Origin of the sequence: Agathobaculum faecis (assembly GCF_014287995.1) — a bacterium.
Taxonomy (GTDB): domain Bacteria; phylum Bacillota; class Clostridia; order Oscillospirales; family Butyricicoccaceae; genus Agathobaculum; species Agathobaculum ammoniilyticum.
Map to the genome: position 1 here is coordinate 1 of NZ_JACOPL010000012.1, position 57,671 is coordinate 57,671.

Sequence of the window (57,671 nt, forward strand, 5' to 3'; positions counted from 1 at the left end):
CTTTGCGATTGCCGGAAACATAGCGCAGAACTATGCGGGGCAGGTCGTCCCGACGCTGTCCGGCCAGATCGCGCGCACGATAGACGACACGCGGCGCACGACCTATGCGGATAAAGACAGCTGGGTTCCTGACAGCGTGCAGACATTTTTGCAGCGCCAGGCGAATAAAATCCCCGGCCTGTCACAGAACCAGCCGGCGTATACGGATGTATGGGGCAGGCCGGACAAGACGGAAAACTGGGTGCTGCGGGCGTTTGAGAACTTCCTTTCGCCTGGGTACATCGGGAACAGGTCCGCTTCCGGCGCAGAAAACGCGCTGCGGGAGCTGTACAATGCGACAGGGGATTCCGCAGTGCTGCCGAGCAAGCCGCAAAAGAGCTACACTGTGGACGGGGAAAAGCGCAATCTGACCGCGGACCAATGGCTGAGGCTTTCCAATGCAAAGGGGCAAACGGCGCTTGCCGCAGTCGAGAACCTGACACAGAGCAACGCATATCAGTCCATGAGCGATACGGAAAAGGTAAATGCGGTAAAAGCGGTATACGATTACGCTTCGGCGGTAGCGGCGAATCAGGTTTACGGCAAGGAGCTTGAGGGGACGATCAAGAGCGTAAAGGAAAGCGGTATCGACCCAGGGCTTTATTACGCCTATAAAGAGATGGAGGACGCGCTTAACGAAAGCGTGGAGGGATACGAGGCGCGCGACCAGGTATTCCAGACCATAAGGGGCGATGCGTCGCTTTCAGAGGAACAGAAAAACCAGCTGTATCACACACTGATGATTAAAGGAACCAGCGACAGCCAGTGGGAAAAGTATCAGGAGATCAGCGATGTAGTAACGGCAGAGGAGTATGTTGACGCAATGATACAGTCACAGGCAATCAAAGCCTATGGCGATACGCTGGAGCAAGGCAGGGCGACAGCCGAAGCGACGGAATTTTCCTATTATCTGGATTCGATGGGATACGATAAAGCGAAGCGGGATGCGCTTTCAGAGACATTCAAGTTCTATAACATGTTCCCTGCGGAACCGTCAAACTACACGTTTGAGATGATGCAGGAGAACGGAAGCCAGAATGAGAAAGAGAATGCGGGTGCAATCGAGGCAAGCGGCGTAAGTGCGGCGCAGTACATGACGATCAAATCGCTGGCGAGCGCGGCTACCTACGAAAAAGGAAAGTCCGGCGCTAAACTGGCAGCCTACGGAAAAGTAGTTTCCGAGAATACGGAAAACTATGACCAGTATGCCGCGATCATGCACGCGATGGGCTACAAGAATATTGACGAGGCATACACCGGCGCAGGAGCGCTGCCGGATGTAGCGCAGGCGGGATCGCAGGTAAGCCGTTCGGCAAGGACGACCGAAGAGGCTGGAATCAATCCGATAGCGGCAGGAGATGGTGTGCGGCTCGGCAGTGCATATGGATACCGTCAAGCGCCAATCGCGGGTGCAAGCACGTTCCATGAGGGAAACGATATTCCCGCGCCGATGGGGACGCCGGTCCTTGCCTACAAGAGCGGAACGGTATCCTATACAGGTTGGGACAGCGGCGGCGGGAATATGGTGCAGATTGACCATCCGGACGGAACAAAATCGGTCTATCTGCATTTGCAGAGTGGGAGCTTTGCTGTTAAGCCCGGCGATAATGTCAGTCAAGGCCAACAGATTGCCAATGTGGGGAGCACCGGCACCTCAACCGGTCCGCACCTTGATTTCAGAATTATGGTAAACGGAAAATATGTAGACCCACAAAGCTATTATCCAGGCTATTAAAAAGGGGAGGCTTCGGCCTCCCCTTTTTCGTGTTGCATTTCGTGTTGCATGACTTGGTTTTTTGGCGTTTTTGATGCTTGTTTAGAAAAATAAAAGTACGTTTCAAAAACACTCAAAACCCGCGCCACGTCTTGACGAAATGAAAAAACCCGCGCAGGGCGGGCTTTTCGTAATTGGTGGAGCCGAGGGGAGTTGAACCCCTGTCCGAAAGCGCATTCACCGTGACTTCTCCGGGCGCAGTTTGTCTTTTTGGGATTCCCGCTGCGATACGCCGGCAAACAGGCTTACCGTTTTGGTAGAGTCATGTTACATGACGGGGGCAACTCTTACCCCGTACACGTTCACCACTAAATCGACGCCGGGTTTCAAAGCCGTGGTCCTCTTTGAGCCGACGGGCTAAGCCTTAATTAGGCAGCCTGAAGAGTATAATCGTTGTTGTTTAATTTATAAACAGTTGGAGCTTTTTACGCAGATCCCCGCTGCGGCCCGCTATCCCGGCTTCAACACCCCCGTCGAACCCGTTACGGCCCCATATAGGTGTATCCGCAGATGCGAATATTCAACGATTGCGCTCTTTCATTGCGCGGTCCATTTCGCGTTTGGCGTCGCGCGCGGCAATGCTGTCGCGCTTGTCGTGCAGCTTTTTGCCGCGGCACAGGCCAAGCTCGAGTTTCACCCGCGAACTTTTAAAATACACGGACAAAGGGATCAAGGAATAACCGTCCTGCTTGGTTTTGCCGAACAGGTTGGCGATTTCCTTTTTGTGCATCAGCAGCCTGCGCACACGCAGGGGATCCTTATTGAAAATATTCCCTTTTTCATAAGGGGAAATATGCATGCCCCGCACAAAAAGTTCGCCGTCTTTAAAAGTGCAGTACGAATCCTTGAGGTTGATCTGCCCTTGGCGAATGGATTTGACCTCGGTGCCAAACAGCTCGATGCCCGCTTCGAATTTGTCCTCGACAAAGTAATCGTGCCATGCTTTTTTATTGGCAGTAACCTGCTTTGTCCCTTTTTTATCCGGCATTGCACGACCTCCTTTTCCCGTGGTACAGTTTATCATAGCATGCGCTTGGCGATTTGTAAAGGCACAAGTGTGTTACAGTCTTCGACGAAAATGGAAGACGGGAGTGTTAAAAACACTCCCGTCCCTTGCTGTTCAATCATCCCCGCGCAAAAGCTTTTCCGCGTAGCCGTGCAGCTCGTCGGGGGAATGGACGTTGTCGCCGCGCTTGACAATCATTTCGCGCACATAATCCGGCAGGTCGTCAAAGTATGCGTGGGCGGCGTGGTTGATCGCCAGCATTTCGGTCAGATTGTGATACCGTTCCATGCACATTCACCTCGCCGAAAGTATACCCGTTAATAGGTCAGGATATTCTCCAGGATGTTCAATATTTTTACGCCATAGTCCGCGCCTGCGGCCCAGCCGTAACCCTTGGGATTTTCCTGTATCCCCAGATACTGCACGGTCGGCGCGGCGCCGCGGGAAACGAGGGAAAAACGGGGATCAATGCAGGCGTTCCTGAGCGGTTCATGGTTCGCATAGGCTTTCAAATGCTGTATCTGGGCGCGAATGCCGAGCTGCGGGGTGTCGAACGACGCGCCTTTCATCCCGTTATCGATCACGCCGAGGCCGCAGAAGTTATTTTGACCGATTGTCACGGCGCTGTCGCGGAAAGTGAAATTACCGGTCTCAAGGCAGGACTGCGCAAACGCGATATCCCCGCGGATCCCTTCGGCCTGTCCTTCGGATATGTAGTAAGGAATCATATCGATCACAGACTGGGGGACGTTGGGATTGGCTTTTTTGATATATGCCTGCATCTGCGCGGCGGTTGCCTGCGGGGTTCCGGTCAGGCTGGTGTAGGAGAAGTACTTGTCCACGGTGGCGGTCTTTGCATTATAATAGGAGGAACCGGGCCGCATGACCTGCGTCAGCATGAGGGTGGAGCCGGGGTGCGTATCGATCAAACGGTAATCGTCAAGGGAGCGGAGCGTGCTCCCCTTGGTAAAATCGAACACCGCCCATTGGCCATTAACATAGACCACGTTCCACGCAGCCGACCAGCTCCGTGCGAGAAACGCGGGGATGCCGGCTTCGGAGAACATCCAGTCTGCGGCGGCCGCGAGCGAGGTGGCGCTGACCTGCTTTTTTCTGCCGTAAGCGGCCGTCCAGGAGGCGCTCCCACCGGTCTGGTACTCGCGCTGCAAAAGACGGTAGATATAGGAGATGCGCTCGCTGTCCGTCTTTAAGGCGGACAGTTCGGCCATTTGGGAAGAGAAATAGGCTTCCGCTTTTTTTCGGTCGTCAGCGGACGCGCCGCCGGTCAGGGTATAGGTATCCGATAGAGACAGGCGGGAACGGGCGTTTTTGGAATAACCGTTGGAAACCGAAATGTCTGCCAGAGAACTGGGTCTGGAGCCGAGATAGGCGGCTGACATGGCCTGAAAGTCGGCCTGCAGAGCGGCCTTGTCCGGATTGTCGAACAGGTCCGGATCGGCGAGCGAAGCCAGCGCCACGTTATAGGCAGGGGTGCCGGACGCTGTGGTGTTGGTCAGCGCCGCAGTGAGCGCGTCTGCCCAATACAGGCTGCTGCGGAAAAGCGCACTGCCGGAAGCATACAGCGGTGCGTCCTTAACGGCGCGCAGGGTGCTGACGAGCGCGCGCCAGTCGGCGCTGCCATCTTCTGTGATGACCGGCGCATAGCGGGCCGCAGTCAAGTGGTAAGAAGCGCTGGGAAGCGCGCGCAGATTGTTGGCAAGGTCGTTCATTGCCGCGTTCCAGGAGGTTTCGGGCGCGTAAGGATACGCAGCATAGGCGGTTATCCGCTTGTTGTCGTAATTGTAGGAGACGCCGAAATCGGCTAACTGGCCCAAGGCGCGCAGGCCGATAAAATTATTTCCTTTAATATTATAGACCTGCGGGGTGATGCGTTCCCCTGCGAGGTAAAGTGTCTGGCGGGTGGGGATGGCGGCTGCGGAGCTGGTGGCAGTATTTTGCACGGTGCTGCTTTCTCCTGCCTCGGGGACATAGGAGCCGTCTGGATCGATATGGACCGCGTTTGATGACGGATCGTAGGCAACGCCGAAATCGAGGAGACGTCCCAGGTCGCGGAGTTTAAAATAAGTATTACCATCTATGTTATAGATCGTGGGGGTCGCTGTGCGGCCGACAGTATCCGATAAGGTTGTGCTGACGTGAAAGGTTTGGCCGCCGGAAGCCGCAGGCAAAGCAGTGGCCGCAGAAGCCGTGCAGGTCAATGCGGCGACGCTGAGCGCGGTAAAAATCAGGCGCTTTAACATAAGTTCCTCCTTTGGGTGAATAAAGACATATTTTTAGGGTATTATATCATGGAAAGTGTCGATATTCAAATGTAGCATATGGCACGACTGGAAAAAGACACGAAGGTAGTTATAGAAAGAAAGGGGGAGGGAGGACTTGACAAAGTGGAGGGGGATATAGTATAGTAAACGAGCTGCGGAAGTGCGCGGCGGAAAAAGCTGAAAAAAGAACGTAAATTTCAAGGTTAAAGTTACCAAAGTTTCAAAAAAATAATTATTTATTTTGCATGATACTATCATGCTGAAAAAACGCGGGTGCAGATGAAAACCAGACGCTATGATAGAAATGCAGGCATGGGAAACAGGGGCAGCCCTCCCAGACTGTCCCTAACGCCAATATAGGCCGTTATATCAAAGCCGGTCCATGAAGAACCGGAACAGCATATTCGCTGTTTTCCAGTTCAGAATCCTGCGCGGATAGTTGTTAATCCACTCCTCAATCTCCGCTACCTGCTTCTGCGTCACCTTGGACAGGTCTGTCCCCTTGGGCAGATGGCGGCGGATCAGCTTATTTGCGTTCTCGTTGCTGCCGCGCTCGCAACTGCGATGGGCGTGACAGTAGTAGACCTTAGTCCGTGCCTTGCGCTTGCGCAGCGCGGACTTTTCCATGCCGAGAAAGTCGGAAAATTCCATGCCATTGTCCACCGTGATCGTCCGGAACACCTTGGAGAATTTCTCAGCCCCCATGCTGCGCTCCAACACATTCAGGGCACGGACTACGCTGGCGGCGGTGCGGTCGCGCATGAGCATGATGATCTCCTTGCGGGTCAGCCGTTCGGTCAGCACAAGCAGCGTCGGCGTGAGCTTTGCCTTTTTGGACTTCGAGGTATAGACCGTATCCATTTCCCAATGCCCGAAAGAGTTGCGGAGGTCAACTTCCGCAGGACGGTGCTCAATGCTGGTGCCAGCAGACGCGCGCTTCTGCTTCTTGTTTTTCTTGCCGCCCCTTATCCGGTAGCCTTTCTGGAACGGCAGATGCTTTGGCAAAATATTCAGTACGCTGCCCTTGATGTAACTGTAAAGCGTGACCGTGGAAATGGAAGCCGTGTACGGCTTGCCGCTTGCGCGGACCGCTGCAAGTGCCGCAGCGGGAGAAAAGTGCTTTTTCACGATCAGCGTTTCAAGGTCATTTGCGAGCTTGAAGTCGTTTCCAATTTTCAGCTGGGGGCCTTTTGCCGCCAGATTTTCACGGCAGCGGCGCTCCGCCTGCTCAGGCGAGTACCGCACTTCCGTGGTGAGGTCGGAGTTGGTATGGACATACTGCCCGCGCTTCAGTTCCTTCACAATGGTCACATGGCTGCACCCAATGACGCCCGCAATTTCCCGCGTTGTTGCGCCGCGCAGCCGCATCCGTTCTATAATCAGCCGGTGGTCCCATTTCAGGTGCTGCCCCTTATGCCACCGCCGCATTGAATTCCCCTTTTTGTTGTGCTTCACTATGTATCCCTCCACGGTATGTTGCGTATTCAGGATTATAGCATAAAAACAACAAAAACGCTTTATCGCTTTAATAGATTATATTGCGAAAATACAATGAAATTCTTGTGAAGAATTACAAAAGGAAAAAAACGGCCGCTACCTTGACAGCCCCTGTATTATCTGATGTAATAGCAGCAGGAACTAAAAAAAGAACAAGGGAATGTGATGATGATGCAGAAAAAAAGGAACATACCGGAGATGCTGCCCGGATACTATTTTGTGTATGAGCTGCGCCCAGATCAGGCATACGGCGTCAGCGGGATAGAGGTCGCTGTGCAGTATGTAAAAGACCCCGCAAACGGGAATATGCTCGGGGACGTTTGGATCAGGAACCTGGACACGCGCCCAGACATGAAAATCCTTGCCGCATATATCAGCACGGAGCGCGGCAGCACGCGCAGGGAGACAGAACTGAAACTGCTGCGTGAAGTGGAGCAGTCTGAGGAGTTTGCCGAAGCATTGGAAACCTATACGCAGATGCTTGGGGCGCTGCCGCTGTATGACGGGTAAGCCCCCTCCAGAATACCAGTTGAATACCGTCAACGCACCGGAAAACCGGTGCGTTTCTTTTTTGCCCGCAGGCTGGAAGTTATCACACACTGTGTATGATAACGCCGTAATTTTGTGAACATTTTGTAAACAATGAAGAAAACCACCCTGACACACCCCCCTTATAGAGCTATATATAGAGGCTTTTTTACCGGCGCACTTTTTGGAAGCCTCTGCTGCACCTTGAAAACCGAACAGCATGGGCGTGCTCCTGAGAAGCAAGCACCGGGTAGTTGCAGACCGTTAGAGGATAGGAAGAGCAACAGCGGGCGATGGCGGCTGAACACCATCGCAAAAAAATCCAAAGACAACGGAGGTGAACAGGGTGACAACCAATGAACAGCTGCACCGGATAGACAGCGATATTGCCCGGTATCAGGGGAAGGTCAAAGCGCTGCAAAATAAAATCGTGCAGCTTGGGGAAAAGAAAAAGAAACTGCAGGAGCGTGCGCTGTTGGAGCAGCTGAGCGAGCTTGCGCCGGACTATGCACAGGCGGAGCAGCTGCTGGTGCGGCTGAAAGCGGAGCAGAAAAGGAACAGCATGACAGACAGGGACGGCGGTGAGAGCCATGACGGCGTCGGACAGCAGGATCACAGATGAGCAGCTGGAGCAGGCGCGCGGCGTGGACCTGTTATCGTTTTTGCAGCAGTACCAGCCCGGCGAACTGAAACGGGTCGGGCAGTCCTGGACGCTGCGTTCGCATGACAGTATGCGCATCTCAGCGGACGGGCGGTGGAACTGGTTTTCACAGGGCGTCGGCGGCGGCGACGCGATCAGCTATCTTGAAAAAGTGCATGGCATGACCTTTCAGGAAGCGGTGCGGACGCTGGCGGGCAATGCATACCATACGCATCCCGGGACAGCCCCGGCAGCGCGCGAACCGCCGCCGCGTACACCGTTCGAACTGCCGCAGAAAAACAGGGACAGCCGCCGTGCGTTTGCATATTTGTGTGCGCGCGGCATAGACCCAGGGATCATCAGCCACTGCATGAAGCACGGGCTGATCTACGAGGACGCAGCGCATCACAACGCTGTGTTCGTAGGGCATGACGAAGCAGGCACAGCGCGGTATGCAATGCTGCGCAGCACAGCATCAAACTCCGGTTTCAAAATTGAACAGGCCGGCAGTGATAAAAGCTGCGGTTTCTGCATGAAAGGCAGCGGGCAGACACTCTATGTCTGCGAAGCCGCGATAGACGCGCTCTCGGTCGCAACGCTGCGTAAGCTGGGCGGCAGGGACTGGCAGAAAGATAGCTATCTGTCTTTGGGCGGCGTTACCGCATCCGAAGAAATACTGCCGCCCGCGTTGGAACGGCAGCTGAAGAATTTCCCTTTTAAGTGGGTCGTCCTTGCGCTGGACAACGACGATAAGGGGCGGCAGGCGTCGCAGAATATTTTCAGGCTGCTCAAAGAGCGGCGTCCGGAAATTGAACTGAAAGTCTGCGTGCCGCAGGAAAAGGATTTCAACGACCAGCTCCGCATTAAGCGCCAGCAGAACGAACAGCCGCCGCCTTCGCGCGCGGAGCGCGAAATTGCTTTACCTAACTAAAAACTTGTGCATTCGCAAGCATAGCATTTGGCTATCCAAATGCAGCTTGTTAAGGGGCAAAGCCCCCTAAAACCCCCGGACGGACGGAACGGAGAGAAAAACAAAATGCGAAAGCGGTCAAATCAAATCATTATCCGTTTGGATAGTGAGGAACGTGCTTTGTTAAAAGAAAAAATTGCAGGATGTCACCTGTCAATGTCGGAGTATTTTCGCCGGATGCTCACCAGCTCCGAGGTGAAAACTATCCCGCTGGAAGTACTGCGGGATGTGCAGAAACAGGTGCGCGGCGTTGGCCGGAATGTAAACCAGATCGCCAAGCTGGCGCATATCTCCGGCAACGTGCCAAGGGAAGCGTTGGCGCAGCTCGCGGCAGAACAGGAAAAAATAGAAGAGCAGCTGGAGCGCCTGATGTAATGGCAGTGCTGAAGGTATACGCGATCCGTTCGCGTTTGGACGACCGAATTAAATATGCGCTCAATCCGCAGAAAACCTCCTGCATGGGATTCCCCAACCTCAACGGCCTGCCTGATACATTGACAGACGCTGTAAACTGCTTTTGCGATGACGCCTATGAGCAAATGACCCGCACAAAACAATATTTTGGGAAAGAAGATAACGTGCTGGGTTATCTTTTTATCCAGTCCTTCAAACCGGGAGAAGTAACGCCGCAGCAGGCGCATGAGATCGGGCTGCAATTCGCGGAGCGGTGCTTTGGCGAACGGTTTGAAGTAGTGATCGGGACGCATACGGATAAAGCCCATCTGCATAATCACATCATAGTCAATTCCGTGTCGTTTGTGGATGGCCGCAAGTACCGTTCCACGCCGCAGACGTTCTATGAACTGCGCGGCATATCGGACGAAATCTGCCGCGCGCATGAATTGTCCGTAATCGATGCGCCCCGCGTCAAAGCCGGGAAGCATTATGCGGAGTGGCGCGCGGAACAGGAGAACCGCCCCACAGTCCGTGGGATGATACGGGAGGACATTGATATTGTCATCGCGCAGGCGCATACGCTGAACGAATTTTGGGATATGCTGCGCGCACGCGGGTATGAGATCCGCATCAACGACCGGCGGAAATACATCACAGTCCGCCACCCGCAGGCGGCGCGGTTTATCCGCCTACGGTCGCTGGGGGAAGAATACATCCCCCGGCGCATTGCAGAGCGCATCGAGGCGCAGCGCGGCGTGGTAGACCGGAATATCCGGCAGCTCCGCACGCAGTGGCAGGACGGGCGGCAGCGGAAAAAATACCGCGTGCAGCCGCATACCCCCGCGCCCAGGAGCAGGAAAAAGCTGCGCGGTTTCCGGGCGCTGTACTGGCGGTACCTCTACATGCTGGGCAAAGTGAAAAAACGCAAAGCGCCGCGCTATGTACGCGGTGAGCTGATGGCGGAACTCAAAAAGCTGAACCGGTATGCCGCGCAGTACTATTTCCTGCGGGACAATAAACTGCAAACTGCAAAAGAGGTGTCCATGTATGCGGATGCACTGGCAAACGAAGTGGATATCCTGACAGACCGGCGCGCACGGCTGTATGCAGACCTGCGCAGGCCGGGGGCGGAGGAAAAGCAGATCCGCAGCATGGCCGGGCAGATCACAAATACGCTGCGCGACCTGAGAAAGCAGCAGCGTATTTGTACCGCAATACAGAATGCCGCCCCGGCAATGGAAGCAAAGCTGGCGGCAGCGTTAAAAGAAGAAAAAACAATCCACGCGAAAACGATGGGAGGAAAGCAATATGAATCCAGAAAGCGCGGCGGCGGACCAGATGCTCCGCATGGAACTCATGGTGACCGAATTCGCAGTGAAACTCGCAGCGAAGGGCGCGGTCAATCTCGCGGCACTGCTCGTGGCGGTGCTCCGCAACGAGAAACAGATTGCAGGGAAAAGTGATATTACCAAGCTGCTGCAGTCCGGCGCTGCTTTGACCACATTCCCCTTGCCTGCGGAAAAAATGAAAGCGTTTTCCGATCTGGCAAAAGAATATGGCGTAATGTTCTCCATTGTCCGGGACAAAGACCACCCGGAAACTGTGGACATTATTGTCCGGCAAGATGATGTACCAAATGTAAACCTGATTCGCGAGAAGATTGGTGCAGAAGTGAGTGTGAGTGAAAAAAACGCGGAAACCGGTCCGTCCGAAAGCGCATTGCCGACATCCGGCAGTGGGACGCAGCACGGACCGGAATCAACGATGACGCAGATGATGCAGGGGACGCCGGCTCAGGCCGCGCCCCGGACGAGTACAGCTGCTACAATTGACCGCGCGCAGGCGGAGCGGATGCTGTCCAGCCTTACCGGCATCCGCTCCGCGATGGAGCAGGGTGCAAACACGGAAGAATGCCGGGCGGTGCTCCGCGCGGTGCAGGACGAGCTTGCCCGGGCGCTCGGCATGCCGGAGCGCAGCGGGGACAAAACAGCGGACAGGCAGGCTGCGCCGCGCCGCGAAGGCAGGCAGTCTGTAAAAGAAAAAATCGCGGGGATCAGGGAGCGCGCCGCCCACGAACCGCAGCACTTAAAGCAGCCCGGCAAACACATTGCGAAGCCAAAACTGCCAAAGACACCGGACAGATAACAGTAGGAGATGATGAAAATGAAGTTCAGGATATTTTGCGCGTCCGCCGCCTTGCTGCTTGCCTGCGCATCGCCGGTGCAGGCGCTCGCGGCAGACGCCGCCCCCGCTGCACAGCCGGCAACGGTCGCTGCTGCCGAAAAAGGCATGGAAAAAACGGATGCAAAAACCGCCGAGGAAAAAACCACGGCGGAAATACAAACGGAGCCGGCTTACTATCCGGTAGACGTGCAGATGAGTTCGGACGGCCTTACCTGCAAGAAGATCTACGATGTGCCGAAAACCGTATCACCGGACCAGATCCCGCAGGAGGAATTTGACCGCGGCGGGATGCACTATGTGCTGGAGGATATCCTGCGCATTGAAATGCCGGATATAGACCGTAAGATGCACTCGGAAAACGTGACAGTATCCTCTACCTCGGATAACTCCAACGATGTTATAGCGCTGCTGCCCAAAAGCAAGACGGTGACAACGGAGGACGGGTACAGCGGCACGGCCTATCTGGATGTTTCCAGTATTTCCACAAAAGCGGCGGGTACGGAAAGCGTGTCCGAGCCGTTATCCGCAACACGGGAATATCCCAATATGCCGGAAATGGATATGACGGATATCCCCAAAACGATTGAGGACAACGGGCATACGCTGACATTCAGTGATATCGAATGGACGCCTGAAACCGAGGAAACAGACAATCTCGGTACAATGGAAACTACCTATACAGCAGTTGTGACCTATACCGGCACTGCTACCTCCAGCCGCACGACGGGCTATACTGTGACGGCCACCTATGCGGGCGAGGTATCGCACCGGAACAACGACTGTATGCGGTATATCGCGGTTTTCCGCGGCGAACCCATTGTGATTGAGCCGGAAGAGGATCTCACGCCGCCTGACCTGACCGGCATTCTGCCGCAGGGACAGGATACGCAGCCGATGGAGGAAGGCGCAGGAAGCGTGCCGGTCAGCTGGGTGCTGTGCGCCGTGTTTGGCGTATTGATGATCATTTTTGCGCTCCGTCCCCCTGCGTGCAGGCGCATGATGGCGCAGATGCAGGCCATGGCGGCGCAGGCGCGGGACAAAGCGCAGCAGACGATGAAGGAAACGGAGATGAAATTGCGTGAAAGGCAAAAACAGAAACGGACCGAAGAGGAAGAATTGCGGCAGGCACAGTACCTCTTTGGACCTTTGGAGAAGATCAAAGCCGCGATCCGCAGCCGCAGGCAGCGGAAAGCAGAGCAGGCTGCCATGCTTCTGGCTGCACCGCCGGAAGAGGAATGGGCTGATGCGGAGGAATGGGCGGGAGAGCCGGACGCCGCTGAACAGGCCGGACAAACCCAGCCGCCTTCGGAACCCGTGCAGGACGGGGATGCTGCACCCGCCGGTCCGCCGCGCGCTGTGCGGGATGATGGCGATGGCGATGATGAGTACCCCGGCCTGGGCGGCTAATCTTTCGTATACATACGATGCGCCATCCAGTGGCAACTTTGGCAAGCCGACATCAACCGAGCCAGTCACGGTGGTCGGTGATGATGAGGTCAATGTTAACATCAGCAAAGACAGCGCGTTTGTACCGCCCGCATTTGGATCGGCGTCTGCCGATGTGCTGGGAACAGGAGAGTTGCTGACGCCGGACATCTCCGGTGTGGAGCCGATGTTCCCGCACAGCACACAGGCCGGTTTTGCGCCGGGCGTGACGGAAAACGGCACAGTGGCAGGCGGCAGCGGCACGATCGTCATGCCGCCTGACGTTGAAGGCAACGCCGTGAGCAGCGAGCCGATTTACGACAATACCACAACCAGCGGTATGGGTGGCTATACGGGCGGCGGCGCGGATGCTGCCATTGGGTCGGGCTACACCCCAGTGGACGGTATGGCCTATGCAGACGGCAGTATCGGCACGCTGTCCATCCCTGCGCTCGGTGTGACAAAGAAAGTGTACGACGGCGAAACGGTAAGCAACCTGCGGCTGGGTGTGGCGCACTTTGAAGGCACCAGCGCATGGGATGGCAATGTTGGTTTTTGTAGCCACAACAGAGGTAGCTACGGTTATTTCGCTGGAATTTGGAACCTGTCTGCCGGTTCAAAAATCACCTATACGACCGTGTATGGCACCCGCACCTACGAGGTTTACAGCGTGCGCAAGATCTCCAAGTACGAGGTCGACGTCCTCAACCCCACGAATGAAAACATCCTGACGCTTGTCACCTGCGTACCCGATCAGGCGCAGACCTACCGCTGGTGCGTACAGGCGGCTGCGATGTGACCGTGCGGCCGTGACGGGCAAAACCGCATCGGATTTTCAAAGTTATCAACAACCTGTGATTTGTTCAATATATCTGATAAAACACGCAAAAACAATTGTTAAAGCATAAATTTTGTTTTGATTAAGTGTGCTTCCATTGACGGTTTCGCAAGCGTCTGCTATAATAAAAATATCAAAAGAGAGATAAAAGCCAGACCGGAATGGAGGGCATCAGATATGAAAAAGAACATTATTGCAGCGACGCTCAGCGCGGCTATGGTAGCCGGCTTAGTACCGTTTGCTGGTGCTGCCTATGCGGTAGCAGCTGTTCCCACCCGTGATAAGGGGCAAATAGTTTACGTCGATAACACCCGCGTCTATCCTACGGGCTACAATATAGCGGACAACAATTATTTCAAACTGCGCGATATTGGCAAGCTTGTAGGCTTTGGCGTGGATTACGATGAAGCTACGCAGACCGTTGAGATCAGCACGACGCGCACTGCACCCAGCACGGAGGGCATCACAGATACCTCGGTAAGCGGTGCGGTGGCCAAGGTCAGCAATCAGCGCATTGCGGTGGACGGCATTTATGTCAACATGAAAGCCTACCAGATCGACGGCAACAACTATGTGAAGCTGCGCGATATCGGCAAGCAGGTGGACTTTGGTGTGGGCTATGACAATGCGACGGCAAGCGTCCGCATCGATACGGATGCGCCGTACACCGAAAGCACAACGTCTGCCAACGGCAGCGCCATCACGAAGTGGAACAAAACCATGGCGGAGTTTAATCAGGCCATGATTAAATGCAACTGGGATAAGAGCAAATACCTCACGACCGCTAAGCAGTATGCGCCGGTCATCACGGGCAAAGCAGACGGCACGGTAGAGGATGTTATCGCTGCGCTGGATGCCATGAAAGGCGCGCCGGTGGACGCGGTTTCGTTCGAAGATGACCGCACGGTAAACCATTTCTGGGCAGATGAGCTGCGCAAGGCGCTGGGACAAGACATTAGCGGTGAAAACAGTGATACTGGTAACGAAACTAACATCTCCAGTGTAAGCGATGAAACCCTGCGTGCATGGGAAGATGAGATGCTGAACTTGGTCAATGAAGAACGAACAGTACGCGGACTGGAGTCTGTGGTTTTTAATGAAAAACTTCAAGAAATGGCACGAGTTCGTGCAGAAGAAATAACAGTAAGGTTTTCGCATGATCGTCCTTCAGGAACCCCATATGATTTATTAGACGAAGTTGGAATACCTGTGAAAAACTTCAAGACAGAAAATATCATTCAAGGTACAACATCTTCTACGCCAAGTTCACTTATGAACACCTTTATGCAATCACAGGGACATCGTGCATGGATTTTAAGCGACGAGGTTAATGCTATTGGAATTGCATTAACCCAAAATCAGTATGGACAAATATATGGTGTCCAAATCTTTGGTATGTTCTAAACATATAAAGTTTACGAGCGGTTAGTTGATCAACCTAATCGCTCTTTTCTTTTACCTGTAGAAAATGAATACTTTACAGAGAGCGCCGCCTTCCTTTCCCGAAGGCGGCTTTTTTATTCCAGACAAAAGGAGAGGAAAAATGCTAAAGAATATTTTCAAACGGACAACGGCGGGCGTTTTGTCCGCGCTCACATTGGCTGCAAGCGTGCCGCTTGCCGGTGCGGCAGACGGCATTATGCCGCTGGCAGAGGAGGACAACGAAGCGTCCAGCATTGAAATTAACGTGGGTGAGGTATATAACATTGCGGATAAGGGCGTGCAAAAGGCTTGGTTCCAGCAAAACGGCGCGCCGCGCAACGTCTGGCCTATGTTCACCAAAGCGTCAGACGGCACAGAGATCCGCGCATACTGCGCGGACCACAGCAAGGGCAACCCCGGCACATCGGGAATGCCGTACACGGTGACAAGCCGCGTATCGGATATGCATGTGTATGGCGTCGCGGCGCGCAGCGATGCGCGTATGACGCTCAATGAATTTATTTCCAGTGTAGGAAGCCCGCTTTCCAAAGAAAATTTTACAGAAGATATGTACTTCAGCGCCAGTCAGGCCGCGATCTGGTGTGCGCTGGGCGATGCGCAGATTGCTGCAAACAGCAGCTATGGCGTAAGCTATGGCAGCTCCACGTCGCTCGGTTATCGCACTGCCGGCAAGACGCTTAGCGCCAGTTCCACGTCGGAAGCGCTGACGTTGTTTGCCGCTATAAAAATGCTGGAGTATGGCAATGAGTTCTATAACACTTGGGGGCCAAGCGGCAAAGGCCATGCGCCGTGGGTAGGCGCTACCATCAATTACACGCCCGGCAACACCGAGTACACTCCCGCAGCGCAAAAGACCGGTACGATCGATGTAGGCGGCAGTATCGTATCCGGCGGCACCTTTGCGGAGAAGCAGATAGAGGGGCAGCAGTACATGGTACTGCCTATGGCGGCGGCAAGCGCAACCTTTGTGCGCGGCGAGGGCGAATATGGGCAGATTTTTGTCCGTGCAGACAATGTCCCGGACGGTGCTTTCCTCATGGACAGCGAGGGCAACAAGAGCTATGATGACGATGGTTCGCAGCGGCTTGCGCTGGCCCATGTGGACAAAAACAATGACCTGTACAAAAACGGCAACGGTATGGCTTATGGTGAAACCTTCCTGTTCTGTATCCCCAAGGCCACAGCGGAGCAGATGGATGAAGCCAGCACACCCTTGAAAACCCAATTCTTTGCCAGCATGAATGTAGACCGTTACAACGTATATGCAGCCAGCACAACCAGTTCGGGCGTACAGCCGGTTATCATGGTGGAGCCTGCTGTAAGGAAGATGAGTGTAAATGTCGGCTTCTCTACAAATGAGACGCCGGAAGATCTTACTCAGCTTAAAGTATTGAAGACTGATGAAAATGGTGCGCCGTTGGAGGGCTGCACATTCCAGATCAGTTACCAAAAAGACGGTACCCCTAAAACAGATGAGCAAACTACGGACGGCAACGGTGAAGCACTTTTTATTTACTTGCCCCTTAACACCGACGTCACCATCAAGGAAACCGCAGCGCCAGAGGGCTATACCCTGCTGCCGGATAAGGTTGTGAACACTGGCACGGGCGGCAAGACCGTTGAAGTCAAGCTGGCAAACTCGGATGACCACGTTTTCAAGATGCATAAGACCTCCAGCGCGGACGGGCGCAACCTGATGGGCGCGAAGTTCGAGGTCAAGGGCATAGACAACGACTTTGTCAACACTTATGTAACGGACGCGCTGGGCGAGTTCACGATCCAGGGCCGCGACCTGCCCACCGGTTCTTTTGAAGTATACGAGATCGCCGCACCGGAGGGGTATGCAATAGACGGCAGTGATATCCAGACCTTCAGCTGGGATAATACCCGTGATGTGACGCTTACTTTCAAGAATGCGCCGCTGCCCGGTATCCAGATCTACAAGTACGACAAGGACAGCAAGGAGCCGCTGGCGGGCGCGACCTTTGAGATCCGCCGCGACGGTCAGGTGCTGCAGACGGTCAAGACCGACGTCAACGGCTATGCCAAGGTCTACAATCTTCCCAAGGGCTTCTATCAGGTGGTCGAGGTAGAACCGCCGCAGGGCTACTTAAAGGACGAAGTAGAGCATGAGGTTTACATTGACCCGTCCGCAGACCCCACGCAGATCATCCGCGAAGTCAATGTACCGAACACGAAGAAGCTGTCCATCCGTATCATCAAGCAGGACAAGGACACCAGGATCCCCCTGCAGGGCTGGAAATTCGATGTGTACTACAACGACGCGAAACTTACCTCCGTCACCACGGATCAGGACGGCGAAGCGATGATCGAAAACCTGCAGCCCGGTACATACCGCGTTGTTGAGGTAGACGGTGATAAAGAACACTACAATCTGGATGCTCCGGAGCAGACTGTAGAGCTGATCAAAGATCAGGCCGAGATCCCGACCCTGATTTTCCAGAACACCATCAAGAAACACTTCGGTATCTACAAGATCGATGAGGAAACACGGGAGCCGATCCAAGGCGTCACCTTTGAGATCTGGAAGGACGGCAGGCTGCTGGGCAACTACACCACGGACGAGCATGGCCGCATCTGGCTGCCCTATGCAGAGCCGGGTACTTATCAGGCAAAGGAAGTCGTAACCGATCCGCGGTATGTCATCAACGAAAAGACATTTACGATTGAGAACAATTCGGAGTACCCCACGTTCTTCACTATCCCCAATACCCGCAAAAAGGATATTATCGTAAAGAAAATAGACCTTGACACCGGCAGACCAATGCAGGGCGTTGTATTTGAGGGCTTCAAGGACGGCAGGAGCATCGGTATGTTCACGACCGGACCGGACGGCACGTTCACCATTGACTATGCAGACCCCGGCACCTATAAATTTGTGGAACGACACACCCTTGCGGGTTATGAACTGAGTACACAGGTGCTGGAGGGCGAGCACACGACAGACCGCGATCTGGTGCTGACGCTGGATAACGTCGAGCAGAAATCTTTCATTGTGAAAAAGATCGACAGCGAAACGAAAGAGCCGCTGGCAGGCGTACAATTCAAAATCTGGCGGGATGGCGTACTGCTGGGCGATTACACGACCGATGAAAATGGCCGCATTGAGATCAAAAATGCGCCTGCGGGTACTTATAAGGTGCAGGAGATTGCCACCCTCAAGGAGTACATCCTGAACGATGAGGTGCTGGAGATCGAGCACACCACGGTCAAGGACACCGAGCTTACCGTGGAGAACACCAAAAAGCCCGGTCTGCTTATCAAAAAGATAGACAGCCAGACGAAGAAGCCGCTGCAGGGCGCTACCTTCAAAATCACCCGCGGGGACGGCTCGGTCGTGCGTGAGAGCGTCACGACCGATGCGGACGGTGTAATCCATCTGCCGGAGTTGGATACCGGCACATACATCATCACAGAGATCTCCGCGCCGGACGGCTATGCCATCGACGAGACGCCTAAGACCGTGGAAATCCGCGCGGGGCAGACCTATGAGGTGACCTTTACCAATACGAAAAAGGGCGGTTTCACCATTAAGAAGATAGACGAGGATACCCGCCAGCCGCTGAAAAACGCGGTATTCAAGATCACTAAGTCTAATGGCGAGTTCGTGAAGGAGGCCGAAAGCGACGCAAACGGCGTTATCACACTGGACGGCCTGCCGGAGGGCAGCTACATCGTAACCGAGGTAAAAGCCCCAACAGGCTATATCCTGCAGGATACGCCCAAAACCTTTGAGATCAAGGACGGCGGCAGCATGGAACTGGTATTCACCAATAAAAAGGCATACGGTTTGCAGATCCGCAAAATTGTAAAGGACACCGGTGAAGCCTTGCCGGGCGCGAAATTCCGTGTGGAAAAAGCCACGGGCGAATTGGTCGGCGAATATACGAGCAATTCCTCCGGTCTGGTCAACATTTCCGGTCTGGAGGACGGCGTGTATGTTGTGACCGAGATCAAAGCGCCGGACGGCTACCGGTTAGACAGCACATCCAAAAATGTTATTGTGAAAGCCGGGGAGCTGGCCACGGTTGAATTTGAGAATGCGAAGATGTCCAGTGTGCGCATTAAGAAAATTGATGCGGTGACGAAAAAAGGCATCCCCGACGTGCGGTTTATCATCAAAGACGCGCACAAGAACCTGATCGGCGAGTACACCACGGATGCAGACGGCTATATCGAACTGGAAAAGGAGCTGGAGGAAGGAAAATACTACGCCGAAGAGGTGCAGGCGGCTCCCGGTTACATCCGCGATGAGCAGGAACGCACATTCCGTGTGACCAAGGGCGAAACGACGGAAATCGTGTGGGAAAATACGCCGCAGCAAGGTCAGATTCAGATCACAAAGAAGTCCAAGGACGATAACCCGATCAACGGCCTGCCTGCCGGCACGCTCCTGCAGGGCGCGACCTTTGAAATCTATGATAAAGCAGGCAACGTCGTGGATACCATCGTAAGTAATGAACGCGGCGTCGCAGTATCGGGGCTGCTGCCGCTGGGGCGTTACACAATTCGTGAAACGAAAGCCCCCGTGTATTACGGGGCGTCCGGTGAAACCTTTGAAGCCGAGATCGAGTTCTCCGGCCAGATCGTGCGCCTTGAGGTATTGAACGAGAGCGTATACACCAATGTTTCTATTGCCAAGTCCGGCCCGAAACAGGTCGTACCCGGCCAGCCGATCCGGTGGACGGTATCGCACATCGCCAACAACTCCACCGTTCCGCTCCAGTCGTTCTACTGGCGCGATACGTTACCGTATCAGGCGGTGACGCTGGACAAGATCGTGACCGGCACATACAATGCGCGGCTGAGTTACAAGATCGTATACCGCACCAATTATAACCAGAACTACCGCACGCTCGCGGATAACCTGTCCACGGCGCAGAACCGCACCATTCAGGCCAATCCCACCGCGCTCGGCCTCAAGTCCGGCGAGGTTGTCACCGACTTTATGTTCGTGTTTGGTAATGTTCCCGCAGGCTTCCGCTGCGTAGAAACCCCGTATGTATACGGCAATGTGCGTTCGTCTGTCGCAGGCACAGCATTTGTCAATAAGGCAGATGTGGGCGGCTTGCATAACCAGCAGTGGATCATGTCCAACGATGCGTGGACAACGACCATTTACCGCGTAACAAAGCCGGTTCTGCCGCAGACGGGCTGGTAAACAACAATGGAGGTTGAGATATTATGAAAGCACGGCGAATTATCAGCGCGGCCATGGCCGCAATGCTGGCGCTCGGCTCCACCGCATTTGCGGCGGACGGGCAGCCCAAGACTGAGAGAATCGTCACCACACAGAACGGCACGGGTTACACCGTGTCGTCCGTGGGGCGGCATGTGATTGCAGTGGATGACAGCAGCCAGTCCTTTGCCTTTGCACCAACGGATGGATACGATCTGAGCCAGCTCATGATTACAGACGGTCAGTTTACAGATCGGGCCGACGTGGCCAGTCTGGATAAAGACCTGACCATGAACGGCACAACCTATCCCATCCGCTATGAATCCAAGATCGATGCACAGGGAACAAGCGTGATCCGCGCGACGGTTTCCATTCCTGCAGCACAGGATGACATTACCTTGTCTGCGGAAGCCGTCAGCTCGGAATACACGGTTACGGCCACATCACAGAGCGGCGCAGCCTTATCGTCTGGTTTGACCAAGCTGGGCAAGGGCGAAGCCTACACCATGACGGCCAAGCCGGACGGCAATCTGTATTGCATTACCAGAGCAGACCTGACGATTGGCCAAAACAAGACCAGCGTCGCGCTTTCCAAAGGCTGCGATGAGATCTCACAGGGATACCGCTTCACAATGGACGCTGAGGGTGTGCTGACTGTGTACTGCGGCGGCGTCACCAGCTCGGCTACAATCGAGCTGAAAACAGCCGAACGTGAGCCGGGCAGTGATGAAGTGCTGGTTACGGTTCACACCGGACGTGGAATCAGCAGCGAGGTGTCCAAGGATATTGTGAAAAAAGGGAGCAATTACACGGTGTCTTTTTCCGCAAACCGGGGCTATGCCATCGACGCGCTGACCCTTGAAGCGGATGGAAAGACAGCATACAGCACTCCGAATACCAACACGGTATTTATCGGCACAAACGCATACCGCGTATCCGGGAATGACAGCGGCTGCACGGTATACCTGACCGATCTGCAGAGCAACATCACCGTGAGCGCAGAGAGCGTCTATGACAGTGATAATCTGCTGGTGACAACCTCTGCGGGTACTGGGGTGAAGATCGACAAGAATTGCGGCAGCAGCGTAGAGGTTGGCACGGATGTAGATTTTGATATCTACGTCACGGATGAAGATAAATACGAGCTTGACCGTATCACACTGCAGATTGGCGATAGCAGCCAAACCGTAGATGCAGACGAGACTTCGATCCGTGTCAGCGGCGAAACATACCGTATGACCACCGATCAGGATGGCGTTACGCATCTGTATGTGACGGATATTGATAAGCCGGTGCGCGTATCTGCGACGGCAAGTCGTGTAAGTACCAGCCACAGTGTAACAATCCAAAAGTCGAACAATTTGACAATCAGCAAAAATACCGGCTCGACCGTATCTCATGGCAAGGATGTGAAATTTACAATCAAGCCGGATAGCGGTTATACGGTTGATACTGTGACGCTGAAAATCGGCTCCAAATCCGAAACGGCCTATGCGGGCGCATCTATCATCGCCGTTGATGGAACCAGTTATGACATGGAGCGCAGCAGCGACGGCACGGTGACTGTCTATGTAAACAATGTTCGTGCAAATGTTTCTATCTCGGCAGAAGCGGAAAAAATCGCAACCGGAAGTGGCTCGAATGGGAAAATCTATATTGATCGTTCTGTAAAATCTCCATTCTTCGTTGGGTACAATTCGCAATTCTATCCAGAGGATAATATGACACGCGCAGAAGCCGTGCAGATGCTTGTCCGTATGACAAATGCAGATCCGAACGCAAGTTATCCGATGGCTGGGTTCAGCGATGTGCAGTCAGATGCTTATTATGCAAATGCACTGGATGCCTTTGCGTATGGCGGCGTCGTTGACGTGGATACCTCGTACTTCCGGCCTTATGCGCCGATCACCCGTGCGGAGTTTGTGGAAATGATGTATCGGCTCGACACGACCGGCAGTTATACCGGCTCGACACGGTTTTACGACGTATCCTCTGTGATGCGTGAAGCGAGTGCCATTGCATACTGCGCAGATCGTGGATGGGTGAATGGATACCCGGATGGCAGCTTCCAGCCCAGTGCGTATATTACCCGCGCGGAAGCGGCAGCAGTAGTCAACCGGACGATGGGACGCACACTTTCGTCCAGTAATGTTTCCGGCGTCAATTATACGGATGTACCGCAGAGCCATTGGGCATACAATGACATACTCATCGCGTCCAGCTATCAGTGGTGAGTTCCTATGAGGCCAGACAAAAATAATATGCCAAGCGCCGCCCTCTGGGCGGCGCTTGCTATCCCTGTGATATGGTTCGGCCTGCTGTGCGGTGGTGCAGCTGCACCGGGCAGGACAGTTTCGGAATGGTTTGACACCGTATCCCTGTCCATGGAATATCCCCTGCACATTACGATAACGGAATACAGCGTCAAGGCAGTGCTGATCATCCTGCTGGTTTATGTGCTTTGTGTCATGCTGTTTATTGACAGCCAAGGTAAGCGCCGTCCGGGCGAAGAACATGGCTCGGCAAGATGGGGCAAGGCAAAACAGGTTTGCGCAAAGTACCGGTATCAGCCCAAATTCATGGAGCGGTTGAAAGCACGGATATCGAAGATCGCCGCTTTCTTCCGGTCGCTCCCTGTGCATTTGCATATAAAACGGCTGACGCCGGAGGAACAGGAAAAGATGCAGGCGGAAAAGGCACTGCGTCTGCCGTGCGATATGAATTTCCCCTTGACGCAGAATGTCTGCATCGGGCTGGATGTTTACCGCCATCAACGCAATTTGAACATCTGTGTAGTGGGCGGTTCGGGCGCGGGCAAGTCGCGTTCGCTCGCAAAGCCAGGACTGATGCAGGCAAACTGTTCTTACATCGTGTGCGACCCTGCGGGCGAACTGCTGCGGGACTGTGCGCCGCTGCTCTTGAAGCGCGGATATGACGTTAAGGTGTTCAACCTCTCAGACAGGCGGCGCTCGGATTGTTATAACCCGTTTGATTATATCCATTCCGATGCGGACGTGATCCGGCTCGTGACGCTGCTGGTGCGGAACACAACGCCGAAAAACGCAAACAGCAGCGACCCCTTCTGGGAGAAGGCGGAGACTGCGCTTGTTACGGCGCTGATCCTGTACCTGTATCATGAGGGCGCGGAGGAAGATAAAAACTTCGGTACGGTCATGTACCTGCTCAACAATGCGGAAGCTGTGGAAAACGGGCCGAAAAGCCCCACAGACCAGCTGTTCCTGCAGCTGGAAGCAGAAAAAGGTGACAGTCATATTGCGGTGCAGTACTATAAATCGTTCCTTACCAGCCCGGAAAAGACGCGCGATACGATCCGGCAGATGGCAACGTCCCGCCTGGCATATTTCCTGCTGGACGAAATGCAGGACATTACGGGTACAGACGAAATGGATTTCGCATCCCTTGGCGAACGCAAGCGCGCGATCTTTGTTATCACGCCGGTCAACGACAAGTCCTTTAATTATCTGGTGAGCATGATGTATATGCAGGCGTTCCAAGAGTTGTACGACTGTGCAGAGCGGAAACACCACGGCACGCTGCCTGTCCATGTGCGTTTTCTCATGGATGAATATGCGAATGTGCCGCTGCCGGAGGATTTTGAGCAGACGCTTTCCACCTGCCGGAAATACAACATTTCCTGCACGATCATCCTGCAAAACATCGCGCAGCTCAAGGGGATGTATAAGGACACATGGGAGAACATCACAGGCAACTGTGACACGTTCCTTTATTTGGGCGGCAACGAACAGGTGACCCACAAGTATGTCTCGGAGCTGCTGGGCAAGGCCACCATCGACACGCGGACAAGTGGACAGACCAGGGGCAGCCATGGCTCTTACACGCGAAATTTTCAACAGACGGGCCGCGAACTGCTGACGCCGGATGAGGTGCGGGAACTGGACAACAAGTTTGCACTGCTGTTTATCCGCGGCGAACATCCCGTGTGCGATCTGAAATACGACCTGCTGCGCCACCCCGCGCTGGCGCTCACCGCGGACGGCAAGGCGGAGCCGTATACGCCGCCGCTGCGTCACCCGATCCGTCCATCTGCACGGGCAGAGGAATGGAAAGCAATGAAGGAAATGATAGACGGCATCGAATTTGAATATTTTTCTATCTGAAACAAAGGAGAAAACTGTTATGAAAAACCGTATGAAGAAACTAACCATGCTCCTCACAAACAAAAAGGCATATGAGCGTACGCGCAGCCTGTACCGAAAAGGGGTTTTGGCTGCGTCTGTTGCCTGTTTCGCCGTAGTCCCCGCGTTCGCCGCCGATCCGCTGAGCGCGATCACGCAGCTTTCGGATTTCATCTTTGCCCTCATCAAGGCGGTTGGCCTGATGGTATCCGGCTGGGGCGTGCTGCAGGTCGGTATGTCGATCCAGTCGCACGACCCGTCCCAGCGCACACAGGGTATCCTGTGTCTGGTAGGCGGGCTGCTGATCATGTTCGCAAAGGACATCCTGGACCTTATCACCGGCGGCTGACAGCAGGAATGGAGTTGAAGAAAAACTATGTGGGCGTTAGATGTACTGGAGGGCGCGCTGGGAACATGGAACAGCTACATGGCACAAATCTGGGATATTGTCACGCAGTCGCCCAAAGAATTTATGGGCGGCGCGATATGGCCTGCTATCGAGCAGATTTTTTCTGTGCTGCAGGGCATCGGATATGGCCTGCTCATCCTGTTCTTTGCGATGTCCTTCTTTAAGCAGTCCACCTCGTTCCGGGAGCTCCGGCACCCGGAACAGGTGTTCCGCCTGTTCCTGCGCTTTGTCCTCGCGCAGGCGGCAATCACCTATGGGCTGGAAATTATCAATTTTATATTCGAGGTCACCGGCGGGATCACTTCTTCCATAGCAACAAGCCTTGGCAGCCTGCATGAAGTAGCCGCTACGCTGCCGGATGAAATACGGACGGCGGCGGAAGACGCCAACATCATCCAGAGTGTGATTTCAGGGGTCGTAGGGCTGGTTTTTACCGGCATTGTTATCTGCCTGTCCATGATGATGCTGACAAAGGTATACGGGCGGTTTTTCCGCGTATACCTGTATGTCGCGCTGGCGCCCTTGCCGCTTTCCGCGTTTGGCGGCGAACTGACCAGCCGGCACGGGCGCACCTTTATCCAGAGCTTTATCGGTGTTTGCCTGGAAGCTGCTGTTGTTGTGCTGGCGTGTATCGTGTATTCCGCTTTTATATCAAGCAACGAACTGCCATCGGTCGATTTTGGTGAGGGCAGCATCGGTATGATGGTGGGTTACATGGCCGGCGTGATATTCCAGATGCTGATTTTGCTGGGTATTGTCAGCACGGCGGACCGTGTTGTGAAAGATATGCTGGCATTGTAAAGAAAAGAAAAGGAGGTTGAAACGGCATGGAATGCCCGGTTAATAAAGAAATACGGAACTACCGCGAGGGCGTGTTCATGGGGCTGAGCATGCGCCAGACGATATGGGGCTTTGTAGCTTTGGTGGTTGCAGGCGCAGCGAATTTTGGGCTGCGCCCATTCATTGGCAAGGAAACGGCAAGCGTGCTGTGCATACTGCTCGCCGCGCTGCCGGCAGCAGTTGGCTTTATGAGTTATCATGGGCTGAATTTTGAACAAATTGCGCGGGCGTGGCTCCGTACCATGTTTAGACATAACGGCTGGTATGTATACCGCGCAGTGTGCCTCTATGACACACTGCACTGCGCCGCTATTAAGGAGCGCCAGCGCGCAACGAAAACGAGGAAAAAACATATGGGAAAGGGGCAGAAAAGCAATGCTCAAAAGAAAAAAACAGTCTAAAGCGCAGCCGCCTGTCCGGCCGGTGCGCCTGCCGCGCAGCGTGCAGCAGATCGTACCGGTGCAGCGCGTTTATCCGGACGCAGTCTGGCAGGTAGGCGCAACCGAATACAGCAAGACATGGTCTTTTACGGATATCAACTATGCGGTGGCAAGCCCGGAGGATCAGACCTCTATTTTGGATTCCTGGGGGCGCGTCCTCAACGGCCTTGCTGCGGACAGCCGGCTGAAGATCACACTGGCAAACAGGCTGTTTAACAAGGACAGCCTGAGCGGCTCGGTTTTCTACAAAAAGAAGGACGATGGGCTGGACAGGTACCGGGGCGAGATGAACCGTGTATTGATGGATAAGGCGAAGGGCAGCAACGGCATTGTGCAGGAGAAATTCCTGACGCTGACCGCAAACCGCAAAAACGAGAACGAAGCGCGGATGTTTTTCAGCCGCGCCGGGAAAAGCCTGTCGTTTGGGATGCAGCGGCTTTCCTCTACGGTAAAGCCGCTGAACAACACGGAACGGTTCCGCGTGCTGCATGACTTTTTCCGTCCGGACCATCGTATGAAAAACGCCGACGTCGCGGCTATGATGCGCAGCGGCAAGCATTTTGCAGATGTGTTCTGCCCGCTGGCAATGCGCTACCATGCAGATTATATCGAACTGGACCGAGGCTTCGCCCGTGTGCTGTTCATTGAAGAGTATGCGTCCATGCTGCCCGATAAAATGGTGCATGACCTGATGGAGCTGCCGCGCCAGATGATGCTCTCCATTGACATCACGCCGGTACACCCGCAGGAAGCGGTAAAGATGCTCAACCGGCTGGATATGCGCGTGGAATCCGATATCACCCGCTGGCAGCAGCGCCAGAACAACAATAATAACTTTTCCGCCGAAATCCCCTATGAGTACAAGCAGATGCGCGAAGTGGTAGAGAATTATAAGGATGAAACCACGCAGAACGACCAGCGGATCATGATGACTACAACGACGGTCGTGCATATGGCGGATACGCTGGAGCAGCTGAACGCGGATACCGAGACGCTGAAAACAACGGCAAGCGGATATGGCTGCGAGCTGGCGGCGCTGAAATGGCAGCAGGATATCGGGCTGGACACGGTGCTGCCGTATGGGCTGCGCCGCGTGGTACAGCAGCGCACGCTGCTTACCAAATCCGCGAGCATTTTGACGCCGTTTTCCGCGCAGGAAATCCAGCAGACAGGCGGTATCTGCTATGGCAACAACGCGGTATCCGGCAATATGATTCTGGCAAACCGCGCGCTGCTCAAAAACGGCAACTGCATCCGTCTGGGCGTGCCGGGCGCAGGAAAGTCCATGAGCGCAAAGTGGGAGATAGGCCAAGTCCTCCTGTCTACGAACGATGATGTGCTCATCCTTGACCCCGAAAATGAGTTTACGCCCATGGTGGGCGCGTTCGGCGGAACGATGATCGACGTATCCGGCTCGTCCGCAGTGCGGATCAATGCAATGGACATGGAAAAAGGCTATGCGGATAATGATAAAAACCCGCTGGCGGATAAGTCCGAATTTATCATGTCCCTGTTCGAACAGATCATGGGGGACGACGTCAATGCCAGACACCGGTCTATCATAGACCGGTGCATCAAGGATTTGTATGCAGGCTATATTGCCGGAGGCTATCACGGGAAGTCCCCGACCTTAACCGATTTGTACAATATGCTGCGGGAGCAGGACGAGGACGAAGCAAGGGAGCTGGCGCTTTCCGCAGAACTGTTTATCACCGGTTCGCTCGGCATTTTTTCTCAGGAAACGAATGTAGACCAGCACAACCGCCTGACCTCGTACAACATCCTCGATCTGGGCGAGCAGCTCATGCCGCTGGGCATGCTGGTCATTCTGGAATCCGTCTACAACCGCGTGCTGCAGAACTGGCGGGCCGGAAAGCGGACATGGGTATTTGTGGACGAGTTTTCAATCTTTTTCCGATATCCGTTTGCAACCAGTTACTTCCTGCGTATGTGGAAACGGCTGCGCAAGCGCAACGCCTATATGACAGGCATCACGCAGAATGTGGGCGAAATGCTGCGGAGCAAGGATGCGCGATGGCTGTTCGCCAACAGTGAATTTATTATCATGCTGTCCCAGTCCGCGTCCGACCGCGCCGATCTGGCGGAACTGTTGCACATTTCCGACGCCCAGCTTTCTTATGTGGAAAACGCGGACCCCAGCTGCGGGCTGATGAAGTTCGGCAGCGCATTCATCCCTTTCCAGAACGATATCCCGAAGCACACCGAGTTATACCGCCTGATGACCACCAAGGCTGGCGAATGGGAGTGATATCCCTATGGCTACATACAGATACAAAACGCCGGAGGACAGGAAAAAGTTGTCGTATGGCGCTGCGCGGGCGCAGTGCGGAAAAGCGGTAAGCGGCGCGGCCAGCACGCAGTACGGCAGCAGGACGCGGCAGGGCGCGGAGCAGCAGGTATACGCGGCGAAAAGCGCGCCGCCGCAGGCAAAGCACAAAAAGCGGACCATGAAAGCATACATGGTTCGCATAGCTGTGCGGAAAATGCAGGAGCGCAGGGATGGGAAACGCCGTGCGGAACAGGATGGCCAGCGTGCGGATGCTGCGGCGGTAAACAGGGCGTCTGACCGGATGGCGGACAGCGCAAAACGCGTGGCAGGCGTCACCACGCGCACCACTGCAAAATACGGCGGCATTGCAGCGAAAAAGGTTTACGGCGCGGCGCGGGACAAGGCGCGGCAATACGCGGTAAAAAAGTCCGTCCGGCGTGTGGCGCGCCGTTACCGCGGCGCGGATGGGAAAGCACGGTACGCATTCCGCTATGCCGCGGAACAGAAAAATCGTGCGGTACGCAGCGTCCGGTTAAAAAAAGGGCAGCGGTACCGGCTTGCCCGCGGGCGTTTGCTGGCGCTGCGCCGGCAGGGAATCCAGAAGGGCCGGCGCAGCGCGGCGGCGGTATACGGTACGGCGCGCGACCGCGCGGCAAAAAACGCAGTGTCTACCGTATATGGCAAAGCGGCAAAGGGCGCGGAAAGCGTTTATGGCGGTACGGTAAGGCAGGGCGCGCTGATGCGCCGTGCGCACGCGCAGAAGGCGGCGGATATGGCATACCAAAGCAGCGCTGCCGCACAGCGCAGCCGGACGGCTGCGCACGGCTTGAAAAAATACCAGCTGCGCGCACGGAAAGCCGGCGTCCGCAAATTGAAGCTGCGTCTTGGGGAAAAAGGCGGTGCTGGCGGGGCGGCGAAAAAGGGCGTGCGCAAGATCGTCACGGAGCTGATGCATAAGGCTGCCGCTGCGGCAAAGAGCAAAATTTTGTTGGCCGGTGTGGCGGTGGTTCTGGTGGTAAGCCTTGTTGCCGCGCCGCTTACCATTATTGCATCGCCGCTTGGGCTATTGTTTGCGGACGAGAATATTGGTGTGGACGGGCAGAGCGTCCAGCAGGCGTACATGGCGGCGCAGACGGCATGGACGTCCGCAGCGTTGGCAGGTGAAAGCTATGACCGCGTGGAATATGAAGGTACTTATGCAGACAGCGTGGAAGTATTAGCTGTGTTTGCGGTAAAGGTGACAGAGCAGGACGGCTTCGACGCGATGACGATGGGACCCGACCAGCGTGAGATTTTAGCTGGGGTGTATATGGATATGAACCCGTATACAAAATGGTACACGAAAACAGAGGACGGGGACAGAATCCTGCATATACGGGTGGACGGTTTATCCGCCGACCAGGCGGCGGACAAGTACCATTTCACGAAATCCCAGCGCGTGATGCTGCACGAACTGCTGGAGGATTACCGCGATGAACTGGTCCAGCTGCTGGGCAGTGCGACCGGCGGCAAGGGCTTTTCCACTGCGGTACTGGCGCTCCGGGAACTGGTGGAAAAATACGCCGCAATGTACGGCATATCCCACTATGTGGACACGCTGCTTGCGATCATTGAGGTAGAAAGCGGCGGGCGGCTGGAAGATGTAATGCAGTCCTCCGAATCTATGGGTCTGCCGCCGAACTCGCTCAGCAAGGAAGCGTCTATCAATCAGGGCTGCAAATATTTCTCCCAGCTGGTGCGCAAGGCGAAAAATCTCGGCTGCGATGAGGATTCCGTGATTCAGGCGTATAACTACGGCAGCGGGTTCCTTGATTTTGTTGCATCGCACGGGAAGAAATACAGCTTCGAACTGGCGGAGGAATTTTCGCGGCAGCATTCCGGCGGCGTGAAGGTGACGTACAAGAACGAGATATCCATCCCGAAAAACGGCGGCTGGCGCTATAACTACGGCAATATGTTTTATGTCCTGTTGGTGCGGCAGTACCATGCCGCGCTGGGCAGCGATGTACAGAACCGCATTGTGCTGATCGCGCAGAACTACCAGAATTACGGCATCACGGCCCCTGCCGGGTATTGCGAAATGTGGGCGGAGCAGGTATACCGTGCTGCAGGCGTGCAGGTGGCCAACTGGTGCTGTGCCGGACGAAACAGGGTAACGAACGTTGTAAGCACGGATAGCTCCAATATCCCAGTGGGTGCGATGGTTTATAACGACCCTGCGGTATATAATTCGCGCACTACATGCGGCTGCGGGCTGAATGCCGGCCATGTCGGCGTCTACCTTGGCAACGGGCAGATCATGTCCAACATAGGCGGCAGCGCGATAGATACGCTGGAATCCTGGACCAGCTACTACGGCTTCGGCGGCTGGGGCTGGGGCGGCGCTGCGGTTAACTGATAATTATACGAAGCTATAAAATGTGTTCCAATGGAACATGTATACCCCAAGAGGAAAACCGGCCTGAACGTAGTGCGTTCAGGCCGGTTTCTTTATTTTTTTGTTTATCATTAAAAGTTGTAGTTGCCAACAGAAATATTCACATTGCCCCAGCCTTCATGTAAGGCGCTTCCCACAGATGGAATCCCGGCTGATGTCGGGAGAAATCAGCTTTAGTCGGGGTAATTCATACTTTGCAAAAATGCTGGAGGAAAAAAGAAAAAGCAATTGCAAAAGCAATTGCTTTTTCAGAATGATTATTTACGTTGGATGGTTTAAAGCCCCGAGAATATGTCACTCAAGTAATATTTGCCATTGATTTCTTTGCATATCACGAAATAAGATGTCTGCCGCTGATCCGGTCCAAAGGTGCTCATTTCTGCTGGGATCATATCGAATGTACATTGAAACACCAGCCTCCCCTCTTGCTGAGAATTTTCAGCATCATATTCACATGAAACAACGGTCGCCTCTGCCATTCCGGCCACACCCTGTACGCCGCTGTAATCATATTGGATCGTTCCTTCAGTTGTTAAAGCATACATGGCATCATAGTCTTTTTTCGAAAAACTCTCAAAGAACTGGTAAATTGTATCTTTTGCGCCTGCCACATCTTCATCACTGAAAATCGGATCGTTAATCAAAACGGTGTTGGTGTCTCCATCCCAATCGACAAATTTACCATTTAACTCTTCTATGGCCCGTAGAGGGACATAAGTTGTTCCATTGTAGAGAATGGGCTGCACCACGACACCATCCTCATCCTTGGCTATAAATTCTTCTCCGTTCACCAAAATTGTGATATCCGGCAGATCTATCGTAATTCGATTGTTGACTGCAAGAGCGCCAATACAACATATAATTGAGCTTATCACAACACAAATTAAAGTCTTACTCCATTTGGGCTTATTCATGATAAGACTCCTTCCTGTTTACTGTGGGGTCCAACGATTATCATAAGAGTCCCAGCATGGAATAAGGAAATCGCAGTTTTCACTAAACCATTCTTGATTCATGGTCTCATCACAATGATCATTGGTATGAGCACTATATTTCATTGTACGTCCATCATTACTTGTAACGATTCCGACATGCCCTTCCGGTGTCCCGCTCTGATAATAGATAATGCTGCCCGCAATAGCTCGATCAATATCGGTATCTCCCTTTACCCAAAAGACAATGTCGTACTCCTGCATGTAGTCAGACAAACCATAATATGTGGAGCGAGAACCACCGGTATTTATCCAAGGAATAGTATATCTCTTCCATATGTTATCTTCTGACAATCCACCCTCATAATAGCACTGAGAAACAAAATTTGCACAATCTTCGGACGTGTAATAATTATAATCGGGATTACGAGGGAAGTTGGCAGGATCTTGTGCATAATCACGGGCTGCTACACGATCCAATTCTTGCGCACGGGATGATCCAGATGCCTTTGTTCCGTTGTTTACAAGGCGTATAACGGTGTTATAGGCTTTTTCATACACTTCAGAATCTGTCTCTAATTCAAAAGCGTCAATAGGCTTATCAGTAAATTCCTGTTCTGTGTCAGCAATTCCGTTATTCAACGTTGTTACATTGTCATTTGTGATAAAGTTATAATCACGATACATTATGCTGGAATTCGCTAAAAGTTGATCAACAGATACAGACTGCTTTGCATTTATGAGTGATGGTTGAATTGAAAATGCAATATTGAATGTCGCTTCATTAGAAATTGTTTTGTTGATATGATTCCGATTTAATTCATTTTTCCACATTTCAAGATAATCGGTTGCTTCACTGATTTGAGCTTCATCTGTCAAATCTTCAATTGCCCCCTCAATTCCTTGAATGTATGGAGAATCTTCCGGAGTAGATGCTTTTATTATGGTATCATATTCGACACGAGCAATAACATTTACTTTATTTGATGCATATTCGATGCTTTCAATTTGCGTAGACAGATTGGAAACATCATAATAATCTTCACGGTATTCCTTAACCGTGTCTTCAGCAAGAGTTACGGCTCCATCTGCTACAACCGTATCTAAAGAATTATATGAGGCAGATGCACATACTGCACATACACTACAGGCTAAAAATGCTGTAATCAATAGTTTACTCTTTTTCATTTTTCTCCTCCAGTTCTTTAAAACAGTTTCGGGATCTTACGACAACATCATAGTATTATATCGTAACGAATTCAATTAGAATTTTAAACAGGAAAAATTTATATTCTTGTGGAATTAACTTGTAACATAAAGAACATTTTTTTCGTACAAACGCATATTTGATTTTCACTAAATTTCTGATTACCTTTTCATAAGCTGGCATTTGCCAGCATGAAAATGCAACAAAAAGTAGTAAATGAGTAGTACAACCACCGATTTAAGAAGCAAGAGCCAGTCTTTCAAGTTCCGCTTTCGCTGAATTGAAAGTACCGTGTGCATAGTACCCTAATGTCATGGTAATGCTTGAATGTCCCATGATGTATTGCAAGGCTGGCTTTCATGGGCTGTATGCAGCAAAAGATGGTACTGTGATCAATTCGGATCCATGAATGAGCCATTAAAGCTGCGACTGTAGAAGGAAATCCCGACTGGTGTCGTGGGAAACCGGCATCAGTCGGGGGTAATTCATTGAATAATTATCTGCATGGTTGTGGGAGTTACAGATTTGTTGCCTGAAAAGTCTTTTAATACTTCGTTTATATCAAAAAGTTTTTTCAATTCTTGTGTTTGTATATTATATGAAAATACACCCTGCGTTCCATCCTGCAGTTGAAGATTTGCAAAGATGGTCTGTTGATCGGGACTAACAACAAATGAATAATAGGTTGCCACTCCGGGGATTTGAATTTCACTGGTGGTTTTATCGGTGATATTTAGCATCATAAGTTTTGCCTGCTGGTCAAGGACGCTTTCACGACCAATGAAAAGAAGTATGTCATCATTTAGGCGGGAAACATTCGATACTTCAAGATTATTTGCTGTCTCCCATACTTCGGAGCTGTCGGCATCTGCACCATAGTTGTCAAATAGCGATGAATATGGCGTATCCGAGAAAGTATATATCACTGACTGCAGGCTGAAATCCGATGTATCGACAGACGAAATAAAAAATGGACATGGGGTTATTTTTCCGTTTTCTTGATTTACGTCCATGCGTCGCCGAGCAAAGTCAGAATACCAAGTCGTAATAATCTCACCAGTATTGTGATCGATTGAAAAGTCGAGATAAACTGAATCTGTATTATTAGAGAAAATTGGTTGTATCTCACCTGTTGTTGGGTCTATCTTCGCCAGCTGGACGACACCATTGCTTTCTTTTCCGCCCACAATTCCATACAGCGCATTGTTATACCAATCCAGTTCATTGAATACATGGTGATAATTAGTTATGTCATTGATTTTCCCTGTTTTGATGTCGTAGACCTGCAGCTTGTCACCGGCAGAAGCATCTGAGGGATCACCCCAGACTGAATAATATACTTTTGCATTTTTATAATCCACGACGCCTACAGGATATTCACAGGCACCAACATACGTGTATATCTCTTTGAGTTTGTTTGTCTTGAGATCATACAAATAAAACGATGTTGTGCGCTGCTCGTTGAAGTTCGTCGCCTCGGAATTTAGACTCGTATAGGTTAATGAAAGATAAGCGTAGTCGGACTCATCCATAATTGACTTATCATTTGTTTGTATTTCTGACGAAGTCGTAGCGCCTAAAGAAAGCATAAGCAGCCAGACAATAATTTTTTTCATGATGATACCTTCTTGATATACAGTAAGACCTATCATGTTTTGATAGGTCTTACTGTTAAAAGATAAATTGATTTACTGATACAAAACCTTATACGAGATACCTAAATTTAAAATGCTGTAGGGGGTATCTCTTTATGAAAATGAATGATAGTTGGAAGCCGGTTATAAAAAGTCTTGGGATCGAGCATTTAAGACGACATCAGATTTTGCCCATCCAGTCGGTTTTAAACGGGTATGATACGATGGTTATGGCTGCTACCGGGTCTGGTAAATCAAATATGTTTTGTATTCCTGCATTGCTGCATCGTACAAAACTGACGCTGGTGATTGAGCCGACCTTATCGCTGCTGTATAGTCAGGTACACGAGCTGCAAGTTTGCGGTGTTGCAGCGGATTACATCGATCATTACCGTACAAAAAAGGAGACCGAAGCGATCCTGCACAAAGTGCGGAAGGCGAAGCTGACGTTTTTGTATGTCACACCGGAGCGGCTGCAAAGTGAGAAGTTTCAGCAAGCGATTCGGCAAACAGGGCTGTATATGCTGGTTGTGGATGAGTGTCACTGCGTAACGGAGTGGGGATATTCTTTCCGGGAGAGCTATCTACAAATAGGAACCTTTATTGATTGCTTACCGGAACGTCCTGTGATATTTGCCTGCTCCGCCACGATATTGGAGGACAGGGAAAAGGAAATTGCCAAGTTGCTTCATATGAGACAACCTCAGCTATTTCAAAGCGATTTGAAGCGGAAGAATTTGATTCTATTAAAAAAAGACGTGACAAGCGAAAAGCGTTCGTTGGATGGACGTTTGGCGGATCGCTTTCAAGCGTTGGAGCGGTGCATAAGGAAATATCATGGGACAGGTTCCGTGTTGATTTACGCGCTGACAACGGGGTGTGTGGACGCAATCTATAATGCTTTATCGGAACGATATCCGGGACAGGTGAGCCGCTTTCATGCGAAGATGAAATCAGACAAGCTCCGTCATCGTATGGAACTCGACTTCCTGCAGGGAAAAACAAAAATCATGGTAGCGACATCGGCGTTCGGCATGGGCATTGATGTACCGAATGTGGAACTTATCATTCATTTTAATATGCCGATCAGCATGACGGATTATATTCAGCAGATCGGCCGAGCGGGACGGAATGGCCAAAAGGCGCATTGCGTCTTATTTTTTGACCAAAATGGCGATGACGAAAAAATAGCAATTGTCTTTCAGAAAAAAGCGAAGACGGATTCGCCGATGGCAGGGAAACTGCTCAAAGCAAACGCGCAGGAAATGCGCCGATTTGCAGGCAGTGAAGATTGTATGGTACGCGAAATCCTACGGTTTCAGGGACAACAGGAAGTGAAAAACTGCAAATGCTGCACCAATTGCGCGAAAAAGAGAAGGGGGGAATGAATGTGAAATCACAATATGGGATTCATACCTTTTCCATCATGGCGAAAAGCAGTTATCACGAGATTCAGGAACTGTGGGAGGAAAACTGCTGTCAAGTCATGAACAGAGATCCGTATTTTCTGAATACTACCCTGCAAATAACAGAATACAAGGAACGCGGCGTCGAAATCGTACTGAACCAGTCGCTGACACATCCTTCATGGATCACGGTGATTGTCAATCCGTCGTCCCTTCTGGCAGGTAAGTATTGTCCGACCGCGCTTTTTATTGGGGAGAAAACGCAGATTAATGCCGTATCAAAGGTCTTGCAGAAGACTTTAGCGAAAATAGGCATCGAACAAAAGAAATTCATTTTGTCGCGGGTGGATTTGACCTGCAACCAGTATTATGAAAGCAAACGGGAGCTGCTAAACCAGTTGTATATTTGGAAGAAAACACGGCTGCCGTCTCGATACGAGGTAAGCCCGTTTGGGAAAGGGAAGGGCAGTGCGAAGCAATACAGGGAAGTGAATGAACACGCTTGGACGATTGAATCCAAAAGCTGCGCCTTTTCTGTGTATGACAAAACCTATGAACTGAAGAAGCGTCACAAAATGCAGATCGCAGAGCAAATTTTGCGACTGGAGCTGCGGCTCAAAAGGAAACGCATCCATCGGCTGACAGATGCGAAGACTTGGGAAAAGCAATTACAGGTGCTTGCTAAACGACACAACGAGCTGTTCTGCAAATTTCTGCACCGCCTGTATCAGGACTTTCCGGAAGCAGTAACCATGCAGCAAGCTGAGCAGTGGATTGAAGCATCGGGTTTTCAGAAAAAGGCCAAAAATACAATGCGGAAGCTGATCAAGACAACTCGCCGCTGTAAATCATTAACTGCGGCACAAAAGAAACTGGAGCTCAGCAATCAAGCGATGGCACGTCTATATAAAAAGTTTCAGAAGCTGAAACTCAACCCGATTGTCCTTCCCGAGAATGGTAAGCATCATTGAATTTTTCAGTGTCAGAAAACCAGTATCCATACAATAAATGATAAAAAGCTGTCAAAAGGTGTACCTTTTGACAGCTTTTTTGCCTTATCAAGTATATCGCAAAAACAGCCTAAAAGCAATAGTTAATTGCCACAACATTTCCAAATATCGAAAGCGGTGTATATCTGCTGGAAGTTTTTGCGCACATTCAGAAGGTACACCTTTTGAAGGTGAAAGAGCGGATTTGAGGATAAAGCTTCGAAACGATGCGAGCAGGATGAGATGGTATGGAGTGACGGATGATGACACACAAAACATTTTATTATGCGCGTATACCGGAAGGGAAACAGAGCTTTTATAGCCAATTGGATGCGTTTCAGCAGCTTGGCGCGCAGGAGCATGAGGTCTTTATCGACCAGCAATCGGAAAAGAATGCTGGTCAAAACAGCTATCAACTGCTGAAAAAAGTAGCGCTGCGTGAAGGCGACACACTGGTTATTCCGTCGTTGGATCATTTGAGCGATCACAAGGAAACCGTACAAAAAGAACTCCAGTGGCTGCGGGACAGCGATATTCGCTTGAAAGTGCTCGATATGCCGACTACTATGGTCGATTTCCCAGAGGATCAGGCGTGGGCCGCCCGTTTGATAAACGACGTGCTCATTGAGACCTTCAACGCGACCGTAGCCCAGGAATACACCGAGCACAAGCAAAAGCAGCGGGAAGGCATCGACGCGGCCAAAGCAAAAGGCATCCGCTTCGGTCGCCCGCCAATCGAAAAGAACCAAAAGTTCTACGAGCTCAAGGGCCGCTGGGAGACCGGAGAAATCTCAACCCGGGAAGCCGCAAAGATTTTGGGCGTTTCGCATCAGACGTTTTGGAAGTGGGTTCGGTGAGGACACTGACCTTCCTTATATAAAGAGAACAACCAGGAGGAGCGGTACATGAAGGGAATTGTACTGGCAGGCGGAAGCGGAACGAGATTGTATCCGCTGACCATGGTGACGAGCAAGCTGCTGCTGCCGATTTATGACAAGCCAATGATCTATTATCCGCTGTCCACGCTGATGCTGGCGGGTATTCGCGACATTATGATCATTTCCACGCCGCAGGACCTGCCGAATTTTGAGCGCTTGCTCGGTAACGGCAGCCGGTACGGCATTTATCTGTCCTATAAAGTGCAGCCTTCGCCGGACGGCTTGGCGCAGGCGTTTATTTTAGGTGAAGAATTTATTGCGGGTGATCGCTGCGCGATGATTTTGGGCGACAACATCTTTTACGGCGCCGGCTTGAGTGCGCATTTAAGGGAAGCGGCGGGCCGAGAGCATGGTGCTACTGTGTTTGGCTATTATGTCGATGATCCAGAACGGTTTGGCGTTGTTGAGTTTAATAAAGAAGGTCAAGCGGTGTCGATTGAGGAAAAACCCTTGTCACCACACTCCAACTATGCGGTTACTGGTCTATATTTTTATGATGAAAAAGTGTGTGCTTACGCTAAAATATTGAAACCTTCTTCACGCGGTGAATTGGAGATCACGGATTTAAACCGTATTTATTTAGAAGATAACGCTTTAAATGTTGTAACTCTTGGCCGCGGCTATGCCTGGCTGGACACCGGCACGGTGGATTCGATGAACGAAGCGACCGACTTTGTCCGCGTGGTAGAAGGCCGCACCGGCATTCAAATCGCTTCCTTGGAAGAGATCGCATATCGAAACGGCTGGATCACTTGTGAGGAACTAAATGCAGCAGCCAATACATATGGAAAAGCGCCCTATGGCGCCTATCTGCGCAAGGTGGCCGAAGGAAAGATACAGTATTAAGGAGTCATCCACATGAAATTGACAGAAACAAAGCTGGCGGGCGTTGTGATTCTGGAACCGGATGTATTCGGTGACCACCGCGGCTTTTTTATGGAGAGCTGGTCCAAGCGGAAAATGGATGAGCTGGGGCTGCACTATGACTTTGTGCAGGACAACCATTCCTCTTCGACCGTCAAAGGCACCCTTCGCGGCATCCACTTTCAGCGCGGGGACAAGGCGCAGGCCAAGCTGGTACGGTGCACACGCGGCGCGGTGTATGATGTGGCGGTCGATTTGCGGCCGTACAGCCCGACCTACAAGCAATGGGTAGGCGTCGAGCTGTCAGCGGAGAACAAGAAGCAGTTTTTGATCCCGCGCGGCTTTGGCCATGGGTTTGTGACGCTGACCGACGACGTGGAGTTCCTTTATAAAGCGGATAACTATTATGCGCCCGAAGCGGACGGCGGCATCCGGTGGAACGATCCGGAGCTTGCCATCGATTGGGGTGTGGACGAGCCGGTCTTATCGGATAAAGACGACAAATCGCCATTTTTGTGTGATGCCGTGACCGGATTTTGAGGAGGACGGATATGAAGCTACTCATAACGGGCGGCGCCGGGTTTATCGGCGGCAATTTCGTCCACTACATGATGAACAAATACCCGGATTATCAGCTTGTCTTACACTGTAAATGCAGGGACGATTTGCCGATAAAGGGGGCGGCGTCTTTTACAAATAGAAACAAATGTTGAAAAACACATAAGACATTCTATTAAATCTCTTAAGTTCTCTTATTTGAATCGATTATATGTACCAGATAGAATGATATGGTAGTTTTGCTGATTAGGATTGTCAATTAAACACATAATCTGTTCTGCTGCGGTTTTTCCGAGTTCATAAGAAGGTTGCGAAATAGTAGCAAAACAAGGAGCCATATCCAATTTATAATCATCATCGAAGTATACAGCAGGAACTGTTTTTTTCATACGGTACAAATAGTTAGCCACATCCAAAGACATTACACCATTCGAGATAATAAGTGCAGTACAGTTTTCTTGAAGCAATTTTTGAACACAGCCCTCCGCGCTGGTTTTCATAGAATTACCGTAAGTAATCCAAGATTCCTGAACTTCAATACCGGCATCGCGCATTGCGCTAAGATACCCATTGATACGCCCTTTTGTAGTAGACAAATGAGGAATGCCCGCAACATATCCAATTTTTGTGTGCCCACTTTGAATTAAATCACTGGTTGCACAATAGGTAGCGTCTGTGTTGGTAATCGTAGCAGAACACCAAGGCATGTTATCAAATTTGCGGTCAACAAAAAGAACTGGTAGATTGGGATTTAAGTATTTACTGATATCACTATAATTTTTAAATGTGGATGCGATCAATAACCCATCTACAACACCAGAGCAAAAATAAGAAAGGTGTTCCAACTCTCGAGTTCCAGTTTCTTTTGTATTTGCAACAATCAACTTGTAATTATATTGAGATAACGTTGTTTCTACTGCCTCAATAATGGTAGCAAAAAATCTGTTGGAAATATCAGGCACAATAAATCCGATCAGATTTTTTTTGCCTGTACGAAAGCTTTTTGCGTAGGCGTTTGGAGTATAATTAAGCTCCTTTGCCGCTTTTAACACTTGTTCGGTTTTTTCTGGTGAAACAAAACGAGTTTTATTAAAAACATGTGAAACTGTTGCAGAAGAAACATTTGCAAGTCGCGCCACATCCCGAATTGTCACGGTACCCATCCAAGAAACCTCCAATTACATTTACATATTCATTAGGATAATATCATAAATGAAAATAAAAGTCACCAGCTAATTTAATCGATTACGCGAAACCAAAAAAAAAAGGTGTTTTGTACAAATAACACTTTAATATTTCTGTTAAACGGCTAATTGTCAAGCGAACTTTTTGTAGATATAATAACACCATCATTTAATCGATTACGCAATCGATTAAAAATAAAGGAGGAACATATCAATGAAGAAGCTCTTAGCACTTGTCGCAATTTTTGCAATGGTCTTGAGTTTGGTCGCCTGTGGCGGCAACACAAGCACTAGCAATGCCGGCACCGACACCAGCAACAACAGTAATAATCAGCAGGACGACCAGGGTACCGAATCATTTAAAGTTGGTTTCGTTTGCCCTGAGGCTACTAATGAGGGTTGGCAGGTGACTGCAGCTGCCATCGAAGATACCGCGAAGGATCTTGATATCGAGATCTCTAAGCTTTATCTTGATCCTAGTGATTACGAAGGTTCTTTCGCCCTTGCCGTGGATACTTTTATTCAGCAGAAGGTTGATGCCATCATTTATGGCGGTGCAGATGAATCATATGCTGCGTCTGTCCATAAGGCACAGGACGAAGGCATCAAGTGTGTAGAAATCGACAATCCTACCAACGCTGGCAACCTGTGGCATATTGCTGTTGATTCCTATGCTGCTGCCGCTGTCGCTGGCGAATGGATGGCAGAAGAGCTTGAGAGTGGCGTTGTTTTGGTGATTAATGGCGATATGGCAAGAACTAATGCACAGCAGCGCCATGATGGTTTTGTTGATACAATCAAAAAGTCGCGTAATGACATTGAAATTCATGAGATTTACGCCAACTGGGATTCCACAACTGCTCTTTCCGGTGTTGAGGATGCCATTACTCGGTATGGGGACAAAATTGTAGGCGCTTTCTCCGCGTGGGATGGTGGTGCATTGTCCGCAGTTTCTGCTCTGGAAGTTGCTGGTCTTACTGAGAATGTTGTTGTTTGTGGTTTTGACGGCACCCCCACTTCTATGACTTATGTCCGTGAAGGTAAGCTCCAGGCTGTAGTTGGCCAGCCCCTGTATGAACTTGGCAAGGTTGGTATGCAGACCGTACATACTGTTTTGACTGGTGGTACTGCAGAGGAAGAGACTCTTCTTGATTGCTCCATTGTTATGGCTGACAATGTTGAGGAGTTTATCAAGAGTGCCGGTCTCGAAAAGTTTGTGAACTAACATTTGTGCTGTAGGTTTTAAAGTAAACAATATATCGCTGCCCCATTTTGCCAATATATATTAGCGGAAAGGAGCGATATCTAAGGCAATACCGCACAATTAAAGCTGCGGCGCTTTACGGAAATTTTGCGCCCTAACTTCGTTGTGATTTTGCGGTGATACATCAAGTATTACCGCAAAACCACTCCTCGTCAGTATGCAAAATTTACTCGTAAATCGCTCTTGTTCAATTATGCGGTATTACCCTAACATAAGTGGGGAGGGACATCCCAAATTGAAGCAGAACATTAAAATGAATGATATTGCGTTAGAAGTAACTGGCGCCACAAAAATGTTTGGCGGCGTTACAGTGTTAGACCATGTCGATTTCACGCTGCGTAAAGGCGAAGTTCATATTCTCATGGGTGAGAATGGCGCTGGTAAATCAACATTGATTAAAATTATTGCAGGCGCTTATATCCCGAATGCAGGAAGTATTAAGTTGAATGGTGAACCCATCTTGACGAACAGCCCCATAGAAGCACTGGAAAAAGGAATCAGTGTTGTATATCAGGAACTGAACTTAGTGGAACCGTTGAGTGCGTATGAAAATATTTTTGCTGTCAATCAAATTGTAAAAAAACACGGCCCATTGCAAATACTGGATCGCCAAGCAATGATTCAACGTAGCAGAGAGCTGTTGGAAATGATCGGTGCGAATATTGATGTTACCGTTCCTGTAAATGAACTTAGTGTCGCACAGAGACAAATGGTTGAAATAGCGAAAGCTCTTCGCATGAATTCTAAGGTCATTATTTTTGATGAACCTTCAGCTGTTCTAACTGATATTGAAGTGGAAAAACTATTTACAGTTATTCGCAAACTTAAGGAAAATGGGATGGCAATCTGTTACATCTCACACCGTATGGATGAAATTATGCAGATTGGTGATCGAGTAACGGTGTTGAGAGATGGCAAGCTTGTTGGTTGCAGGGATTTCCATGAAGAAGAAATAACCATTGATGACATCATCAGCATGATGGTTGGACATCCAATGGATCAGCAATTCCCGAAACAGTTTTTTGAGCGCGGTGAAGAAATTTTACGCGTTGAAAACCTTTCTTGTGGCAAGTATTTTCAAAATGTGAGTTTCTCTTTGCACAAAGGAGAGGTTTTGGGTTTTTCAGGACTTGTAGGTGCGGGTCGTACGGAAGTGGCAAAGACAATATTTGGAGCACTTCCTAAAACAGAAGGTAAGATTTATTTCTTTGGCAAAGAAATTTCAGTAAAAAACCCATCCGATGCTATCAAATTGGGCATATCTTTGGTGCCAGAGGACCGAAAAGAAGAGGGACTGTTTCTCTCTCACTCGCTATATTCTAATTTGATGATTGCTGCTGTAGACAACTTTACAAAGCATGGTGTCTTTGAGAAGTCTAAAATTGAAACCATTTGCCACAATATTAGTCGCAAACTTCATCTGAATACAGACAACTTAGATTTGAATGCCGAGAATCTATCTGGCGGAAATCAACAAAAAATATCCTTAGGAAAATGGTTGGTTGCGAATTCCAAACTGGTTATTTTTGATGAGCCGACTCGCGGCGTTGATGTAGGAGCGAAAGTTGAAGTCTATAATCTAATTAACAAATTGATTGAGGATGGTATAGGCGTCATTATGATTTCTTCGGATTTGCCAGAGGTTCTTGGCATGAGCGACCGAATTTTGGTAATGCACGAAGGCAGACCGACCGGCGAGCTGCTTCGTGCGGACGCAACACAAGAGAAAATAATGAAATTGGCAACACAGCGAGGAGAAAAGGAATATGAACAATAAAGCACAAGGGTTGAAACTTACAAACAAATATAGTTCCCAAATTAGCGCTTTTTTAGCACTGATTATTCTTTGCGTCGTTCTGTCTTTCCTTTCGAAAGACTTTATGACAGTTGGGAATTTACTGACAGTGACAAACCAAGTTGTATATATTGCGCTCATGGCCATCGGCATGACGGTTCTCTTCATGCTTGGCGCGATAGATCTTTCAGTAGGTGCCATTTTGGCGTTAAGCGCATGTGTTATGGGATTGCTTACAAATAAATATGGAATGGCGCCTATGCCGGCTATTTTGATTGCCCTGGCAATAGCCCTTCTTTGCGGGATAATCAACGGCCTGCTTGTCACAAAGGTTATGTTACCTCCGTTTGTTGCGACTCTTGGCACTAGCTACATTTTCCGAGGTATGGCAGCTATCATTACAGATGCGAAAAACTCCTTGATTATGCCAGACGGCCTCCGTTGGATTGCTGCTGGAAAAATCAAGAATGTTTTTCCTATTGGTATTATCGTATTGCTTGCTCTGTTTGCAATGGCATGGTTTCTGCTAGAAAAAACTCCTTTTGGAATCAAGATCAAGTGCATTGGTGGTAACGAAAAAGCAGCGCGGCTTTCAGGCGTTGAAATCGACAAAATGAAGCTTAAGGCCTATGCTATGACCGGCATTCTGTGCGGCATTTCCGCTATGATGCTCGCCGGTAGATTGAATTTCACAAATTCTACCATGGCAACTGGTGCCGAACTTAACTGCATCGTTGCGGGCGTTGTCGGTGGCACTTCCATGAATGGCGGCTCCGGTAGCATCTGGGGTACCCTGATCGGATCTCTACTCATGGGTGTGATAAACAATGGCTTGAATCTGTTGCATGTCAGTCAGTTCTGGCAGGATGTTGCTATGGGCGCGCTCGTGATTTTGGCAGTTACAATTGATTGTTTCCGTCAGGCAAGCAAAGATAGAGTTAAAAAGGTTGCATAATAGGAGGTGGTTTTGTGAATAGACCTGCTGCGATCGTCACTGGTGGAAATAGAGGTGTCGGTGAAGGAATCTGTAATGCACTCGCCAGCAAAGGATATAACATCTTTATGGCGCACTGCGGGGAGGGCGACAAAGCTATACGTGTTGCACAGCGACTGCAAGACAACTACGGTGTCAGGGTCGAAACATTTGATTGCGACCAGCGAGATCACAATATTGGTGAAAGCCTTATGGCACATGCTTTAGACGCATTTCCTTCTATATCTCTTGTGATGTGCAATGCTGGTGTTGGTCTTGAAAAATACATGCGTCTTATCCATCCGGAAGAAATTGATTTTGTTTATGAGGTCAATTTTCGCGGAAGCCTTTTAATTGCTAATGCCGCGGCCAAATATATGATGAAAAGCGGTATTAAAGGCACGATTTTATTTACTTCGTCTATCCGTTCCAAAACACCCACTCCGATGGACGCAATTTATGGCGGACTGAAAGCGGGACTCAATCGAGCCGCCCAATCTATGGCTCGTGAATACGGAAGATACGGTATCCGTGTTTCTACTATTTCTCCTGGGTGTATGTGTGTATATCCGGAAGGCTATGAAGATCGAGACTATACGGAGGAAATTTCACGAATCCCGCTGCGAATTGGTGGAGATGGTAACGATATTGGTTACACAGCGGCTTTTCTTGCTTCGGACGAAGCAAAATTTATCACTGGCGTGAATATATTTGTAGATGGTGGTGTTAATTGCGGCGAGGACTACTGGTCAGAAGCTGATGAATACACCGCTAGCCACGGACGTGGAACATTTGTAATCCGTGAACAGACATGCGAATGAGGTGGAAAAATGATATCACTGGAAGCAAATGAAGTAACATTGAAAGAAAAGGATATGGCGCTTATGCCAGTCCGGATTAACACAAATCCCGGCGAGAAGTATCATCGCAAAAACCGGCTTTGGCAAGGCATACCTGGAATTGATAGAACTCGGGGCGGCCGTTTTTGGAGATGTTTTTTCAGCGGAGGCAATGATGAAGGTCCAGACAACTATGTCGCAATTGAAATCAGCGATGACAACTGTGAAACATGGTCTGAGCCCATTATGGTAGTTGACCCAGCTGGTAATGTTCGAGCATTTGATCCTTGTCTATGGCGCACTCCTACTAATGAATTGTTTTTCTTCTGGTCGCAGAGTTATGGTGGCTTTGATGGTCGAGCTGGTTGTTGGTATTCAGTATGCCGAAATCCTGATGAGTCTCCTCTTATTTGGACGGAGCCACATAGAATTGCAGATGGTGTGATGCTCAACAAACCAACGGTACTGTCCAATGGGGATTGGGCTCTTCCGATTTGCCTGTGGGGGCATGTTAAATCGGATTTGAATCCTGATGTCCCTGATTGTCTCGCAAAAATGTATGTATCTAAGGATAACGGTGAGACATTTGAATATCGTGGTGGAGTCGATATGCCGAATCGATGGTTCGACGAGAGTATGATCATTGAGAAGAATGATGGTACTATTCAAATGCTGACACGCAGAAAAGATGGCATTGGTGAAGCTTTTTCCAATGATGGGGGGCGAACTTGGGAGAATGTTGGAAAATTCTGCTTTGGCGGTCCTAATTCCAGATTCCATATTCGAAAAATCCATTCCGGTAATATCCTGTTGATCAATCACTGGAGTCCTGATAACTGTTTTGACAAGCCACGTGGGGACGACCCGGACTATATGGCAAGAAATAACTTAGCTGCATTTTTGTCAACAGATGATGGAGAGACTTGGAGTGGTCCTCTTTTGTTGGACGAGCGGGAACTTGTGTCTTACCCAGATGCAGTGCAAACACCGGATGACCAAATTTATATTATCTATGATCGCGAGCGTAATGTAGAAAAGGAACTTTTGTTAGCTCGGATTACCGAGGAAGACATTTTGCAGGGCCGTTTTGTTTCTGACGGTTCCTTTACCAAGCGTGTTATCAGTAAATTGGATTGAGGTGTCGACTATGAAATATAGAAAACTTGAAGGAACAGATCTTACTGTGCCGCAGTATGTGCTGGGCACAGGTGATTATGCAAGCAATGTTCCAGAGCATATTTCCCGAGAATTGCTCAAATCTTATATCGATTACGGTGGGACAATGATTGATACATCCCATTATTACGGGAGCTTCATTGTAGGCGGACGTTCCTTGAGTGAATGTCTTGTAGGTGATTTTCTTAAAGAGAATCATTTGCGCGATAAAGTGCTGATTAGCACAAAAGGTTGCTGCTATGCTACGAATAAACCTTATGAAAAGCGGATGACTCCAAAGTATTTGCGCGAAGATCTGAACGACAGCTTGAAGAACCTACACACAGACTATATAGACTTCTATTGGCTACACCAGGATGACCCTAGTCAGCCAGTCATTCCTATTATCGAGGAATTAAATAAGTGCGTTGATGAAGGGAAAATCCGTTATTTTGGTTGTTCTAATTGGAAAATCGAGCGAATACTGGAAGCAGATTCCTATGCAAAGGCACACGGTTTGCGTACATTCAGCGCAAATCAGGTCATGTTTAATATGGCTTTCCCCAATATGACAGCTGTCGATGAGCTGATTCAAACATGGCTCACTAACGGTATGCGAAAGTATCATATTGAAACCCAGCGACCAGTGTTCGCCTATTGTTCACAGGCTAGTGGATTCTTTTATAATTGCTTCAAAGAAGATTATATGGAGAATCTGGGCTACGCATATTCTCGCAAATATTTCTATAATAGCGAATCCCTTCGACGAGCACGCCAAGCAGTAAAGCTTGCGAAGGAGACTAATATGACTTTGCAAGATATTGTTTTAGGATACACTCTCTCCCAGCCTTTCCCGGTTGTATCTATCGTTGGCCCGCAGCGGCCAAATGAGATGAAAACAACTCTGGAAAGTGCACAGATTCCTCTTACACAAGAACAGATTGATTTTATTTTCGATATATAATATTTAAATGATATTACATAATGGAATTGTATCCCCTGACAATGTCGAAACTTTACTCCCGACTTCTCATGTACATCACCCTTCCTTTCAGGTAAAGCCGCAAATGCCGGATTACCTGAAAAGAAGGCCCGATGTTATTCCTATCGATTGCGGCAGACAGCTTTTTGTGGACGATTTTTTAATAGAAGAATGTGATATGCAGCGGGAGTTCTATTCTCCTCAGATCAAGGGGCCAGTGTTGCTTCCCACAACTCCTTTGGAAATGGATAATGGTAATTGCCCAGTTGCTGCACCGTTTAAAGATGGCGCATTTTATGATCCTTTTGACGGTAAATTCAAATTGTGGTATCAAGCCGGTTGGTTTGGAGCGACTGCTTATGCTGAAAGTAGTGATGGATTTCATTGGGAAAGGATAAACACCAGAGCAGGTAACGGCACAAATCGAGTGTTACCCTATTCCGAAGGACGTATACGAGATGGATGTAGCGTTTGGTTGGATCTTAATAGCATAGATGAGCGATATAAAATGTTTCTCTTTACTCGAGATCCCCAAAAACGCGAGTATGCAGAACTACGAACATCCGCAGACGGAATGACTTGGAGTACACCAACGCCTATTATGCGATGCGGAGATACTACATCGTTGTTCTATAACCCATTTAGAGACAAATGGGTGCTGAGTGTTCGCAGTTTATATAATAGAGAACAATACTTATATCGATACCGTTCTTATCGGGAAGCAAGTACTTTTTATGAACTTGCAGCTTGTCAAAAGGAATACTTTTGGCAGACTGCAGATGTAGATGATGCTCGCGATGACATATATGATTGTGACACACAGTTATATAGCTTGGATTGTGTGGCGTACGAAAGCATTGTCATCGGCCTATATCAAATTTTTAAAGGCCCCCATAATACGATTGCAGAAAAACTGAAAACCCCCAAAAAATGTGATCTATACATTGGCTTTAGTCGTGATGGCTTACAATTTTCCAGATTGAATAGAAATGAATTTATTGCTGGAACCGGAGCTTGTGGAGCGTGGAACGAAGGTTACATTCATCCTGCAACTGGCATCTGTATTATAAACGGTCACGAGCTTCTCTTCTATTTTGGTGCCTGGTCTGGGAATTCGCCTCATCTTGGGCGGCATATGTATGCTGGTGGTAGTACAGGAGTTGCTGCACTCCGTAGAGACGGATTTGCGGCACTGGTAACGGATAATGTCGGTCGAATTGTAACGCCGTTAGTGTGTTTTGAAGGTGAAGGTCTTTGGGTTAATGCACAATGCAAGTCATTGAAGGCAGAATTGCGCGACATTAACAATCGTCCTATTAAAGGTCTTACATTTAATGATTGCGTTTGTAGAAACATCGATTCTACAAAGCAACAAATTATATGGAAAAACCCTTCACGGCTAAAAGAACTTACACATGTACCAGTCCACATCGTATTTGAGATAGAACAAGGCAAATTGTTTGCTTTTTGGATTTCAAAAAGCAAATCCGGTGCAAGTGGCGGCTATCTGGCGGCCGGCAGTGTGCAACATCGTGGAATAAAGGATGACCCGTATGAATACTAATATGATTTGGTTATATGCTTGTATCAGAAATTACGAAGGAAAGTTGATCCGTTATACCTTTGATCCTACATCTTGTGTACTAAATAAAAAAGGTACTGAGGACATATTGAGAGACGTAGCCTGCATTACGATCGACGATGGAGTTCTGTATACTTCTTCTTTGGACAGCGGAAGAAACAATCTTTTTAGTTCTTATTCAATTCAAAGTGATGGCACATTACGATTGATTAACCGAGAATCTGCATTTGGTTTTGATGCAACGCATATTTCTGTAAATCATGAGAAAAAAGTCTTTATTGCCTCGGACTTCCTAGCCAACTCATTGTTGCTGTATAACATTCGAGAGGACGGCGGAATAGGAAGATGTCTTCAAATTCAGCAATTTAATGACACTGGCACCAATATCGGTCCTAGACAGGATTCTCCCCATCCACATGGCACTATAGTTGTTGCTGATGGTGATTATATGGTAACAGCTGATTTGGGTTGTGACAAATTGCGACTGTTCGACGGCAATATTCCATCAAAAAGCTTGTTTGAATTAAATCTGTCTCCAGGCGCTGGTCCACGGCACCTCGTTGCTCATCCTACTCTGGATTACATTTATGTAGTTTCAGAAATAAGTTCTGAGGTTTTTTCTTGCTATTTAGATCGCAACAGAAACTTCTTGGTGCTGAAGCAAATACTAAACAATCTTAAATATAGCGAGAAAGATGAAAGTATAGGCGGCGATATTGCCATTTCCCCTGACGGGAAATGGTTAACAGTATCAAATCGTGGAGAGAACACCATCGTTGTATACCAGGTGGATCATCATGGATTATTAAAATTCCATAGTACGGTTAAAACAGACGGGTGGGCAAGAGTTCTCCGATTTGACTCTACATCAAAGTTTCTCTTTGCTGCATTGGAGGAATTCTTGGATGTTGGTGCTTACAAAATACCCAAGGAACGTTGTTCCAGCGTTGGCGGGATACAGATTTTCTATTTAGATGAAACTCATCAGTATTTTAAAGATACCGGAGTAAGAGAGAAGATCCCCCAAACTTATGCATTTGCAATTTTTGAAGGGAGGCAATAAATTGGAGGCAAAAAATTTAATTTTAGGATTACAACATTTAGGGCTCCCAACAAACTGTTATGAGGAAACGCTCAAATTTTATCAACTTCTTGGGTTTGGAGTTCAAACTCAAGAAGACAACCGTGGTAAACGGGTTTGCTTTTTGAAGTTGCAAGACATGGTTCTTGAAGTATATGAGAGTGAGGATTGCACACTACAAACAGGTGCATGGGACCACATTGCAATTAATGTCAATGATGTCGAAGCCACATTTCGGTTTATAACTTCAACAATGTCGATAGAAAACGTAACGATCCAAACTTTGCCATTTTTCGAAAAAGGTGTACGCTTCTTCACGATTACGGGTCCAAATGGAGAACGTGTGGAATTCAATCAGTATTTATAATAGGGAGAAGAACTGTGTTTGATATTGTTGCGCTTGGAGAGTTGTTGATTGATTTTACTGATGGTGGGTATTCTCAATCCGGGATGAAACTGTTTGAACGGAATGCTGGCGGAGCGCCTTGTAACATGCTAACTGCTGCAACTCGAATGGGACGGTCAACTGCATTTATTGGCAAGGTCGGAAACGATATGCATGGTCAATTTCTGAGACAGGTGATTGAATCTGAAGGGATATGTACCAAGGGCCTCGTTATGGATTCGAATGTATTTACCACGCTTGCATTCGTGGCATTAGACGCAAGGGGAGAACGAGAATTTTCTTTTGCTAGAAAGCCAGGTGCGGATATTTGCCTTAAGAGTGATGAAGTTTCCCGTGAGTTGCTTCAAAATTGCAAAGTTTTTCACTTTGGATCACTCTCTCTTACTAACGAACCAACGAGGACGGCTTCTTTTGTGGCGGTAAACACAGCAAAAGAAGCCGGCGCCGTGATTTCATACGATCCAAATTATCGAGAAAAATTATGGCCCGATCAAGAATCGGCTAGATTTCACATGCAATCAGTGTTGCAGTACGTGGACATGATAAAGGTCTCTGATGAAGAACTAGAGATTGTCACCGGTGAACAAAGTTTAGAGAATGCATGCGCATTTCTTCATAGCAAAGGAGTTACATGCGTAGCTATTACTCTTGGTAAAAAGGGGGCATATGTTAGTCTCAACGAAAAAGGCGGAGGCTTTTCAGACAGCGTAGAACTCGGAAAAACCATTGACAAAACTGGAGCTGGAGATGCTTTCTGGGGCGCCTTCATTTCATACTTTATAAAAGAGGGGAAGTCGCTTGTACAATTGTCCATTGCTGATGTCATTAGGTATGCAGATCAAGCAAATATCGTTGCAGCACTTAGTATTTCAAAGCGTGGAGGAATTCCGTCAATGCCTTATTTGAAAGAAGTAGAACACATTTTACAGCATCAAGAAAAGGAGAGCAACTATGAATCGCAGTGAATTCAAGATTGCAGAAACCCAAGATAGAGAACAATACATTGTTCGTCCAACAGAGAGTGTCCCCATGACATTGCTAGTCCCTGGTTCAGAAAGTCATCTTATTTCAACAAAAGAACTTACCGTGAGTTTTCTTACTATGAAGGCAAACTCTGTTTTTGATGTTCATACTCATGAAAATGCACAATGTATGATTGTGACTGAAGGATATTGTGACGAAATTATCGACGGAAAGATTTACCGTGTTGAAGCAGGAGATGTGATTTATCTTCCCGCTAATATACCTCATGGTGCGTTTATTCTTGATGTCGACTGCAAGGCGATTGATATTTTCTGTCCAGTTCGTGAAGATTACATGGAGAAATTCCGAACACAAAATCCTGATTGTAACGAAAAATTTCCAATTGCGCCTTAAACTATAATCTCAAGTTTGGTTTAGATCAAATAAATATTTCAATTGAAGTGTGCCTGTTTATCCAGTCAGCATGCACCATCCAGGTCGGTGCAGTCAGCAGTCTTGCTGTTGACATTTACCAAAGAACAATTTAGAAAGGTTGTAGCTGTAATGCCCGGTTGCCTCAAGCCCTACTTTCATTTTGTCTTGCGGTGTGGTGCAGTCTTGGATTCTCTGCAACAGGTAGTTAAACCCATCCATCGTATTGGGGATAGTGAACGCATCTGCCAGGACTTCGCCCTCCGAACTGAGAATGAAGCAATCATGCTTATCCTTTGAGACATCAATACCAACAGAAATTACCATAACCAATCCCTCCAACGGTAAATATGTGATGCTGCATCCACAGTGCGCCTTACTTTTGTAGCCTTGTTCCACATAAACCGTCTGGCGGTATTTAACTGATTAACAAAATTGTAAGGGGCTGTGGTTGGAACCTTTCTAAAACCATCTTCTGGTAGGGTCGAAACACCAATCCACAGCATCCCCTACAGTGTAGCACAGCCCTTGGAGAGGGGCTTTAATAACTACTAACTTTATAATACAAGGGCGGGAAGTTCAATGCAGCTGTGTCATACTCTCAAAAAAAAGACGATATTTTTGTTAATCATGCTTGCATGTTGCATAGTAATCATATTTGCCATCCGCTTTGTTTACTTAAATTATTTGAGAGAAGGCACGACATATAGCTATGGTATAGTAGTTGAATCAAATTACAACAGCTTTGTTATGAAAGACGATTCGGATAATTATTATGTTTTTTCCGCAGATTCGGGAACACAAATTACCGATCCTGCGGGAGAAGAGATATCATTACACGAACTCAAAGCTGGAATGGAGGTGGTAGTAGAATGTGACATTCGTGGACGATACCAGCCATATGAATTTGCTGTACCGTCTGACCGAATCCATGTATCAGCCGTTTCGTGAGGAGGAAAGAAAATGAATATCAAGAAGCTGTTTAAACGAATTGTTCCACTTGTGCTGTGTGTGGCAACACTATCGATTACGCCGGCTTTCGCCGCCGACATCACTGCTGATGCATCGGTAGGAGTAGAAGATCGCATGACCCTTTATTTCGAAGAAGATGTTACTTTTAACTGTGGTGCAGAGGTTCATGTAAAGTATACCATTCTGGACAGCACGGGAGATATAACTGGGGTGCAAAGTCTCAAAGTAACATACTATCCGAACACGATACATTCTGTCACAGCATTTGTCTCGGCGATTCGTGATAACGAAATCGTCATTACTGTGTCATACTATAATAAAGTGACAGAAAAATGGGAGAGTGAAGTCGGTTCGTTCGGACATGAATGGTAAACTCATAACCCCGGAGGTCGTTGGTTCAAAACAAGTATATATACCAGAGCAGGGTTGGAGCATAACTGCTCCAACCCTGTTGTTTTGTAAATAATTCATGTAATATCAAGCTATTTAAATTCGTTATATAAAGTACACAAGTTCCCCAAACAAATAATTTTACATCTTATTTTAACACTATTTTTTGTTTTAAATATGTATTCTGATAATTACATATATGTGCTTATTTTTTGTGCAATGTTATTCTTTTCCCTCTTGATTACTTTGTGATATACTGGTTTTGCCTTTCACAAAGATATTAGCGGCATTGGAGGGGGATAACCATGCTGTCTTATACGGTTTTGATTGATGATAAAGATAATGAAATCTTATTCGATCAAATATATAATAGTTACCGTCAAGGTATGTATCAGATCGCATACAGTATATTGCATGATGTACAGTTGGCTGAAGACATGACTGCTGAGACTTTCGTCAGAGTTGCAGCTAACATGAAAAAAATCTCAACAATGACAGAACAGAAGCGCCGTGACTACATTGCCATTATCATCAGGAATATCAGTATTGACGAATACAGAAAAAGACGTAAAAATCCTGAGGTCTTTTTTGATAATGAAAATTTTGTGATAGATCAGAATAATCCTGAAGATTCTGCTATTGGAAAGGTTCGATATATGGATCTCGTCACGACAATTGATCAATTACCGGATATATATCGGGATGCTTTAAAACTCCGGTTTTTATATCAGTTAACGGCGGAAGAAACGGGAAAACTTCTCGGTATTTCGGCAAACAACGTCAACCAGAGATTGCTTCGTGCCAAATCGAAGCTGGAAAAACTTTTGAGAGAGGAGCATTACTTTGATGAAAAACGATGATAAGTATATCGAACAGCTCCTTGGCGTTGCGCTGGATGATTCCGTTGAATCTTCGCCTCCGGAATTAAAAACCGAGGAAGAATTGGCGGCAGAGGGTATTGAGCCGCATGAATTTTCAAAGGGATTCGAGCAGAGAATGAACCGTGTCAGGCGGAAAGAACGCCGCAAAGAATGGATATCTGCGTATAAGAAGACAATGAAACATATAGCAGCAGGATTTGCCGTATTCATTGGAATCGGTGGAATTCTGATAGGTTCTGTTGACGCTATTCGGGTCCCTGTGTTATCCTTTATCCTTAACATTGGAAAGGAAAGCTCCCAGATACTGACTCATGATGACCTCAATGTTCCTATTTCCGATTTCATGTCGAAATATCTGCCAACTTATTCTCCAGACGGCTTTGTAGTAACATCATTTTCAGAATTCGAAAATGGATATAGTATTGCATATCAGCGGGAGGATGGAAGCTCGTATCAAATTGAATTTAATATGAATACGGATACCTTTTACTTCAACTCAGAAGACAGTGTTTTGAGTGAAATTGAAGTTGATGGCTCTCCTGCTGTGGTTTCATCACATGAAGACTACATTATCGTTTCGTGGCCTACAAATGGACATATGTATTGTATTACTGGGACGATCACACAAGAAGAATGTGTAAAGATACTGGAAAGTGTAGATATTTAAAATATTTGTAATATATCCTCCTTTGATTTCGTTATATTATCTGAACGACTTTTCAAAGGAGGATTTTTGTGAAAAAAATTAAATTGATGAAAACTGTTGTTGCTATCACCCTTGTTTTCTCCGCTCTCTTTTGTTCGTCCGGGGCAACAGATCTTCAAGCTCAACCAAGATGGACCCATATCGTTTACATTACTGGAAATCTTGATATTTCAAGTTCAGGAATAGCAACAGCTTATGGTTCTGGTTCGGCACTATCTACGCAAGTCAACAAATGTAAAATAACCGTAGAGTTGCAACAGTTTAAAAACAATAAATGGAATACCTTATACACATGGGATACGACATCATCTTCATTTTCTGTTGCAACCCCCACAAAAAGTTATGCTGTTTATCATGGATATTCATACCAATTAAAGATAACATTAGAAGTTTATAAAAATAATACCTTATTGGAAACTGGCACAAAAATGATATCATATGGATATTTTGCTTGACGAGTGATACAAATTATAAACTCTCAAAAGATTACGAACTGGTCTTTTGGGAGTTTTTTGTAAAAACGCGCAATTAAAATGTTTTTGTTAAGAATAAAGGCGTGCCTAAACCACGAGGTTCAAGCACGCCTTTCCTAATTTCCCGCGTAAACGTACGGCTCATGTTATAGGGTCAACTCCGGCTGAGGCTGGTCTAAGCCAAACTGAGGCTGGTCATTTTTTTTGCTTAAAAGGAAATTCAGCTCGCCCAGCCGCGCTACCTTGATCTGGTACTCATCCTCCTGCGGCCACGGTTTATCCAGTTCCGCTTTCGCTGTTTTAAGCTGCTCTTTCAAGAGAGATATCCGCTTTTCACAGTCGGGAATATGTTCTTCAATGCCGGACAGGGCATTTCCCAGCCGCTGCATCATGCCCTGCGGCGTCATGCCGGCATCCACCTGACGCTTGGTCTCCCCCCGTCCCCACAGGATACAGTTTTGCAGCGGGTCGCGCGTCAGGTATAGTTCAAAACCGCAGTAATGCCCGATAGAAAGGGACTTTTCCCACGCCAGGGCATCGTCCGCCCCAGCCTTGATCTTTGCCGTTTCGCTTTCGATGCGCTGCAGCAAAGCGTTTCCGGCGTCCTCTTTCTGCGTGTATACCGTACCGGAGATCTCCGCGCGGAATGTATCGCCCACGCTTTCTGCATGGTGCGCTGCAAAGGTCCTGCCGTCCTGCTGCAATGCGGCAAGCAGGCGCTCCTTATCCGTTATTTTGTCCGGTATTATGCGTATTTCATCCTGCAGATGGTACTGCTCGTTCTTGTATGCGGTGCGAAGCACATTCAGCTTGTTGACCTCAACCTCCAGTTCCATTCGCTCTTTGATGCGCGGATCGCCGGCAGACAGCGCCTTGATCTCTGCATAGGACAGTGCGGCGGCGTCTACATCCTCACAAGTACGCGCAGGGGATTTCCCAGTCACAATTTGCGCGATAAACTTCTGCTTATTCTCCACAGTCTGCCAGTTATAGCTGTCAAAGGTGCTTTTGGTCGCATAACGGTAAATGTCAACATGGTCATACATATTGCCCTGACGCAGGATGCGCCCCTCGCGCTGTTCAATATCGCGCGGACGCCACGGGCAGTCTATCTCGTGTTCCGCGGCTAAGCGTTTCTGCACATTGAATCCGGCGCCCATTTTGCTGGTGGAGCCGATCAGGATGCGGACTTTGCCTGCGTTCATCTGCTGCCGCAGCGTGCGCTTTTTCGGTGTAGTATCCGCATGATGGATATACGCAATTTCCTCCGCAGGCACGCCGCGCGCGATCAGCTTGTCCCGTATATCGTCATAGGCGCAAAAGCTGTTTTTACGCGCGCCTTTGCCGCCGGGTGTCGCAAGGTCGCAGAAAATGAGCTGCGTGCCTTTTTCCGGCGCGGTACGCTCCCAGATTTCAAAAACGTTCTGCACAACCTTGTTCAGCTTGCTTTCCGGCGTATCGGGCAGCGAGGGGTCGGAAAGCCGCTGGTCCAGCGCCAGCTTGCGCCCGTCGTTTGTGATCGCAAGCATGTTGTCCTCATACGGCGCGACAGCGCCGGCACGCACCGCGTCCGCGCGTTTTCCCAGCTGCTGCACCATTGCCTCCTGCTCTGGGGTGGGCGCGGTGAGTTCATTATGATACGTCCCTTCCGGGCGCGGCAGATGCAGCATATCCGCCGTTTGGATGTCTGCGGCAAGCTTCCACATCGTAACCAGCTCAGGCAGGTTGACAAACTTTGCAAAGCGGGTTTTGCTGCGGTAGCCGCTGCCCTCGGGGGACAGTTCCATAGCGGTCACGGTTTCGCCGAAGGCGGATGCCCAGCTGTCAAAATCGGATAAGCCCGCCTGCTCCAGTACATCATGTTGCAGATAGCGCATCATGGTATATAATTCCGTCATACTGTTTGAGATCGGCGTACCCGTGGCAAATACCACGCTGTTATAGCCGCTGCGCCCATTCAGGTATTCACATTTTGCTGCCATATCCTCGCTTTTCTGCGCAGCCGTGGTCTGGATGCCTGCAACATTCCGCATTTTTGTAAACAGGCCGAGGTTCTTAAATTCGTCCGCTTCGTCTACAAAAATACGGTCCACGCCAAGCTGTTCAAAGCTTACGGCAGTATCCTTTTCCTTGGCGTTCATCAGCTGCTCCAGCCGCGCTTCCAGCTTCTTTTTCGAGCTTTCCAGCTGCTTGATCGTAAAACTCTGCCCTTTATCTTTTTTCGCTTCGGACAGGCTGAGTTCCAGCGTGTCAAGCTGCTTTTCGATATG

At 49.3% G+C, this 57,671-nt stretch carries 47 protein-coding genes, 1 other RNA gene and 1 pseudogene (1 of these 49 running past the window's edge); 38 read left to right on the forward strand and 11 right to left on the reverse strand.

Going from position 1 to position 57,671, the window contains the following annotated elements:
- The coding region (locus tag H8S45_RS12035; RefSeq protein ID WP_186950132.1) for a M23 family metallopeptidase at window positions 1–1,774 on the forward strand (1,774 nt) is incomplete at its 5' end.
- Between the two features lie 174 nt (window positions 1,775–1,948).
- On the opposite strand, the gene ssrA is transcribed toward H8S45_RS12035, so the two are convergent.
- The 5 genes from ssrA to H8S45_RS12060 form a co-directional block, all read right to left on the reverse strand.
- Window positions 1,949–2,305, reverse strand: a transfer-messenger RNA (tmRNA) gene (gene ssrA, locus H8S45_RS12040).
- A 28-nt stretch (window positions 2,306–2,333) separates the two neighbouring features.
- Entirely contained in the window at window positions 2,334–2,801 is a 468-nt protein-coding gene (gene smpB / locus H8S45_RS12045) for an SsrA-binding protein SmpB (RefSeq protein WP_054327199.1), read from the reverse strand.
- Window positions 2,802–2,933: 132 nt separating this feature from the next.
- On the reverse strand, window positions 2,934–3,107 hold the full coding sequence (locus tag H8S45_RS12050; RefSeq protein WP_153802385.1) for a hypothetical protein: 174 nt from the start codon (window positions 3,105–3,107) through the stop codon (window positions 2,934–2,936).
- A gap of 29 nt (window positions 3,108–3,136) precedes the next feature.
- Window positions 3,137–5,080 carry a glucosaminidase domain-containing protein gene (locus tag H8S45_RS16365; RefSeq protein ID WP_242977944.1) on the reverse strand — a complete coding sequence of 648 codons (1,944 nt, stop codon included), beginning with the start codon at window positions 5,078–5,080 and terminating at the stop codon, window positions 3,137–3,139.
- Between the two features lie 390 nt (window positions 5,081–5,470).
- Complete coding sequence (locus H8S45_RS12060) at window positions 5,471–6,529, reverse strand: IS30 family transposase (RefSeq protein ID WP_054327258.1); 1,059 nt, start codon at window positions 6,527–6,529, stop codon at window positions 5,471–5,473.
- Between the two features lie 234 nt (window positions 6,530–6,763).
- Here H8S45_RS12060 and H8S45_RS12065 point away from each other — a divergent pair, with 234 nt between their 5' ends.
- The 17 genes from H8S45_RS12065 to H8S45_RS16985 all read left to right on the forward strand — a co-directional run bounded on the left by H8S45_RS12065 (window position 6,764) and on the right by H8S45_RS16985 (window position 30,756).
- The gene (locus H8S45_RS12065) at window positions 6,764–7,108 is read left to right on the forward strand and encodes a hypothetical protein (protein ID WP_152959444.1); all 345 of its coding nucleotides are present in this window, start codon (window positions 6,764–6,766) and stop codon (window positions 7,106–7,108) included.
- 364 nt (window positions 7,109–7,472) lie between these two features.
- A complete protein-coding gene (locus H8S45_RS12070) occupies window positions 7,473–7,748 on the forward strand; it encodes a hypothetical protein (RefSeq protein ID WP_054327203.1) in 276 nt (91 codons plus the stop codon).
- Window positions 7,717–8,697: a DUF3991 and toprim domain-containing protein gene (locus tag H8S45_RS12075; RefSeq protein WP_054327204.1), complete on the forward strand. Its 981-nt coding sequence runs from the start codon at window positions 7,717–7,719 to the stop codon at window positions 8,695–8,697. Before H8S45_RS12070 ends, H8S45_RS12075 begins: the two co-directional genes overlap by 32 nt.
- Before the next feature lie 105 nt (window positions 8,698–8,802).
- Complete coding sequence (locus H8S45_RS12080) at window positions 8,803–9,111, forward strand: plasmid mobilization protein (RefSeq protein WP_390124405.1); 309 nt, start codon at window positions 8,803–8,805, stop codon at window positions 9,109–9,111.
- Window positions 9,111–10,595 carry a relaxase/mobilization nuclease domain-containing protein gene (locus H8S45_RS12085; RefSeq protein WP_054327206.1) on the forward strand — a complete coding sequence of 495 codons (1,485 nt, stop codon included), beginning with the start codon at window positions 9,111–9,113 and terminating at the stop codon, window positions 10,593–10,595. Before H8S45_RS12080 ends, H8S45_RS12085 begins: the two co-directional genes overlap by 1 nt.
- Window positions 10,489–11,277: a PcfB family protein gene (locus tag H8S45_RS16370; RefSeq protein WP_242977978.1), complete on the forward strand. Its 789-nt coding sequence runs from the start codon at window positions 10,489–10,491 to the stop codon at window positions 11,275–11,277. The genes H8S45_RS12085 and H8S45_RS16370 overlap by 107 nt, the downstream gene beginning before the upstream one ends.
- Window positions 11,278–11,295: 18 nt before the next feature.
- Window positions 11,296–12,723, forward strand: coding sequence for a hypothetical protein (locus H8S45_RS12090; RefSeq protein ID WP_107631655.1), 1,428 nt, complete (start codon window positions 11,296–11,298; stop codon window positions 12,721–12,723).
- Complete coding sequence (locus H8S45_RS12095) at window positions 12,644–13,540, forward strand: class D sortase (protein ID WP_242977921.1); 897 nt, start codon at window positions 12,644–12,646, stop codon at window positions 13,538–13,540. The genes H8S45_RS12090 and H8S45_RS12095 overlap by 80 nt, the downstream gene beginning before the upstream one ends.
- Before the next feature lie 216 nt (window positions 13,541–13,756).
- Window positions 13,757–14,983, forward strand: coding sequence for a CAP domain-containing protein (locus tag H8S45_RS12100; RefSeq protein WP_054327209.1), 1,227 nt, complete (start codon window positions 13,757–13,759; stop codon window positions 14,981–14,983).
- 139 nt (window positions 14,984–15,122) lie between these two features.
- Window positions 15,123–20,204: a SpaA isopeptide-forming pilin-related protein gene (locus tag H8S45_RS12105; RefSeq protein WP_054327210.1), complete on the forward strand. Its 5,082-nt coding sequence runs from the start codon at window positions 15,123–15,125 to the stop codon at window positions 20,202–20,204.
- Window positions 20,205–20,227: 23 nt separating this feature from the next.
- Complete coding sequence (locus H8S45_RS12110) at window positions 20,228–22,456, forward strand: S-layer homology domain-containing protein (protein WP_107631656.1); 2,229 nt, start codon at window positions 20,228–20,230, stop codon at window positions 22,454–22,456.
- A 6-nt stretch (window positions 22,457–22,462) separates the two neighbouring features.
- A complete protein-coding gene (locus H8S45_RS12115) occupies window positions 22,463–24,361 on the forward strand; it encodes a VirD4-like conjugal transfer protein, CD1115 family (protein ID WP_107631657.1) in 1,899 nt (632 codons plus the stop codon).
- 19 nt (window positions 24,362–24,380) lie between these two features.
- Window positions 24,381–24,728: a formate hydrogenlyase gene (locus tag H8S45_RS12120; protein ID WP_242977923.1), complete on the forward strand. Its 348-nt coding sequence runs from the start codon at window positions 24,381–24,383 to the stop codon at window positions 24,726–24,728.
- A 27-nt stretch (window positions 24,729–24,755) separates the two neighbouring features.
- Window positions 24,756–25,589: a hypothetical protein gene (locus H8S45_RS12125; RefSeq protein WP_054327214.1), complete on the forward strand. Its 834-nt coding sequence runs from the start codon at window positions 24,756–24,758 to the stop codon at window positions 25,587–25,589.
- 26 nt (window positions 25,590–25,615) lie between these two features.
- The gene (locus H8S45_RS12130) at window positions 25,616–26,029 is read left to right on the forward strand and encodes a PrgI family protein (RefSeq protein ID WP_054327215.1); all 414 of its coding nucleotides are present in this window, start codon (window positions 25,616–25,618) and stop codon (window positions 26,027–26,029) included.
- The gene (locus H8S45_RS12135) at window positions 26,004–28,337 is read left to right on the forward strand and encodes a VirB4-like conjugal transfer ATPase, CD1110 family (RefSeq protein ID WP_186950134.1); all 2,334 of its coding nucleotides are present in this window, start codon (window positions 26,004–26,006) and stop codon (window positions 28,335–28,337) included. The genes H8S45_RS12130 and H8S45_RS12135 overlap by 26 nt, the downstream gene beginning before the upstream one ends.
- 7 nt (window positions 28,338–28,344) lie before the next feature.
- Window positions 28,345–30,756, forward strand: a complete 2,412-nt coding sequence (locus H8S45_RS16985) for a lysozyme family protein (RefSeq protein ID WP_452039158.1) — start codon at window positions 28,345–28,347, stop codon at window positions 30,754–30,756.
- Between the two features lie 314 nt (window positions 30,757–31,070).
- On the opposite strand, the gene H8S45_RS12145 is transcribed toward H8S45_RS16985, so the two are convergent.
- From H8S45_RS12145 to H8S45_RS12160, 3 genes are all read right to left on the reverse strand, one after another.
- Window positions 31,071–31,709: a stalk domain-containing protein gene (locus H8S45_RS12145; protein ID WP_107631659.1), complete on the reverse strand. Its 639-nt coding sequence runs from the start codon at window positions 31,707–31,709 to the stop codon at window positions 31,071–31,073.
- An 18-nt stretch (window positions 31,710–31,727) separates the two neighbouring features.
- The gene (locus H8S45_RS12150) at window positions 31,728–32,915 is read right to left on the reverse strand and encodes an amidase domain-containing protein (RefSeq protein ID WP_054327222.1); all 1,188 of its coding nucleotides are present in this window, start codon (window positions 32,913–32,915) and stop codon (window positions 31,728–31,730) included.
- Between the two features lie 504 nt (window positions 32,916–33,419).
- Window positions 33,420–34,550: a hypothetical protein gene (locus H8S45_RS12160; RefSeq protein ID WP_054327223.1), complete on the reverse strand. Its 1,131-nt coding sequence runs from the start codon at window positions 34,548–34,550 to the stop codon at window positions 33,420–33,422.
- A 134-nt stretch (window positions 34,551–34,684) separates the two neighbouring features.
- On the opposite strand from H8S45_RS12160, the gene H8S45_RS12165 reads away from it, so the two are divergent.
- The 5 genes from H8S45_RS12165 to rfbC all read left to right on the forward strand — a co-directional run bounded on the left by H8S45_RS12165 (window position 34,685) and on the right by rfbC (window position 39,305).
- Window positions 34,685–35,956 (forward strand): RecQ family ATP-dependent DNA helicase, encoded by a 1,272-nt coding sequence (locus H8S45_RS12165; RefSeq protein WP_107631660.1) that lies wholly within the window; start codon window positions 34,685–34,687, stop codon window positions 35,954–35,956.
- Complete coding sequence (locus H8S45_RS12170) at window positions 35,917–36,945, forward strand: hypothetical protein (RefSeq protein WP_152959447.1); 1,029 nt, start codon at window positions 35,917–35,919, stop codon at window positions 36,943–36,945. The genes H8S45_RS12165 and H8S45_RS12170 overlap by 40 nt, the downstream gene beginning before the upstream one ends.
- A 278-nt stretch (window positions 36,946–37,223) precedes the next feature.
- Window positions 37,224–37,820, forward strand: a complete 597-nt coding sequence (locus H8S45_RS12175; protein ID WP_082397081.1) for a recombinase family protein — start codon at window positions 37,224–37,226, stop codon at window positions 37,818–37,820.
- A gap of 48 nt (window positions 37,821–37,868) precedes the next feature.
- The gene (gene rfbA / locus H8S45_RS12180) at window positions 37,869–38,747 is read left to right on the forward strand and encodes a glucose-1-phosphate thymidylyltransferase RfbA (RefSeq protein ID WP_054327228.1); all 879 of its coding nucleotides are present in this window, start codon (window positions 37,869–37,871) and stop codon (window positions 38,745–38,747) included.
- A gap of 12 nt (window positions 38,748–38,759) precedes the next feature.
- Window positions 38,760–39,305 carry a dTDP-4-dehydrorhamnose 3,5-epimerase gene (gene rfbC, locus H8S45_RS12185; RefSeq protein ID WP_054327229.1) on the forward strand — a complete coding sequence of 182 codons (546 nt, stop codon included), beginning with the start codon at window positions 38,760–38,762 and terminating at the stop codon, window positions 39,303–39,305.
- Window positions 39,306–39,517: 212 nt separating this feature from the next.
- Here rfbC and H8S45_RS12190 read toward each other — a convergent pair whose 3' ends face one another.
- A complete protein-coding gene (locus tag H8S45_RS12190) occupies window positions 39,518–40,486 on the reverse strand; it encodes a LacI family DNA-binding transcriptional regulator (RefSeq protein WP_107631662.1) in 969 nt (322 codons plus the stop codon).
- Between the two features lie 235 nt (window positions 40,487–40,721).
- Here H8S45_RS12190 and H8S45_RS12195 point away from each other — a divergent pair, with 235 nt between their 5' ends.
- The 11 genes from H8S45_RS12195 (at window position 40,722) to H8S45_RS12245 (ending at window position 51,961) form a co-directional block, all read left to right on the forward strand.
- A complete protein-coding gene (locus H8S45_RS12195) occupies window positions 40,722–41,732 on the forward strand; it encodes a sugar ABC transporter substrate-binding protein (protein ID WP_054327231.1) in 1,011 nt (336 codons plus the stop codon).
- Between the two features lie 274 nt (window positions 41,733–42,006).
- The gene (locus H8S45_RS12200) at window positions 42,007–43,548 is read left to right on the forward strand and encodes a sugar ABC transporter ATP-binding protein (RefSeq protein WP_054327232.1); all 1,542 of its coding nucleotides are present in this window, start codon (window positions 42,007–42,009) and stop codon (window positions 43,546–43,548) included.
- Window positions 43,538–44,521 (forward strand): ABC transporter permease, encoded by a 984-nt coding sequence (locus tag H8S45_RS12205; protein WP_054327233.1) that lies wholly within the window; start codon window positions 43,538–43,540, stop codon window positions 44,519–44,521. The genes H8S45_RS12200 and H8S45_RS12205 overlap by 11 nt, the downstream gene beginning before the upstream one ends.
- Window positions 44,522–44,535: 14 nt before the next feature.
- Entirely contained in the window at window positions 44,536–45,360 is an 825-nt protein-coding gene (locus H8S45_RS12210) for an SDR family NAD(P)-dependent oxidoreductase (protein WP_054327234.1), read from the forward strand.
- A gap of 9 nt (window positions 45,361–45,369) precedes the next feature.
- Window positions 45,370–46,515, forward strand: a complete 1,146-nt coding sequence (locus H8S45_RS12215; protein ID WP_082397091.1) for a sialidase family protein — start codon at window positions 45,370–45,372, stop codon at window positions 46,513–46,515.
- 10 nt (window positions 46,516–46,525) lie between these two features.
- Complete coding sequence (locus H8S45_RS12220) at window positions 46,526–47,497, forward strand: aldo/keto reductase (RefSeq protein WP_082397093.1); 972 nt, start codon at window positions 46,526–46,528, stop codon at window positions 47,495–47,497.
- 103 nt (window positions 47,498–47,600) lie between these two features.
- On the forward strand, window positions 47,601–49,079 hold the full coding sequence (locus H8S45_RS12225; RefSeq protein ID WP_152959448.1) for a hypothetical protein: 1,479 nt from the start codon (window positions 47,601–47,603) through the stop codon (window positions 49,077–49,079).
- Window positions 49,069–50,160 (forward strand): lactonase family protein, encoded by a 1,092-nt coding sequence (locus H8S45_RS12230; protein ID WP_054327236.1) that lies wholly within the window; start codon window positions 49,069–49,071, stop codon window positions 50,158–50,160. Before H8S45_RS12225 ends, H8S45_RS12230 begins: the two co-directional genes overlap by 11 nt.
- A gap of 1 nt (window position 50,161) precedes the next feature.
- The gene (locus H8S45_RS12235; RefSeq protein WP_054327237.1) at window positions 50,162–50,545 is read left to right on the forward strand and encodes a VOC family protein; all 384 of its coding nucleotides are present in this window, start codon (window positions 50,162–50,164) and stop codon (window positions 50,543–50,545) included.
- A 14-nt stretch (window positions 50,546–50,559) separates the two neighbouring features.
- Complete coding sequence (locus H8S45_RS12240) at window positions 50,560–51,549, forward strand: carbohydrate kinase family protein (RefSeq protein WP_054327238.1); 990 nt, start codon at window positions 50,560–50,562, stop codon at window positions 51,547–51,549.
- Window positions 51,536–51,961 carry a cupin domain-containing protein gene (locus H8S45_RS12245; RefSeq protein WP_054327239.1) on the forward strand — a complete coding sequence of 142 codons (426 nt, stop codon included), beginning with the start codon at window positions 51,536–51,538 and terminating at the stop codon, window positions 51,959–51,961. Before H8S45_RS12240 ends, H8S45_RS12245 begins: the two co-directional genes overlap by 14 nt.
- A gap of 135 nt (window positions 51,962–52,096) precedes the next feature.
- Here the strand turns inward: H8S45_RS12245 and H8S45_RS12250 are convergent.
- Window positions 52,097–52,306, reverse strand: a pseudogene (locus H8S45_RS12250) (IS110 family transposase); the annotation flags it as partial.
- Between the two features lie 636 nt (window positions 52,307–52,942).
- On the opposite strand from H8S45_RS12250, the gene H8S45_RS12255 reads away from it, so the two are divergent.
- The 4 genes from H8S45_RS12255 to H8S45_RS12270 all read left to right on the forward strand — a co-directional run bounded on the left by H8S45_RS12255 (window position 52,943) and on the right by H8S45_RS12270 (window position 55,383).
- A complete protein-coding gene (locus H8S45_RS12255) occupies window positions 52,943–53,323 on the forward strand; it encodes a hypothetical protein (protein ID WP_054327241.1) in 381 nt (126 codons plus the stop codon).
- Between the two features lie 323 nt (window positions 53,324–53,646).
- Window positions 53,647–54,201, forward strand: a complete 555-nt coding sequence (locus H8S45_RS12260; RefSeq protein WP_107631663.1) for an RNA polymerase sigma factor — start codon at window positions 53,647–53,649, stop codon at window positions 54,199–54,201.
- Entirely contained in the window at window positions 54,188–54,889 is a 702-nt protein-coding gene (locus H8S45_RS12265) for a DUF4367 domain-containing protein (RefSeq protein ID WP_054327243.1), read from the forward strand. Before H8S45_RS12260 ends, H8S45_RS12265 begins: the two co-directional genes overlap by 14 nt.
- A gap of 68 nt (window positions 54,890–54,957) precedes the next feature.
- Window positions 54,958–55,383, forward strand: a complete 426-nt coding sequence (locus H8S45_RS12270) for a hypothetical protein (RefSeq protein ID WP_159068170.1) — start codon at window positions 54,958–54,960, stop codon at window positions 55,381–55,383.
- Window positions 55,384–55,547: 164 nt separating this feature from the next.
- On the opposite strand, the gene H8S45_RS12275 is transcribed toward H8S45_RS12270, so the two are convergent.
- Window positions 55,548–57,671, reverse strand: the end of a protein-coding gene (locus H8S45_RS12275; RefSeq protein WP_186950136.1) for an LPD25 domain-containing protein. The gene runs 5,835 nt beyond the window's last position; 2,124 of the gene's 7,959 nt are visible here — the last part of the coding sequence; its start codon lies off the right edge, out of view; its stop codon occupies window positions 55,548–55,550.

Excerpts from the sequence above, each read along its gene's own strand:
- H8S45_RS16985 (WP_452039158.1), top strand. The coding sequence starts at position 28,345 with ATGGCTACATACAGATACAAAACGCCGGAGGACAGGAAAAAGTTGTCG.
- H8S45_RS12205 (WP_054327233.1), top strand. The coding sequence starts at position 43,538 with ATGAACAATAAAGCACAAGGGTTGAAACTTACAAACAAATATAGTTCC.
- H8S45_RS12145 (WP_107631659.1), bottom strand. The coding sequence starts at position 31,709 with ATGAATAAGCCCAAATGGAGTAAGACTTTAATTTGTGTTGTGATAAGC.
- H8S45_RS12085 (WP_054327206.1), top strand. The coding sequence starts at position 9,111 with ATGGCAGTGCTGAAGGTATACGCGATCCGTTCGCGTTTGGACGACCGA.
- H8S45_RS12230 (WP_054327236.1), top strand. The coding sequence starts at position 49,069 with ATGAATACTAATATGATTTGGTTATATGCTTGTATCAGAAATTACGAA.
- H8S45_RS12225 (WP_152959448.1), top strand. The coding sequence starts at position 47,601 with ATGCCGGATTACCTGAAAAGAAGGCCCGATGTTATTCCTATCGATTGC.
- H8S45_RS12170 (WP_152959447.1), top strand. The coding sequence starts at position 35,917 with ATGCTGCACCAATTGCGCGAAAAAGAGAAGGGGGGAATGAATGTGAAA.
- H8S45_RS12120 (WP_242977923.1), top strand. The coding sequence starts at position 24,381 with ATGAAAAACCGTATGAAGAAACTAACCATGCTCCTCACAAACAAAAAG.
- rfbC (WP_054327229.1), top strand. The coding sequence starts at position 38,760 with ATGAAATTGACAGAAACAAAGCTGGCGGGCGTTGTGATTCTGGAACCG.
- smpB (WP_054327199.1), bottom strand. The coding sequence starts at position 2,801 with ATGCCGGATAAAAAAGGGACAAAGCAGGTTACTGCCAATAAAAAAGCA.
- H8S45_RS12060 (WP_054327258.1), bottom strand. The coding sequence starts at position 6,529 with ATGCGGCGGTGGCATAAGGGGCAGCACCTGAAATGGGACCACCGGCTG.
- H8S45_RS12065 (WP_152959444.1), top strand. The coding sequence starts at position 6,764 with ATGATGATGCAGAAAAAAAGGAACATACCGGAGATGCTGCCCGGATAC.
- H8S45_RS12220 (WP_082397093.1), top strand. The coding sequence starts at position 46,526 with ATGAAATATAGAAAACTTGAAGGAACAGATCTTACTGTGCCGCAGTAT.
- H8S45_RS12125 (WP_054327214.1), top strand. The coding sequence starts at position 24,756 with ATGTGGGCGTTAGATGTACTGGAGGGCGCGCTGGGAACATGGAACAGC.
- H8S45_RS12115 (WP_107631657.1), top strand. The coding sequence starts at position 22,463 with ATGAGGCCAGACAAAAATAATATGCCAAGCGCCGCCCTCTGGGCGGCG.
- H8S45_RS12110 (WP_107631656.1), top strand. The coding sequence starts at position 20,228 with ATGAAAGCACGGCGAATTATCAGCGCGGCCATGGCCGCAATGCTGGCG.
- H8S45_RS12160 (WP_054327223.1), bottom strand. The coding sequence starts at position 34,550 with ATGAAAAAAATTATTGTCTGGCTGCTTATGCTTTCTTTAGGCGCTACG.
- H8S45_RS12100 (WP_054327209.1), top strand. The coding sequence starts at position 13,757 with ATGAAAAAGAACATTATTGCAGCGACGCTCAGCGCGGCTATGGTAGCC.
- H8S45_RS16370 (WP_242977978.1), top strand. The coding sequence starts at position 10,489 with ATGGTGACCGAATTCGCAGTGAAACTCGCAGCGAAGGGCGCGGTCAAT.
- H8S45_RS12165 (WP_107631660.1), top strand. The coding sequence starts at position 34,685 with ATGAAAATGAATGATAGTTGGAAGCCGGTTATAAAAAGTCTTGGGATC.
- rfbA (WP_054327228.1), top strand. The coding sequence starts at position 37,869 with ATGAAGGGAATTGTACTGGCAGGCGGAAGCGGAACGAGATTGTATCCG.
- H8S45_RS12135 (WP_186950134.1), top strand. The coding sequence starts at position 26,004 with ATGCTCAAAAGAAAAAAACAGTCTAAAGCGCAGCCGCCTGTCCGGCCG.
- H8S45_RS12195 (WP_054327231.1), top strand. The coding sequence starts at position 40,722 with ATGAAGAAGCTCTTAGCACTTGTCGCAATTTTTGCAATGGTCTTGAGT.
- H8S45_RS12255 (WP_054327241.1), top strand. The coding sequence starts at position 52,943 with ATGAATATCAAGAAGCTGTTTAAACGAATTGTTCCACTTGTGCTGTGT.
- H8S45_RS12090 (WP_107631655.1), top strand. The coding sequence starts at position 11,296 with ATGAAGTTCAGGATATTTTGCGCGTCCGCCGCCTTGCTGCTTGCCTGC.
- H8S45_RS12080 (WP_390124405.1), top strand. The coding sequence starts at position 8,803 with ATGCGAAAGCGGTCAAATCAAATCATTATCCGTTTGGATAGTGAGGAA.
- H8S45_RS12265 (WP_054327243.1), top strand. The coding sequence starts at position 54,188 with ATGAAAAACGATGATAAGTATATCGAACAGCTCCTTGGCGTTGCGCTG.
- H8S45_RS12105 (WP_054327210.1), top strand. The coding sequence starts at position 15,123 with ATGCTAAAGAATATTTTCAAACGGACAACGGCGGGCGTTTTGTCCGCG.
- H8S45_RS12260 (WP_107631663.1), top strand. The coding sequence starts at position 53,647 with ATGCTGTCTTATACGGTTTTGATTGATGATAAAGATAATGAAATCTTA.
- H8S45_RS12245 (WP_054327239.1), top strand. The coding sequence starts at position 51,536 with ATGAATCGCAGTGAATTCAAGATTGCAGAAACCCAAGATAGAGAACAA.
- H8S45_RS12190 (WP_107631662.1), bottom strand. The coding sequence starts at position 40,486 with ATGGGTACCGTGACAATTCGGGATGTGGCGCGACTTGCAAATGTTTCT.
- H8S45_RS12095 (WP_242977921.1), top strand. The coding sequence starts at position 12,644 with ATGCTGCACCCGCCGGTCCGCCGCGCGCTGTGCGGGATGATGGCGATG.
- H8S45_RS12215 (WP_082397091.1), top strand. The coding sequence starts at position 45,370 with ATGATATCACTGGAAGCAAATGAAGTAACATTGAAAGAAAAGGATATG.
- H8S45_RS12150 (WP_054327222.1), bottom strand. The coding sequence starts at position 32,915 with ATGAAAAAGAGTAAACTATTGATTACAGCATTTTTAGCCTGTAGTGTA.
- H8S45_RS12175 (WP_082397081.1), top strand. The coding sequence starts at position 37,224 with ATGATGACACACAAAACATTTTATTATGCGCGTATACCGGAAGGGAAA.
- H8S45_RS12050 (WP_153802385.1), bottom strand. The coding sequence starts at position 3,107 with ATGGAACGGTATCACAATCTGACCGAAATGCTGGCGATCAACCACGCC.
- H8S45_RS16365 (WP_242977944.1), bottom strand. The coding sequence starts at position 5,080 with ATGTTAAAGCGCCTGATTTTTACCGCGCTCAGCGTCGCCGCATTGACC.
- H8S45_RS12130 (WP_054327215.1), top strand. The coding sequence starts at position 25,616 with ATGGAATGCCCGGTTAATAAAGAAATACGGAACTACCGCGAGGGCGTG.
- H8S45_RS12075 (WP_054327204.1), top strand. The coding sequence starts at position 7,717 with ATGACGGCGTCGGACAGCAGGATCACAGATGAGCAGCTGGAGCAGGCG.